At 73.0% G+C, this 56419-nt stretch carries 50 protein-coding genes and 2 pseudogenes (2 of these 52 only partly in view); 29 read left to right on the top strand and 23 right to left on the bottom strand.

The window, feature by feature from the left end; translation table 11 throughout:
* Positions 1-457: the 5' end (the start) of a cation:proton antiporter gene (locus ACODT5_RS10475; protein WP_422518898.1), read on the bottom strand. 824 nt of this gene lie to the left of the window's left edge; only the first 457 of its 1281 coding nucleotides appear in the window; the start codon lies at positions 455-457; its stop codon lies off the left edge, out of view.
* A gap of 5 nt (positions 458-462) precedes the next feature.
* Complete coding sequence (locus tag ACODT5_RS10470; RefSeq protein WP_422518897.1) at positions 463-933, bottom strand: cation:proton antiporter regulatory subunit; 471 nt, start codon at positions 931-933, stop codon at positions 463-465.
* 296 nt (positions 934-1229) lie between these two features.
* Here ACODT5_RS10470 and ACODT5_RS10465 point away from each other — a divergent pair, with 296 nt between their 5' ends.
* The 3 genes from ACODT5_RS10465 to ACODT5_RS10455 all read left to right on the top strand — a co-directional run bounded on the left by ACODT5_RS10465 (position 1230) and on the right by ACODT5_RS10455 (position 3340).
* Positions 1230-2189, top strand: coding sequence for a sensor histidine kinase (locus tag ACODT5_RS10465; protein ID WP_422518896.1), 960 nt, complete (start codon positions 1230-1232; stop codon positions 2187-2189).
* Positions 2186-2854 (top strand): response regulator transcription factor, encoded by a 669-nt coding sequence (locus ACODT5_RS10460; RefSeq protein WP_422518895.1) that lies wholly within the window; start codon positions 2186-2188, stop codon positions 2852-2854. Before ACODT5_RS10465 ends, ACODT5_RS10460 begins: the two co-directional genes overlap by 4 nt.
* Positions 2855-3010: 156 nt before the next feature.
* Positions 3011-3340 carry a hypothetical protein gene (locus ACODT5_RS10455; protein WP_422518894.1) on the top strand — a complete coding sequence of 110 codons (330 nt, stop codon included), beginning with the start codon at positions 3011-3013 and terminating at the stop codon, positions 3338-3340.
* Positions 3341-3586: 246 nt separating this feature from the next.
* Here the strand turns inward: ACODT5_RS10455 and ACODT5_RS10450 are convergent, their stop codons facing one another.
* The 3 genes from ACODT5_RS10450 to ACODT5_RS10440 all read right to left on the bottom strand — a co-directional run bounded on the left by ACODT5_RS10450 (position 3587) and on the right by ACODT5_RS10440 (position 5453).
* Entirely contained in the window at positions 3587-4357 is a 771-nt protein-coding gene (locus ACODT5_RS10450; protein ID WP_422518893.1) for a 4'-phosphopantetheinyl transferase family protein, read from the bottom strand.
* A 64-nt stretch (positions 4358-4421) separates the two neighbouring features.
* Entirely contained in the window at positions 4422-4925 is a 504-nt protein-coding gene (locus ACODT5_RS10445) for an iron chaperone (protein WP_422518892.1), read from the bottom strand.
* A 72-nt stretch (positions 4926-4997) separates the two neighbouring features.
* Positions 4998-5453, bottom strand: coding sequence for a carboxymuconolactone decarboxylase family protein (locus ACODT5_RS10440; RefSeq protein ID WP_385367506.1), 456 nt, complete (start codon positions 5451-5453; stop codon positions 4998-5000).
* Positions 5454-5670: 217 nt separating this feature from the next.
* On the opposite strand from ACODT5_RS10440, the gene ACODT5_RS10435 reads away from it, so the two are divergent.
* From ACODT5_RS10435 to ACODT5_RS10420, 4 genes are all read left to right on the top strand, one after another.
* A complete protein-coding gene (locus ACODT5_RS10435) occupies positions 5671-8133 on the top strand; it encodes a tetratricopeptide repeat protein (RefSeq protein ID WP_422518891.1) in 2463 nt (820 codons plus the stop codon).
* A gap of 326 nt (positions 8134-8459) precedes the next feature.
* The gene (locus ACODT5_RS10430) at positions 8460-8756 is read left to right on the top strand and encodes a hypothetical protein (protein ID WP_422518890.1); all 297 of its coding nucleotides are present in this window, start codon (positions 8460-8462) and stop codon (positions 8754-8756) included.
* Between the two features lie 177 nt (positions 8757-8933).
* Positions 8934-9758, top strand: coding sequence for an inositol monophosphatase family protein (locus ACODT5_RS10425; protein WP_422518889.1), 825 nt, complete (start codon positions 8934-8936; stop codon positions 9756-9758).
* Between the two features lie 194 nt (positions 9759-9952).
* Positions 9953-11374: a phytoene desaturase family protein gene (locus tag ACODT5_RS10420; RefSeq protein ID WP_422518888.1), complete on the top strand. Its 1422-nt coding sequence runs from the start codon at positions 9953-9955 to the stop codon at positions 11372-11374.
* 60 nt (positions 11375-11434) lie between these two features.
* Here the strand turns inward: ACODT5_RS10420 and ACODT5_RS10415 are convergent, their stop codons facing one another.
* Together ACODT5_RS10415 and ACODT5_RS10410 are read right to left on the bottom strand one after the other, a co-directional pair.
* Positions 11435-12598: an FUSC family protein gene (locus ACODT5_RS10415; protein ID WP_422518887.1), complete on the bottom strand. Its 1164-nt coding sequence runs from the start codon at positions 12596-12598 to the stop codon at positions 11435-11437.
* A 36-nt stretch (positions 12599-12634) separates the two neighbouring features.
* Entirely contained in the window at positions 12635-13774 is a 1140-nt protein-coding gene (locus ACODT5_RS10410; protein ID WP_422518886.1) for an inorganic phosphate transporter, read from the bottom strand.
* A 331-nt stretch (positions 13775-14105) separates the two neighbouring features.
* On the opposite strand from ACODT5_RS10410, the gene ACODT5_RS10405 reads away from it, so the two are divergent.
* From ACODT5_RS10405 to ACODT5_RS10395, 3 genes are all read left to right on the top strand, one after another.
* Positions 14106-15548 (top strand): MFS transporter, encoded by a 1443-nt coding sequence (locus ACODT5_RS10405; protein WP_422518885.1) that lies wholly within the window; start codon positions 14106-14108, stop codon positions 15546-15548.
* Between the two features lie 10 nt (positions 15549-15558).
* A complete protein-coding gene (locus ACODT5_RS10400; protein ID WP_422518884.1) occupies positions 15559-16050 on the top strand; it encodes a MarR family winged helix-turn-helix transcriptional regulator in 492 nt (163 codons plus the stop codon).
* Positions 16051-16112: 62 nt separating this feature from the next.
* Positions 16113-16622, top strand: coding sequence for an O-acetyl-ADP-ribose deacetylase (locus ACODT5_RS10395; RefSeq protein ID WP_422518883.1), 510 nt, complete (start codon positions 16113-16115; stop codon positions 16620-16622).
* A gap of 120 nt (positions 16623-16742) precedes the next feature.
* Here ACODT5_RS10395 and ACODT5_RS10390 read toward each other — a convergent pair whose 3' ends face one another.
* Positions 16743-18920: an MMPL family transporter gene (locus ACODT5_RS10390; protein WP_422518882.1), complete on the bottom strand. Its 2178-nt coding sequence runs from the start codon at positions 18918-18920 to the stop codon at positions 16743-16745.
* A 7-nt stretch (positions 18921-18927) separates the two neighbouring features.
* Complete coding sequence (locus tag ACODT5_RS10385) at positions 18928-20532, bottom strand: acyl-CoA dehydrogenase family protein (protein WP_422518881.1); 1605 nt, start codon at positions 20530-20532, stop codon at positions 18928-18930.
* Positions 20533-21032: 500 nt separating this feature from the next.
* Here ACODT5_RS10385 and ACODT5_RS10380 point away from each other — a divergent pair.
* The 7 genes and pseudogenes from ACODT5_RS10380 to ACODT5_RS10350 form a co-directional block, all read left to right on the top strand.
* A pseudogene (locus ACODT5_RS10380) lies at positions 21033-21254 on the top strand (macro domain-containing protein); the annotation flags it as partial.
* 394 nt (positions 21255-21648) lie between these two features.
* Positions 21649-22755: a molybdopterin-dependent oxidoreductase gene (locus tag ACODT5_RS10375; RefSeq protein ID WP_422518880.1), complete on the top strand. Its 1107-nt coding sequence runs from the start codon at positions 21649-21651 to the stop codon at positions 22753-22755.
* 69 nt (positions 22756-22824) lie between these two features.
* The gene (locus tag ACODT5_RS10370) at positions 22825-24177 is read left to right on the top strand and encodes an MBL fold metallo-hydrolase (protein WP_422518879.1); all 1353 of its coding nucleotides are present in this window, start codon (positions 22825-22827) and stop codon (positions 24175-24177) included.
* A gap of 30 nt (positions 24178-24207) precedes the next feature.
* Entirely contained in the window at positions 24208-25059 is an 852-nt protein-coding gene (locus tag ACODT5_RS10365; RefSeq protein WP_422518878.1) for a sulfurtransferase, read from the top strand.
* Positions 25060-25072: 13 nt separating this feature from the next.
* A pseudogene (locus ACODT5_RS10360) lies at positions 25073-25345 on the top strand (macro domain-containing protein); the annotation flags it as partial.
* Positions 25346-25412: 67 nt separating this feature from the next.
* On the top strand, positions 25413-25970 hold the full coding sequence (locus ACODT5_RS10355; RefSeq protein ID WP_422518877.1) for a TetR/AcrR family transcriptional regulator: 558 nt from the start codon (positions 25413-25415) through the stop codon (positions 25968-25970).
* 93 nt (positions 25971-26063) lie between these two features.
* On the top strand, positions 26064-27749 hold the full coding sequence (locus tag ACODT5_RS10350; RefSeq protein WP_422518876.1) for an alpha/beta fold hydrolase: 1686 nt from the start codon (positions 26064-26066) through the stop codon (positions 27747-27749).
* 92 nt (positions 27750-27841) lie between these two features.
* On the opposite strand, the gene ACODT5_RS10345 is transcribed toward ACODT5_RS10350, so the two are convergent.
* A complete protein-coding gene (locus tag ACODT5_RS10345) occupies positions 27842-28330 on the bottom strand; it encodes an Lrp/AsnC family transcriptional regulator (RefSeq protein ID WP_385367490.1) in 489 nt (162 codons plus the stop codon).
* A 135-nt stretch (positions 28331-28465) separates the two neighbouring features.
* Here ACODT5_RS10345 and ACODT5_RS10340 point away from each other — a divergent pair, with 135 nt between their 5' ends.
* Together ACODT5_RS10340 and ACODT5_RS10335 are read left to right on the top strand one after the other, a co-directional pair.
* Complete coding sequence (locus tag ACODT5_RS10340) at positions 28466-29443, top strand: DMT family transporter (protein ID WP_422518875.1); 978 nt, start codon at positions 28466-28468, stop codon at positions 29441-29443.
* A complete protein-coding gene (locus ACODT5_RS10335; protein ID WP_422518874.1) occupies positions 29436-30656 on the top strand; it encodes an amino acid aminotransferase in 1221 nt (406 codons plus the stop codon). The genes ACODT5_RS10340 and ACODT5_RS10335 overlap by 8 nt, the downstream gene beginning before the upstream one ends.
* Positions 30657-30864: 208 nt before the next feature.
* Here the strand turns inward: ACODT5_RS10335 and ACODT5_RS10330 are convergent, their stop codons facing one another.
* The 3 genes from ACODT5_RS10330 to ACODT5_RS10320 form a co-directional block, all read right to left on the bottom strand.
* The gene (locus ACODT5_RS10330) at positions 30865-31812 is read right to left on the bottom strand and encodes an MASE1 domain-containing protein (protein WP_422519619.1); all 948 of its coding nucleotides are present in this window, start codon (positions 31810-31812) and stop codon (positions 30865-30867) included.
* Between the two features lie 127 nt (positions 31813-31939).
* Entirely contained in the window at positions 31940-32764 is an 825-nt protein-coding gene (locus ACODT5_RS10325; protein ID WP_422518873.1) for a PP2C family protein-serine/threonine phosphatase, read from the bottom strand.
* A gap of 125 nt (positions 32765-32889) precedes the next feature.
* On the bottom strand, positions 32890-33660 hold the full coding sequence (locus ACODT5_RS10320; protein ID WP_422518872.1) for a maleate cis-trans isomerase family protein: 771 nt from the start codon (positions 33658-33660) through the stop codon (positions 32890-32892).
* 173 nt (positions 33661-33833) lie between these two features.
* Between ACODT5_RS10320 and recQ the strand changes: the two genes are divergently transcribed.
* The 5 genes from recQ to ACODT5_RS10295 all read left to right on the top strand — a co-directional run bounded on the left by recQ (position 33834) and on the right by ACODT5_RS10295 (position 40165).
* On the top strand, positions 33834-35945 hold the full coding sequence (recQ, locus tag ACODT5_RS10315; RefSeq protein ID WP_422518871.1) for a DNA helicase RecQ: 2112 nt from the start codon (positions 33834-33836) through the stop codon (positions 35943-35945).
* Between the two features lie 113 nt (positions 35946-36058).
* The gene (locus ACODT5_RS10310) at positions 36059-37042 is read left to right on the top strand and encodes a patatin-like phospholipase family protein (RefSeq protein WP_422518870.1); all 984 of its coding nucleotides are present in this window, start codon (positions 36059-36061) and stop codon (positions 37040-37042) included.
* Positions 37039-37422, top strand: a complete 384-nt coding sequence (locus ACODT5_RS10305; RefSeq protein WP_422518869.1) for a hypothetical protein — start codon at positions 37039-37041, stop codon at positions 37420-37422. The genes ACODT5_RS10310 and ACODT5_RS10305 overlap by 4 nt, the downstream gene beginning before the upstream one ends.
* A gap of 31 nt (positions 37423-37453) precedes the next feature.
* On the top strand, positions 37454-39505 hold the full coding sequence (locus ACODT5_RS10300) for a SpoIIE family protein phosphatase (protein WP_422518868.1): 2052 nt from the start codon (positions 37454-37456) through the stop codon (positions 39503-39505).
* A 57-nt stretch (positions 39506-39562) separates the two neighbouring features.
* Positions 39563-40165 (top strand): GNAT family N-acetyltransferase, encoded by a 603-nt coding sequence (locus ACODT5_RS10295; RefSeq protein ID WP_422518867.1) that lies wholly within the window; start codon positions 39563-39565, stop codon positions 40163-40165.
* 22 nt (positions 40166-40187) lie between these two features.
* On the opposite strand, the gene ACODT5_RS10290 is transcribed toward ACODT5_RS10295, so the two are convergent.
* Together ACODT5_RS10290 and ACODT5_RS10285 are read right to left on the bottom strand one after the other, a co-directional pair.
* A complete protein-coding gene (locus tag ACODT5_RS10290; RefSeq protein ID WP_422518866.1) occupies positions 40188-43022 on the bottom strand; it encodes a SpoIIE family protein phosphatase in 2835 nt (944 codons plus the stop codon).
* The gene (locus ACODT5_RS10285) at positions 43019-44014 is read right to left on the bottom strand and encodes a GlxA family transcriptional regulator (protein ID WP_422518865.1); all 996 of its coding nucleotides are present in this window, start codon (positions 44012-44014) and stop codon (positions 43019-43021) included. The genes ACODT5_RS10290 and ACODT5_RS10285 overlap by 4 nt, the downstream gene beginning before the upstream one ends.
* Positions 44015-44871: 857 nt before the next feature.
* Here ACODT5_RS10285 and ACODT5_RS10280 point away from each other — a divergent pair.
* Positions 44872-45555 (top strand): cysteine hydrolase family protein, encoded by a 684-nt coding sequence (locus ACODT5_RS10280; RefSeq protein WP_422518864.1) that lies wholly within the window; start codon positions 44872-44874, stop codon positions 45553-45555.
* A gap of 91 nt (positions 45556-45646) precedes the next feature.
* Here the strand turns inward: ACODT5_RS10280 and ACODT5_RS10275 are convergent, their stop codons facing one another.
* On the bottom strand, positions 45647-46795 hold the full coding sequence (locus ACODT5_RS10275) for a glycerate kinase (RefSeq protein WP_422518863.1): 1149 nt from the start codon (positions 46793-46795) through the stop codon (positions 45647-45649).
* 144 nt (positions 46796-46939) lie between these two features.
* On the opposite strand from ACODT5_RS10275, the gene ACODT5_RS10270 reads away from it, so the two are divergent.
* The 4 genes from ACODT5_RS10270 to ACODT5_RS10255 all read left to right on the top strand — a co-directional run bounded on the left by ACODT5_RS10270 (position 46940) and on the right by ACODT5_RS10255 (position 50418).
* Positions 46940-48691 carry a BCCT family transporter gene (locus tag ACODT5_RS10270; protein WP_422518862.1) on the top strand — a complete coding sequence of 584 codons (1752 nt, stop codon included), beginning with the start codon at positions 46940-46942 and terminating at the stop codon, positions 48689-48691.
* A 37-nt stretch (positions 48692-48728) separates the two neighbouring features.
* Positions 48729-49229 carry an NUDIX domain-containing protein gene (locus ACODT5_RS10265; protein WP_422518861.1) on the top strand — a complete coding sequence of 167 codons (501 nt, stop codon included), beginning with the start codon at positions 48729-48731 and terminating at the stop codon, positions 49227-49229.
* Positions 49230-49342: 113 nt separating this feature from the next.
* Positions 49343-49771, top strand: coding sequence for a hypothetical protein (locus ACODT5_RS10260; RefSeq protein WP_422518860.1), 429 nt, complete (start codon positions 49343-49345; stop codon positions 49769-49771).
* Between the two features lie 2 nt (positions 49772-49773).
* On the top strand, positions 49774-50418 hold the full coding sequence (locus ACODT5_RS10255) for a CatB-related O-acetyltransferase (protein ID WP_422518859.1): 645 nt from the start codon (positions 49774-49776) through the stop codon (positions 50416-50418).
* Between the two features lie 37 nt (positions 50419-50455).
* On the opposite strand, the gene ACODT5_RS10250 is transcribed toward ACODT5_RS10255, so the two are convergent.
* From ACODT5_RS10250 to ACODT5_RS10220, 7 genes are all read right to left on the bottom strand, one after another.
* A complete protein-coding gene (locus tag ACODT5_RS10250) occupies positions 50456-50998 on the bottom strand; it encodes a DapH/DapD/GlmU-related protein (RefSeq protein ID WP_422518858.1) in 543 nt (180 codons plus the stop codon).
* Positions 50999-51037: 39 nt separating this feature from the next.
* Positions 51038-51559 (bottom strand): methylated-DNA--[protein]-cysteine S-methyltransferase, encoded by a 522-nt coding sequence (locus tag ACODT5_RS10245; RefSeq protein ID WP_422518857.1) that lies wholly within the window; start codon positions 51557-51559, stop codon positions 51038-51040.
* 35 nt (positions 51560-51594) lie between these two features.
* Positions 51595-53082, bottom strand: coding sequence for an AlkA N-terminal domain-containing protein (locus ACODT5_RS10240; RefSeq protein WP_422518856.1), 1488 nt, complete (start codon positions 53080-53082; stop codon positions 51595-51597).
* A gap of 418 nt (positions 53083-53500) precedes the next feature.
* Positions 53501-54283, bottom strand: coding sequence for a CDP-diacylglycerol--serine O-phosphatidyltransferase (gene pssA / locus ACODT5_RS10235; RefSeq protein WP_266912559.1), 783 nt, complete (start codon positions 54281-54283; stop codon positions 53501-53503).
* 82 nt (positions 54284-54365) lie between these two features.
* Positions 54366-55022, bottom strand: a complete 657-nt coding sequence (locus tag ACODT5_RS10230; protein WP_385367471.1) for a phosphatidylserine decarboxylase — start codon at positions 55020-55022, stop codon at positions 54366-54368.
* 185 nt (positions 55023-55207) lie between these two features.
* Positions 55208-56413 carry an acyl-CoA dehydrogenase family protein gene (locus ACODT5_RS10225; protein WP_422518855.1) on the bottom strand — a complete coding sequence of 402 codons (1206 nt, stop codon included), beginning with the start codon at positions 56411-56413 and terminating at the stop codon, positions 55208-55210.
* 4 nt (positions 56414-56417) lie between these two features.
* Positions 56418-56419, bottom strand: partial view of a MaoC family dehydratase gene (locus tag ACODT5_RS10220; RefSeq protein WP_053681718.1) — a 2-nt sliver only. Its footprint extends 511 nt past the window's final position; just 2 of its 513 coding nucleotides fall inside the window; the start codon falls outside the window, past its right edge; its stop codon straddles the right edge of the window (only 2 of its three bases are visible, at positions 56418-56419).

Below are 56419 nucleotides of genomic sequence, written 5' to 3'. Positions count from 1 at the left end.
TGGACAGGATGACCGGAGTCTCGCGGTTGCCGACCCGGCCGAGGTCCCCCATGACCTTGGCGATGACCCCGGAGGAGGAGATCCACGTGACGCCCGCCAGGACCACGGCCGCCACCGGGCCCCAGCCCATGAGCAGGGCCGCGACCGCGCCGGGCACGGCGTTCAGGGCGAAGTCGACCAGCCCGGCCGGGTACTGGGTCTTGAGGTTGGAGACCAGATCCGACGCGGTGTACTCCAGGCCGAGCATGAGCAGGAGGAGGATCACGCCGATCTCGGCGCCGATCGCGACGAACTCCTCGCTCGCCCCCATGGGCAGTAGCCCGCCCGTGCCGAAGGCCAGGCCGGCCAGGAGGTAGAGGGGGATGGGGGAGAACTTCAGGCGTCCGGCGACCCGGCCGAGCAGGCCCAGCCCGAGGATGATCGCGCCGAACTCGATGAGGAACACGGCGGAGTGCACGGGTGTCACTCCCGACCGAGTATCGCGGCGGCCGCGTCGACGCCCTCGCGGGTGCCGATCACGATGAGGGTGTCCCCGCCCGCCAGCCGGAAGTCCGGCGCGGGCGAGGGGCGGGCCTCCGCGCGGCGCAGTACGGCCACGATCGAGACGCCCGTCTCGGTCCGCATCCGCGTCTCGCCCAGCACCCGCCCGTTCCAGTGCGAGTGCGCGGACAGCTCGATCCGCTCGGCCACCAGACCGAGGTCGGTGGTGTGCAGGACGTTCGGACTGTGGTGGGCGGGCATCAGCGCGTCGATCAGCGAGGCCGTCTCCGGGCCCGTCAGGTGCAGGGACTGCGCGCAGGCGTCGGGGTCGTCGGCGCGGTAGACGTTCACGGTCCGCGTGCCGTCGCGGTGCGCGACCACCGACAGGTGGCGGCGCTCGCGGGTGGTGAGGTCGTACTGGACCCCGATGCCGGGCAGTGGTGTGGTGCTCATCCGTGGAGCAGGCACAGCTGTCCCCCCTCGTGTTCGCTTTCGTACGTGATGCGTGGTGCCGTTACGGCGGACCCTTGTTCTCGGGCAGGAGAGGGCCGCTCGGCGGCCCCATCGTGCCATTTTCCGGGCGGCCGGAATCTGGGTGCCGGCACGGATGGACAGGGGCCCGACAAGACGAAAGGCTGTCCGGGTCACCAGTCCCGCCGCAGGTCACAGACGGTGCGGCGGAGTGCTGACGGGGATGGTGGAAGTGAGCGCGCCGATCGGGCGGTGGGGCAACGAGAGGAGAGGCTGACATGTCGCTGTACTGGCGGATCTTCCTGCTGAACGCCGCCGTCCTCGTCGCGGCCGTGTCGCTGCTGCTCGGCCCGGTCACCGTCTCCACCCCGGTCCTGTTCGGCGAAGCCGTCGTCCTGCTCGGGGGGCTGGCCGCCATGCTGATCGCGAACGCCGTTCTGCTCCGCGTCGGCCTGGCACCCCTGGACCGGCTGACCCGGGCCATGAGCGCGGTCGACCTGCTTCGCCCCGGCGGCCGGACCCGCGTGGAGGGCCCCGGCGAGGTCGCGGAGCTGACCACCTCGTTCAACGCGATGCTCGGCCGGCTGGAGGCCGAGCGCGCGACCAGCAGTGCCCGGGCCCTCTCGGCGCAGGAAGCCGAACGGCGCCGCATCGCCCAGGAGCTCCACGACGAGGTCGGCCAGACCCTCACGGCCGTCCTGCTCCAGCTCAAGCACGCTGCCGACCGGACCCCGTCCCCCCTGCGCGAGGAGCTCCGCCAGGTGCAGGAGACCACCCGCACCAGCCTGGACGAGATCCGGCGCATCGCCCGGCGCCTGCGCCCGGGCGTGCTGGAGGACCTCGGCCTGCAGAGCGCGCTGCGGGCGCTCACGACGGAGTTCACCACCACGTCGCTCTCCGTACGGCACTTCATCGCGCCGGGACTGCCCGAACTGGACGAGGCCACCGAACTCGTCCTCTACCGGGTCGCCCAGGAAGCCCTGACCAACGCGGCCCGCCACGCGGGCGCGAGCGACGTCGAGGTACACCTCTCCAACCGGCCCGCCGGAGCGGTACGACTCCTCGTGCGGGACAACGGTGCGGGCATCCGCCTGGCCGCCGAGAGGGCCGGCCTTCAGGGCATGCGCGAACGCGCCCTGCTGATCGGCGCCGATCTCGCCGTCGGAGGCGGCCCGCACGGCGGAACCGACGTACGCCTGGACGTCCCCACGGGCAGGACCGGTGAGAGCCGCCGATGACCACACCGCGACCGGCCGCTCCGACCCGGGTCCTGCTCGCGGACGACCACGCGCTCGTCCGGCGGGGCGTACGGCTCATCCTCGACGCCGAGCCGGACCTGACGGTGGTCGCCGAGGCCGGCGACGGAGCCGAAGCCGTCGCCCTGGCCCGTACACAGGACATCGACCTCGCCGTCCTGGACGTCTCGATGCCCCGCATGACCGGTCTCCAGGCCGCCCGGGAACTCTCCCGGCTGCGGCCGGAGCTGCGCATCCTCATCCTGACGATGTACGACAACGAGCAGTACTTCTTCGAGGCCCTCAAGGCCGGAGCCGCCGGCTACGTCCCCAAGTCCGTCGCCGACCGCGACCTCGTCGAAGCCTGCCGCGCGGCGATCCGGGACGAGCCCTTCATCTACCCGGGCGCCGAGACCACCCTGATCCGCAACTACCTCGACCGCGCCCGCGGGCGCGATCCGCTGCCGGCCCGGGCGATCACCGAGCGCGAGGAGGAGATCCTCAAGCTCGTGGCGGAAGGCCACTCGTCCAAGGAGATCGGGGACCTGCTGGTGATCAGCGCGAAGACGGTGGAGCGCCACCGGGCGAACCTGCTCCAGAAGCTGGGGATGCGCAACCGCCTGGAGCTGACCCGCTACGCGATCCGGGTGGGCCTGATCGAGCCGTAGGAACGGTGAGGCCGCCGGGGACGATCGCGGGCAGGGGCATGGTGGCGCGAGGCGGGGGCAGATGCCCTCCACGGCAGAGATCGCCGGGCCCCGCGTGTCGCCCGTCGGTTCGCACGACGCGTGGGACCCGCTGGAGAAAGCAGAGGCACAACCGCCATGACCGAGGACGCCGCGAACGAGCCCCACACCCCCTCCGACGCGGAGCGCGAGGCCCGCGCCCGGGTACGGGAGCAGGCAACCGGCCTGACCCACCACGACACCGCGTCGGCACTCGAAGCCGCGGAAGCGGCCGCCGAGGAGGCCTCGGGCGATCTGGAGAACGCCGACGCCGCCACCCGCGGCGCCGTCGCGGAATGGCGGCGCATCACGGAGCTGCTCTTCGACCACGGCGGCCCCTACTCGCCCGGTACGGACGCGTTCGTCCAAGGCCAACTGGCCGCGCGCGAGGCCCATGCCGACGCCGAGGGGGACTCGGGAAGGCCATGAGAGGGGGCGGGAAGCGCGTCCCCGTCAGAACAGCGAGTTGTTGCCGTGCAGCAGGAAATCTGCATCCGCGAGGACGGTCGTCCACGGGGACGTCGGAGCCGGTGAGGCTTACGGAAGCCGCGATCACGCCCTTCGGCAGGGCGTTGAGCAGCAGTTCGAAGTCCTCGGGCACGGCCTGCCCGTATCCGTCGTCCTCCGGTCGCCCGGGGGCGGCCAGGCCGAGCAGCCGGACGACATCGAGATGGTTCACGGGTTCCTCGTGCCTCTTACGGGCACGTGAGCAGGCGCGTGCGCGGTCACGGCCACGGCGGCGGTGAAGCCCGGGGGGACGTCCACGTCCGTCAGGGCCCATCCCGGCAAACCGTCCGCCGGGGCCTCGCCGGTGCCCACGTAGTCGAGGGCGAGGCCCCGGGCGAGCCCGACTCCCAGGCCCTTGAGGTAGGACTCCTTGCGCACCCAGACGCGGCCGAAGGCCGCGGGGCGTTCCTCCGGGTCCAGGGCTTTCAGCTCCGCGGCCTCCCGCGGGTGCAGCTGCCCGGCCAGTTCGCGTACGGCCGATGCCAGGAGCGGCGCCTCCACATCGGCTCCCACCGGCACCGGGCCCAGCGCGAGCAGCGCGAGCCGGTCGCTGTGCGACAGGGAGAAGTGGACGGGCCCGTCCTCGGACACCGGCCGTCCGTGGGGGCCGCCGCACGAGGGGCAGGGTGCGCGGGTGATCCGTACCCGGCCCGGGGCGAGGCCCAGCCAGGCCCCGAGCAGCACCCGCAGCGCCACGTGGGAGGCGACGTAGCGGCGCCGGTCCACCTCGCGGACGAAGGCGGCCGCCCGCCGGTGCTCGGCCGGGTCCAGGACCTCCGGGGCCAGCCGGGCCGCCGCACTGCCCTGCTCGTCGGTGTCGACCAGCCACACGGCCGTCGAGGCGGCCGGGGGCGACGGCGCGGCGGGCGACGGCGCAGAGGGCGGGGGCGTGGCGGCCGGGGGCTGCGAGCCGATCGTGAGGACACGGGGCTTGATCACGATCGACGTTCTCCTCCGTCCGGCGCCGGCTGTCGGCAGGACTGGGTAGCGGCAGGACTGGGTATCAGTGTGCCGCGCTTTTCACGAGCGTGGCGATCTTCTCCTCGTCCGCGGCCGTCAGCCGCGTCAGGGCGTAGGAGGTCGGCCACATGGAGCCCTCGTCGAGGTGCGCCTGGTCGCTGAAGCCGAGCGTCGCGTAGCGCGCCTTGAACTTCTCCGCGCTCTGGAAGAAGCAGACCACCTTGCCGTCCCGGGCGTACGAGGGCATCCCGTACCAGAGCTTCGGCGCGAGGTCGGGCGCGCTCGCCTTGACGATCGCGTGGATCCGCTCCGCCATGACCCGGTCGGAGTCCTGCATTTCGGCGATCTTCTCGATGACGTCGGCCTCCTCCGCCGCCGCCTTGTCGGCGCGCGATCCGCGGCGGGCCGCCGCCTTCAGCTCCTTGGCGTGATCCTTCATCGCCGCCCGCTCCTCCTCCGAGAAGCTCGTGGACGGGCCGGCGGACGGGGCCTTGGCCGGGGCCGTGGCGGGGGTCGTGGTCTTGGCGGACTTCTGGGTGTTCGTCATGGCGGGGTTCCTCACGGCAGTTGGGGTGGTGGACGGGATTTTCATCCTGGGAAGGGAGGCGGTCCGCGCCCCCTATCCCCACGCGCCGGCGATCTGGCGGGTCGTGGCGTTGAGCCGGTTGAACATGTTGGTGACACCGATCATCAGGACGATCGCGGCCAGCTGCTTCTCGTCGAAGTAGGTGGCGGCCGTGTCCCAGACCTCGTCGCTCACCGCGTCGGGACGGTCGGCCAGCCGGGTCGCGGCCTCGGCGAGCAGCAGGGCCGCCCGCTCCTCCTCGGTGAAGTACGGGGTCTCGCGCCAGGCGGCGACCGTGGCCAGCCGCTCATCGCTCACCCCGGCCTTGCGGGCCGACTTGGCGCCGCCGTCCACACAGGCGCTGCACCCGTTGATCTGGCTCACCCGCAGGTGCACCAGCTCCAGGATCTGCCCGTCCACTCCACCGGAGTGCACTGCCTTGAAGATGTCCTGGATGGGCTGCATCGCACCGGACAGGACGACGGCGGGGTTCTGCATACGGGACTGCATCTCGGTGTGCTCCTCTGCTGGGACTCGCTCTTGCGGTCTCCGGGTCTTCCCGGTTTCCGGCTCCCCCCTCGGGGTGTGACTCCATAACAGCCGCCGCGGCCCGCCGCGGCGATGGCGGTGGGACACCCTGGGACAGGCGGAACATCCTTGACCAGCGCAGATGCGGCCCCGGATAATTCAGGCGCGGCGGGACAGGGATACGGGGGGAACCGTGGACATGGAACGGCGGACGGCCGAGGCCGACCCGCAGGACGAGCTGGCCGCACGGCTGCGGCTGCTCCAGGAGCTGTCCGGGCTCGGGGTACGGGCCCTCGCGAGGGATGCGGGACTGAGCTCCTCCTCGCTCTCGCGCTACCTCGGCGGCCAGACCGTGCCGCCCTGGCCCGCGGTGCTCGCCCTCTGCCGACTGGTCAAACGCGATCCGCGCCCGCTGCGCCCCCTCTGGGAACTCTGCTCCGCCAACCCGCTGCCGGCGCCCCCGAAGGCCAGCCGCCAGGTCCAGCCGAGACCCCGCAACGATCTGCCGCGCGACGTACCGGACTTCACCGGACGCGAGGCCCAACTCGCCTCCGTGCTCGCCGCGGTGGACAGCCACCGGGGTGTCGCCGTCGACGGCATGGCGGGCGTCGGGAAGACCTGCCTGGCGGTGCACGCCGCGCACCGGCTCGCCGACGACTACCCGGACGCCCAGCTCTACGTGGACCTGCACGGATTCACCGAGGGCCGGGACCCCCTCGATCCCGGCTCCGCGCTGCGGATGCTGCTCGGAGCGCTCGACGTGCCGTCCGAGAGGGTCCCGCAGGAGGGCCTGGAGCAGCTGTCGGCCTGCTGGCGGGCCGAACTGGCGGGCCGGCGGGCCGTCGTGGTCGTCGACAACGCGGTCGACGCGGACCAGGTCCGCCCGCTGCTGCCCGGCGCCGGCGACTCCGTCGTCCTGATCACGAGCCGCAACCGGCTGCTGGGCCTGGACGAGGTGCCCCCGGTGTCGCTGGACGTGCTCAGCCCGCGCGAGAGCGCGGAGCTGCTGGCGCGGGCCAGCGGAGACCCCGGCGGCCCCGAAGGCCGCCTCGCCCGCGAACCGGACTCCACCGCCGAGGTGTTGCGACTGTGCGGCCACCTGCCGCTGGCCCTGCGGCTGGCCGCGGCCCGGCTGCGGCACCGGCCGGGCTGGACGGTGGGCATCCTCGTGGAGCGGCTGGCGGAGGGGGCGAGCGAGTTCGACACCGCCTTCGCCATGTCCGTACGGCAACTGGACCGGGGCCAGGCCCGGTTGTTCCGGATGCTGGGCATGCTGCCCGGCGGCTCCTTCGACGCCTACGCGGCCGCCGCCCTGGCGGACGTACCGCTGCACCGTGCCCGGGAGGCGCTGGAGGACCTGGTCGACGCACACCTGGTCCAACAGCCGACGGCGGGCCGCTACCGGCTGCACGACCTGGTGCACCAGCACGCGCGCGGCGCCTGCGCGCAGCAGGACTCCGAGGCCGACCGGGAGCGCGCGCTGGGCCGCTTCCTCGACTACTTCGTGCACGCCGCGGCCGCGGCCGACGCCGCGATGCCGGTGCTCTCGCCGGGACGGCCGCCCACCGCGGGCCGGGCACCGGCCGCGCTGCCGCGGTTCGCCGACAAGAACGCGGCCTGCTCCTGGCTCACTTCCGAGTACGAGACGATGATCGCCGCCTTCGAGACGGCGGTCGCCGTCGGGGCCGACGCGCACGTGTGCGAGCTGCCGCGGTTCCTGCGCGCGTACTTCGTACGGCGCTGCGGCACGACCCACCTCAACCACCTCTTCGAGCGCTCGCTGGCCGCCGCCGAACGCCTGGGGGATCCGCTGCGGCTGGCCGAGGCCTACAGCGACCTGGGCTTCGCTCGCTACAACGCGGGCCGGATGGCCGAGGCCGCGGCCGCGTACGAGGCGGCCGGCCTCCGGGTCGCGCAGACGGGGGACACCCGCTCGGAAGCCGAACTAACCCTGCGCCGCGGCTATTTGAGCTGGGACCAGGGGGGCCGGGGAAGCGCCGAGGAGCCGCTGGAACTCTTCCGGCTGGCCGGGAAGCTGTACGGGGAAGCGGGCCTCCCGGCGGGCGCGGCCCACGCGGCCGCCTCGGAGGCCTGGGCGCTGCTCCAGCTGGGAGACCGCGAGGAGGCGGCGCGGCGGGCCCGGGAGGTGCTGGACGTCTCCCACCCGGACCCCGCGTGGCCGCCCACGCTGACGGCCCGGATCACCCTCGGCATGGCCATCGCGGCGGAGTCGCCCGAGGAGGCGTCGGAGCACCTGCACCGGGCGCTGGCGCTGGCCCGCGAGGACGGGCACGTGAACAACGAGGCGTGGTCCCTCAACTGCCTGGGCGTGGGGCTGCGCCGGATGGGCCGGTACGAGGAGGCCCTGGCCAGCCACCGGGAGGCGTTCGCGCTGCTGGACGAGCTGTTCGAGGAACACTGGAAGGTCCGGTTCCTGGGCGGCTACGCCGAGACCTGCCGGCTCGCGGGACTGCCCGAGGAGGCCCTGCGCCTGCACCGGCAGACGCTGGAGCTGGCCCCGGGGCTCGGCTACCGGCACGAGGAGGCGCTGGCCCACGAGGGGATCGCGGTCCTGCTCGAGGACAAGGACCCGGCCGCGGCCGCCGAGCACCGCACTGCGGGACGCTCGCTCCTGGAGGAGCTCGGCGCGGGGGCGCGCTGAGCGCGACGCCCGCGGGGCGAAGGGGACTAGGCCGTCTCTTTCGGATCTTGCCGGGCCCGCGCCGCCCGGCACCGCACCTCGCCGCGCTGCCGGGGCACCCGAGTACGTCCAGTACGCGGGAGCCCCGGCAGCACGGCGAGGCACGGCACCGGACGACGCGGACCTGACCGACAAGATCCGAAAGAGACGACCTAGGGCCGGTCCGGGCCCGTCTCCGGGACCGGCCGGGCGGATCCTCCCGATGCTGTTGCAGGACTCCGGCGGGGCCTGACAGCCTGTTCCCGAGCCGGCCCGACCAGGGGCCGGCCGGAACCGGGGGGACCAGCATGAACACCAGAGCCGCCGCGATAGCCGCCACCGTCACCGCCACCGCCGCCTTCGCCCTGGCCGTGCTCGGCGCGGCCCCGGCCTTCGCCGACAACCACATCAGCGTCGCGCCGCAGGGCCAGGACGGCGCCTTCGAGCACGCGGCGCCGCAGTTCGGCACGTTCGGCGACCAGGGCCCGAAGTTCCTGACGGAGGGCGACTTCGAGCACCTGAGCCCGCAGCACATGACGGACGGGGCGTACGAGCACGTCGTCCCGAGGACCCTCCTCGTCGTGGGCGACCTCGCCACCAACTAGGTCGGAGCGGGCCACGGGGCCTCCCGCCCCGTGGCTCCCCGTGGCTCGCCGTAACTCCCCGTGTCCTCCCGGGCCGCCGCCCGCCCGTCGGCGCGTTCACCCGCGGTCCACCCCGGGTCCGGCCGCCCGTCGGGCCGGGCGGTGGGGATTGTCAGCCGGGCGTGCTTTGCTGGAGGCATGATCGATGAATTCCTCGCCCGGAACCTGTCCGATGTCGACGAAGCCGTTCGCAAAGCGGCGGCGATCGAGATCATGCCGAGATTCCGCCAGCTCGCCGACCACGAGGTGGACCAGAAGAGCGGCCCGCACGACCTGGTGACGGACGCCGACCGCAAGGCCGAGGAGTACCTCACGGCCGCCCTGACCCGGCTGCTGCCGGGCTCGGCGGTGGTGGGCGAGGAAGCGGTGCACGCCGACCCCGGGGTGTACGGGGCGCTGCGCGCCGAGGCCCCGGTGTGGATCGTGGACCCCGTGGACGGGACCCGGCAGTTCGTGCACGGGGACGCGGCGTTCTGCACCCTGGTCGCGCTCGCGCACCGCGGGGAGCTCCTCGCCTCCTGGACCTTCGCGCCGGCGCTGGAGGAGATGGCCACCGCCGTGCGCGGACAGGGCGCGTACGTCAACGGCGAGCGGATCCTCAGCGGTTCGCCGGAGCCCGGCGCCGAGCTGCGGGTCGCGACCGCTCACCCGCTGTACACCACCGAGGAGGAGCGCCGGATCCTGGCGCGCCTGGACGTCCCCGGGGTGGTCTCCCGCGCGTGCGGTTCGGCGGGCCTGGAGTACCTGAAGGTGGCCCGGGGAGAGATGGACTGCCTGGCCTTCAACTGGCCCTCGGCCTGGGACCACGCGGCCGGGCTGCTCCTGGTCGCCGAGGCGGGCGGCTCCCAGAGCACCGTCGACCGGGTCCCCTTCCGGGTGGACCGGGACAACGCCCTGCCGTTCGCCGTCGGCCGGGACGAGGCCACGACCGTACGGATCCGGGAGCTGCTGCGGGGCGAGTGAGCCCTAGGGTCTGTCGTCAAACTCCCGTCGTCGCCCGAAGGGCAGTCGGGAGTTTGACGACAGGCCCTAGGTGGGGCCCGGCCGAGCCGGCCGCTGAGCCCAGGGTGAACGGAGTCGGCGCGGATCGCGCAGTCCGCCTATGGACAGGCGCAATACCCTGGGGGCGGTGGCGCCGCCGGACGAAGGAGTCGCAAGTGCCGTCGATCCTCGATGCGGTCGTGGTGGGGGCCGGGCCCAACGGGCTCACGGCCGCCGTTGAACTGGCCCGGCGCGGCTTCTCGGTGGCCGTCTTCGAAGCCGCGGACACCATCGGCGGCGGGGCCCGGACCGAGGAGCTCACCCTCCCCGGCTTCCGGCACGACCCCTGCTCGGCAGTGCACCCGCTCGGCGCCGGTTCCCCGGTCTTCTCCACCATGCCCCTCAAGCGGTACGGGCTGGAGTGGCTGCACGCCCCGCTGCCCATGGCACACCCCTTCGACGACGGCACGGCGGCCGTGCTCTCCCGCTCCGTCGCGGAGACGGCCGCGTCCTTCGGCGCCCGCGACGCGGGCACGTACCGGCGGCTGGTCGAGCCGTTCCTCGGCAAGTGGGACACCCTCGCCCGGGACTTCATGTCGCTGCCGGACACCGCGCTGCCCCGTGACCCGCTCACCCTCGCCCGCTTCGGGCTGGCCGGGCTGCCGCCCTCCACCTGGCTGCTGAGCCGCTTCCGCGACGACCGTGCCCGCGCCCTGTTCGCCGGCCTCGTCGCGCACGTCATCGCCCCGCTCGGCGGGATCGGGACCAGTGCCGTCGGCCTGGTCTTCGCCCTCGCCGCGCACGCGAACGGCTGGCCGATGCCGCGCGGCGGCTCGCAGTCGATCTCCGACGCGCTCGCCGGGTACCTGCGCGACCTCGGCGGGACCGTCCACACCGGCTTCGAGGTCAAGCGGCTCGACGACCTGCCGCCGGCCCGGGCGTACGTCTTCGACACCTCCCCGACCGCGCTGGCCCGCATCGCCCGCCTGGGCCGCGTCTACGACGGCTACCGCTACGGCGCCTCCGTGTTCAAGCTGGACTACGCCCTGGACGGCCCCGTCCCCTGGACCGCCGAGGAGCCGCGCCGGGCCGGCACCGTACAGATCGGTCCGCGCACCCGCGACATCGACGCGGCCCTGCAGCTGGCCTCCGGCGGACGGGTCCCGCGCACCCCGTTCCTCATCGCCGCCCAGCCCAGCCTGGTCGACCCCGGCCGGGCGCCCGAGGGCAAGCACACCTTCTGGGTGTACGGGCACGTACCGGCGGGCTGGGACGGCGACCTCACCGAAGCCGTCGAGCGCCAACTGGAGCGCTTCGCCCCCGGGTTCCGCGACCTGGTGCTCGCCCGCGCCACGGCGGGCCCGCCGCAGCTCGCCGCCCGCAACCCCAACTACGTCGGCGGCGACATCGCCTGCGGGGCGGCCTCCGGGCTCCAGCTCCTGCTGCGCCCCAAGCTCACCCTGTCCCCGTACAACACGGCCCACCCGGCCGTGTTCCTGTGCTCCTCGGCCACCCCGCCCGGCCCCGGCGTGCACGGCATGTCGGGGCACAACGCGGCCAAGGCCGTCTGGCGCCACCTGCGCGCGAAGGGCGCCTGAGGGGCGCCTGAGGGGCACCTGAGGGCGCGCTCCGCACCCGCCCGGGGGGCTCGGGACGGCCTACCCGAAGGCGCCCTTGTGGGGCCCGATCGAGGGGTCGAGTTCGTGGAGCATCTTCCGGGCGTCCTCCAGGATCCCGGCGGTGCACAGGACCCGCCAGTCCGCGTAGCCGGGGGACTGCGCCAGCGCGGTCCGCAGGAAGCAGGTCTCGGCCTCGCCGAGCAGCTCTGCCAGGCGGGCCCGCACCTCGGGCGAGGGGGCGGCCTCCCGTACGTGTACGTCGGCCAGGTCGCCCAGCATCGCGGCGAGCGCGGCCAGCACCCCGTCCAGCCCGGCCGGTGCCTGCGCCCGCAGGGGTAGCAGGTGTTCGTCGTGCTGCGCCCAGTGCAGGGCCGGCGGGCGGCCTTCGCGGAAGGTCAGGTTGTACAGGCCGCGGGTGATCCCCCGGACCTGGTGGCCGACGTGGTCGAGGCACTGGGTGGCTTCGGCGAGCCGGTCCAGGCGGGGCCGCGCGAGCCGGCCGCGCGGCCGCCAGCGGACCGCGTCCTCCGCCTCGCGGACGGCCTGGCGCACCGTGTCGAGCTCCTTGGACAGGGAGCGGGCGCGCCGGACCCAGTCCCCGGTGCGCGCGGACCAGTCGTCCCCGGCCAGGTCCCGGGCGATCTCGGCGAGCAGCGCGGCCATCTGCCGGTTCAGGCGGGCCAGTTCCTCGCCGGCGCGACGGGTGAAACCGGGCGCGGGCAGTGCGAGGCCGACGCACGTGCCGACGAGCACGCCGACGACGTTGTCCTCCAGCCGGGCGGCCCCGTACCCGAAGGTGGTGGCGGCGCCCATCACGAGCACGGCGGTGAGCGCGATCTGGTGCATCTGCGAGCCGAGGTTCATCACGCGCCCCGCGTACATGCCGGCCAGGACCACGAGGACGACGCTCACCGTGTTCGTGCCGATCGACGCGGTGGCCGCCGCGCCGAGCAGGAAGCCGAACAGGATGCCGGCCGCCCGCTGCAGGCTCTTGCGCGCGGTGGCGAAGGGCGTGGTCTGCGTGGCGAGGATGGCGCCGACGGGGGCGAGCGAGGCCGACTCGGAGTGCAGGAGCACGGAGGCGATCCACCAGGCGAGTCCCGACGAGACCGCGGCGCGCAGGACCATGCTTCCGTCGCCGAAGCCGGCGGTCATCCGGGACCGCAGGCTCCCTGCTCCGACCGTGATGCCGGGTACCTTCATTTTCGGGACCTTACGTCACACATTGCGCGGTCGGGTTCAGGCGGCGGCCGTCTCCGGCGCGACGCTCCGCGCGGTGACGGCCGTACGGCGGGAGCGGGCCCAGAAGGCGAGGGTCGCGCACAACAGCAGGGCGGCCGTGGTGTCCTGGCCCCAGGCGCCCTGCTCCGTGAGCAGGACGGCCAGGGCGGCGACGATCCCCGCGGCGGGCAGCGTGAGCACCCAGGACACGAGCATGGCCCGTACGGTCCTGCGGCTCAGCACTCCGCCGGGGGTGGCGAGCCCGGCACCGGCGACACTGCCGGTGACGGCGTGCGTGGTGGACACCGCGAAGCCCAGGTGCGAGGTGGTCAGCAGCACGGCCGCCGCGCTCGTCTGGGCCACGCAGCCCTGCCGCGGGCCGAGCCGGGTCAGGCCCGTGCCGAGCGTGCGGATGATGCGCCAGCCGCCCGTGCAGGTGCCCAGGGCCATCGTGAGCCCCGCGGCCGCGATGACCCACAGCGGGGGAGCGGACCCGGCGGGCAGGGAGCCCGCCGTGACCAGCGTCAGCGTGATCACGCCCATGGTCTTCTGCCCGTCGCCGGTGCCGTGCGCCAGGGAGACGAGGGCGGCCGCGAGCACCTGCCCGGCGCGCGCGCCGCGGCCGCCGGCTCCGGCCCCGGGCCCCGCGGCGCCCTCACCGCGCCCCGGACCGCGCAGGCGCCCCGCCGCCCGTGTGGCCGCGTACGCCACGAGCCCGCCGATCAGCGGAGACAGTGCGGCCGGGACGAGGATCTTGCCGACCACGGCCGTCCCGTTGACCCCCTGGAGGCCCACCGAGGCGACGGTGGCGCCGATCAGCCCGCCCACGAGGGCGTGCGAGGAGCTGCTGGGAATTCCGAGCAGCCAGGTCGTCAGATTCCACAGGACCGCCCCCGCCAGCGCCGCGAGGATGACCGGCGGACGTATTCCGGCGTGCTCGTCGATGATGCCCCCGGAGATCGTCTTGGCGACCGCCACCGAAACGAACGCGCCGGCGAGATTGCACACCGCGGACATGGCCACGGCCACCTTGGGCCGCAATGCGCCGGTGGCGATGGCCGTGGCCACCGCGTTCGCCGTGTCGTGGAATCCGTTGGTGAAGTCGAAGAGCAGGGCCACAGCGATGGTGATCGCGATGAGCGTCGTGGAGGAGTCCATGAGTGCGTGTCTCTGCGAGTCTCTGCGAGTGGAGTGGGACGTCAGAACCATAGGCGCGCCGAACCGGACATATCGGCCTCCGCGGTGAACGGAAAGCGAATAAGGCGGCGTTAAGTATAGGGAGATAAAAATGCCGGGAAAATCCGTAAAGAAATCCTCGGCAGATTTCCCGCGAACCCGTGGTGAAAGCGGCGTTCCGGCCTTACGGCCTCCGCGGTCCGGGCCTTTCTTCCTTTCTTCGGAATCCGACGGATCGGTGTCCGATGTAATCTGAAGGTGTGTGGGGGATCCGGTGAGTCCGGTACGACCGGCACGAAGGGAGGAGCCCCTCATGGCCTTCTCGTCCATCCCCGCCCTGCCCGCCCTCCTCGTACGGGAACGGCCCCGGCCCGCCTGGGTGCGCTCGCGCGCCGGCGCCTGGCGACTGGCGGTGGCCACCGTGTGCTTCGGCGCCTTCATGGGCCAACTCGACGCCAGCATCGTGACGATGACCTACCCCGGGGTCCGGGCCGAGTTCGGGGTTCCCCTCGCGGGCGTCGAATGGGTCTCGCTGGCCTATCTGCTCACCCTCGTGGCCCTGTTGGTGCCCGTGGGCAGGCTCTCCGACGCCCACGGCCGCAAACTCTCCTACCTCTACGGCTTCGCGCTCTTCACCACGGCCTCGGCGGCCTGCGGCCTCACCCCGACCCTCATCGCCCTCGTCGGATTCCGGGTGGTCCAGGCGGTGGGCGCGGCCATGCTCCAGGCCAACAGCGTCGCCCTGGTGAAGATCAGCACGCCCGCCGCACGGCTGCGGACCGCCCTCGGCGTCCAGGCCGCCGCCCAGGCCGTCGGGCTGGCCCTCGGCCCCACCGTCGGCGCCGCCCTCGTGGCGGGGCTCGGCTGGCGCTGGACGTACTGGATCAACGTGCCCGTCGGGCTGATCGCCCTGGCCGCCGGGCACTACCTGCTCCCGCGCACCCGCGACCGGGCCCCCGCACGGCGCTTCGACCGGGCCGGAGTCCTGTGGCTCGCCACCGCCACCGCGGCCCTGCTGGTCGCGCTCAGCTCCCTGTCGGGGCTGCACGTGCCGCCCTGGACGGGACCGGCCGCCTGCGCGCTCGCCCTCGGGGCCACCGCCGCACTCGTCCGGCAGGAGCGGCGCGCCCCCGCACCCCTGCTCGACCCCGCGCTGCTGCGGACCCCCGCGGTCCGGGGCGGGCTCGCGGCGGCGCTGTGCGGATACCTCGTCCTGTTCGGCCCGCTGGTACTGGTACCCGTACTCCTCCTCGGATCCGGGCACGGCGTGCTCGTCGCCGGAACGGCCCTCACCGCGCTGCCCGCCGGCTTCGCGCTCGGCGCGGTGGGCGGTGACCGGGCCCTGCCCGCCGCCGTCACCGACCGCGCGCGCTGCCTGTACGGATCGGCGCTCACCGGCTGCGCCCTGGCCGCCCTGCTCTTCCTGGCACCCGCGCCCGCGCCGCTCGCCTGCACGCTCGGCGTACTGGGCCTCGGTCTGGGCCTGTTCGCCCCCGCCAACAACGCCCTGGTGATGCGGGCGATACCGAAGGACGCTCCCGGCACCGGCGGCGGCCTGATCAACATGGCCCGCGGGCTCGGCACCGCGATCGGCGTCGCCCTCGTCACCCTGGCCCTGCACACGGGCGCCGGGGGCGGCGGCGGACGCCTCGCGGTGCTGATCCTGTTGGCCGCGGCCGTCGTCATGGCCGCCATGGCCGCCACGGGCTCCGGGCGCGGCGGTGCGGGAGCCCCGGCCGCGGCGGAGCGCGAGTAGCGTGGTCGGCATGTCACCCATGCAGGATGCGGCCGGTGACCCGGACGCGCGGCCCGGCGAGGGCTCACCCGAAGCCCGGGCGCTGACCGCCGCCGTCACCCGGCTGCGCCGCGCGCTGCGCGCCTCGATCCGTACGGACTACCCCTGGGAACAGCTCCCCATGGCCCAAGTGGAACTCCTCCAGGTCTGCGTCGAACACTCCCCGGTCCGCGTCAGCGAACTCGCCGCCCGCACGCGCCTGGCCCAGTCCACGGTGAGCGGCCTCCTCGGCCAGCTCGCCACGAACGGGCTGGTCCGCCGCGAGGTGGACAGCGAGGACCGGCGCGCCGCCGCCGTCAGCGCCACCGACACCGGCCGGCTCCGGCTGGCCGCCTGGACCCGCGCCCACGAACGCCGCCTGGAGCACGCGCTGACGGCCCTGCCCGACGCCGACCGTACGGCGCTCCGCGCGGCCCTGCCGGCCCTGACCCGCCTCGCCGCCCGCCTGGAGGAGGCGGATTAATCGGCGGCGTGCCCGCACGGACCCCCGGTAGCGTGCGGGCATCCGCGAAGGAAGGAACCCCGATGCCGCGCATCACCCTCGTCCAGGGCGACATCACCGCCGAGGCGGCCGACGCCGTGGTCAACGCCGCGAACTCCTCGCTGCTCGGCGGCGGCGGGGTCGACGGAGCGATCCACCGGCGCGGCGGCCCGGAGATCCTGGCGGCCTGCGAGGACCTGCGCCGCTCCCACTACGGCAAGGGGCTCGCGACGGGCCGCGCGGTCGCCACCACCGCCGGCCGGCTCCCGGCCGGGCACGTGATCCACACAGTCGGCCCGGTCTGGTCGCGGGACGAGGACCGCACCGGGCTGCTCGCCTCCTGCTACCGCGAATCACTCCGGGTGGCGGACGAGCTGGGCGCCCGTACGGTGGCGTTCCCGGCCATCTCCACGGGCATCTACGGCTGGCCCATGGACGACGGCGCCCGCATCGCGGTGGAAACGGTGCGCGCCACCGCCACGTCGGTGGAAGAGGTGCGCTTCGTCCTCTTCGACGCTGCGGCGTACGCGGCCTTCGAAGCCGCCCTGGGCTGATGCGACCCGGTCTGGAGGATCTGCCCTGCCGGAGTCCCCCATGACGGAACCGGTGGGGCGGTCGTCACAGTTCATGTGGCGGCCGCCCCTTTTCGCGGACGGCGCGAATTCCTCGACGATTCAACTGGGTGTGACGTCGAGTCCCGCCGCGGCCTTGCGGTCCGAATCGGCGGGCTCCGGACGGCGCGCGGCCGGGAGGGCCGGGACGTCGTCCCTGGCGCCGGGGAACCACCAGTTGGCGCCACCCAGCAGCCGCATGGACGCCGGTACGAGGACCATGCGGACCAGCGTCACGTCGACGACCAGCGCGACGGTCATGCCGATGCCGATCAGCTTCAGGAAGCCGATCCCGCCGGTGGTGAAGGTGGCCACCACGACGATCAGCAGCAGGGCCGAGGAGGTGATGATCCCGCCCGTCCGCTGCATCCCGACGGCGATCGCGGAGGTGGCGTCCCCGCTCCGCCGCCACTCCTCGCGGATGCGCGAGAGCAGGAACACCTCGTAGTCGGTCGCGAGTCCGAACAGAAGGACCGTGATCAGGACCAGATTGCTCGCTTCGAGGGGGCGCGCGGTGAAACCGAGCAGGCCGGCCAGGTGCCCGTCCTGGTAGGCCCAGACCAGGACGCCGAACGAGGCGCCGATGGAGACAAGGTTCATCAGGATGGCCTTGAGCGGCAACAGTAGCGACCGGAACGCGGCCATCAGCAGCAGGAGGGTGGAACCGCAGACGAGCAGCGCGAGCAGCGGCAGGCCCTCGGTGATGGCCTCTGACTGGTCCTCGACCTGGGCGGCGAGACCGGTGACCTGGGCGCCGGGCAGTGTCCTGATGTCCCGCACGAGCTGCCGGGTGCCCTCCCCCTGTTCACCGGCCGAGGACAGCACGCGCAGCAGGGTCGCGTCGGGGCCCGCCGCCAGGGGTGCGACGGCGGCCACCGATGGCATCGCGCCGATCCGGGCGGCGAGGGACGCGGCTGCTTCCGGGGTCCCGTCGGCCATGACGAGCAGCCGGCCGTGGCCACCGCCGGGGAAGTCTGCCGCGAGGCGCTCGGCGACGACCCGGCTGCTGGTTCCGGAGGGCAGCACCCGTTCGTCGACGGTCTCGAAGGAGGCGTGCAGGAACGGCGCGGTCAGCACGGCGAGGACTGCGAGGGCACCGAGCCCGTAACCGGCCGGCCGGCGCATGACGGCGCGAGCGGCCCGGTCCCAGCTCCAGCGGCGGCCCGTACGGGGGCGGTCGGCCGATGGGCCGACGGGAAGCAGGTCGATCCGGTGTCCCAGTACGGCTAGCACGGCGGGCAGCACGACCAGGGTGCTGAGCATCGCGATCGCGATGGCGGCGCCGCCGCCGTAGGCGATGCCGTGCAGGAAGGGCAGCGGGATGGTGAGCAGGCCGGCCAGGGCGAGCAGGACGGTCGATCCGGAGAAGAGGACGGTGCGGCCCGCGGTCGTCATTGTCCGTGAGACGGCGGTGGGGACGTCGGCCCCCGCGCTCAGCTCCTCCCGGAACCGGCTGACCACGAAGAGGGAGTAGTCGACGGCGAGTCCGAGACCGACGATGGTGATCACATTGACGGCGAACACCGAGACGTCGGTGACCTGGGTGAGCAGCCGGGTGACGGTGAACGCGCCGAGGACCGAGAGCAGTCCCACGACGAGCGGCATGGCGGCGGCGACCACCCCCCGGAAGATGAACAGCATCAGGAGGGAGAGGATCGGCGTCGCGATGATCTCCGCCATGAGGATGCCTTCGGCGGTCAGCCGGTTGAAGTCGGCGAGGGTGGCCTCACGGCCGCCGACGAGTACGCCGACGCCCGCTCCGGGCGCCCGCGCTCCGTCCCGCACGGACTGGAACTGCTCGGCACGGCTCTTCTCGCCGGTCCCGGTGAGGGTGATCACGGCGTAGGCGGACCGTCCGTCCTCGGCCACGTGTTCCGACCGCTGCTCCGGCGCGCCGCCGTCGACGCCCGGCCCGATGTGCGAGGCCACCTGGGCGACCTCGGGGAGCGCGGACAGTTCCCGGATGCTGCGTGCGACGGCTACGGCGGCCGCGGGGTCGGTGACCTTCCCGTCCCCGGTCGCGGAGTACAGCACCACGACGTCGGCGTCCTGCCGCCCGAAAAGTTCCTCGATCTCCCGCGCGGCCGTGGCGCTCGGGCCGCTCGCCGGATAGAAGCCTCCGTCGGTCAGGGAGTCGGTGAGGCGGGTTCCCCAGAGCCCGCCGACGAGGACCACGCCCGCGGCGAGGGCGATGACCAGCAGGCGCGTGCGGACGACGAATCCGCCCAGTGAATTCAGCATGGGTGCCTCACGATCGGCGCAGCAGGACGTCGGACTCCCAGTCGAGTCCGGGAAGGCTCGGCGTTACGTCGCCGATGGAGCGCTGGTACGCGTGCAGGCCGTCGGTGAGGGAGTCCGCGCCGAGGATCCCGAACTGGCGTTGCCGGTCCGAGGCCCGCCGGATCCGGTCCGTCAGCTGGTGCCGCGCCCACTGGTCGGTGTACTGGTCCAGCTCGGTCCCGGTTCGCCGGGCCATCCGCGCGACCGCCGCCGACAGCAGTGCCCAGCAGGCGATCTCGCCGCCCAGCGAGGCCAGGATCTGGCCGTTGCGCTGTGCTTCCCGGCCGGACGACTGCCGCGGGATGCCCCCGAAGACCTCGCGGTGGGCGCGCTCGACCGTCTCCAGGGTGGTCTGGCCGTCGAAGCCGGTCACCAGGAGGTCGGCGAGGACGCCCGGGGCACGGCCGAGCCGTGAACCCAGGTGCATGGTCAGCAGCTCGGTCGAGCCCTCGAAGATCCGGAGCAGCCTGATGTCGCGGAAGAACTGGGACACCTGGTTGGTGTCGAGGTAGCCGCGGGCTCCCATGAGCTGGACACACCAGTCGGCCACCTGGAAGCTCAGTTCGGAGGACACCACCTTGCAGGTGGAGTACACCTCGCCGGGCACCTCACGGCCCGCATCCAGCTCGGCCGCGAGATGCCCGACCAGGATCTCCACGGCCCGGGTGGCCGCCTGGCAGTCGCTCAGGATCTGCTGGACACGCCCGTTCTCGATCAGCCTTCCGGTGGCGACGGAGCGGCGCAGGACGTAGCGTCCGGCGAGTTGGAGGCACCGCTTCATGACTCCGACGCTCCCGGCGGACAGCAGGCCGCGGCCGGCGTGGAAGGCGCACTCACCGACCTTCATCCCCGCGCCCTCCGGGCCGAGGAGGTCCGCCGGGCGCAGTCGCAGTCCGTTGATGTCGATGGTGTTCTGCGGCAGCCCCCGCATGCCCATCGTGGCGACCTCGTGGCGCGGGGTGAACCCTTCGCTGCGGCCCTCGACCAGGAAGGCGGTGATGCCCCGGCGGCGGCCGTTCTCGTCCACCAGCCGGGCCAGCAGTGTGATGTGGCCGGCCCAGGACCCGAGGCTGGTCCAGGCCTTCGTCCCGTCGACGACGTAGCCGTCGGCGGTCCTGCGGGCGGTGGTGGCGATGGCGCGTACGTGGGACCCCGCGCCGGGTTCGCTGGAGGCGATGGTGGCCAGCGAGCGGCCCGTGGCCAGCAGGGGCAACACGGCGGACTTGACCTGCGGGTCCGCGAACCGGTGGATGGGCGTCACACCGACCGCGTTGTGCACGCCCACCACCAGACCGAGATTCAAGTCGATAGCGGCGACCTGTTCGATGACGCGCCAGGCGTCGCGGTAGGAGAGCTGCTGGCCCCCGAATTCCTGCTCGACCTGAAGTCCGAAGAGCCCGGCATTGCCGTAATCGAGAATCGCGCCGGGGGTGACCGTTCTACGGTCGTCCATCACGGCCGAGTTGATCCGACGGGCCCCGTATTCCCGGAGGAATTCGATCATCCGGTCGGCCCGCGCGGAACTCTCGGTGGGCGCGGCTTCCTCAACCCGGTCAAGCTGCTCGATGGTCACGGTCCGGATTTCTACCGGCCCGCGCTGCCTCCGGACAACTCCCACACTCCAAAGGGTTGTTCGTGAATTGTCCAGAAATCACCCCCTGGCGGAAATGGGCGACTGGAGGCGATGACCTACCTGCGGCGTACCGCGGCACGTACCAGCGCCCAGAGCACGGGGCGTTGATCAGGGAGCCGGCCAGGAGTGCACCGTAGAAACCGAACCCCGCCCACGGCCTCGGGCTGTCCTCCGATGTACGGATCCATCGCCCGAGGGGAGGCGGCGGCAGCTCCGAGGGCAGAGGCGCATCGGCGCGGCGGGCGGCTCCCGCGGGGGTGTGTGAGGGCTGCATGGACCGGGTGGGCTGGTGGGGTGTGTTGCCACCCCAGGCGGCCCCAGTGCGGATCGGATCGTTCGGCTTCGTCGAGGCGACGGCGTCGAAGTCGAAGTAGACGTCTGCCGGTTCGGTTCCTTGCCGGGTGCTGTCCAATCGACCAGGCGCGCGGTGACGCACGGCGGTCAGTTCCTGTTACCGGGAGTCGCTGCGGGTCGCCGACGAACTGGGCGCCCGTAGCGTCGCCTTCCCGGCGATCTCCACCGGCGTCTACGGATGGCCGATCGACAACGGGGCGCAGATCGCGGTGCGGACCGTACGGTCGGCCCGGACCGAGGCGGAGGAGGTCCGCTTCGTCCTCTTCGGCGAGCGGGCGTACGCGGCTTTCGCCGCATGTGTGCGTTGACCGCGGCACGGTCCGGGGGATCGTCGTCATCGACGCGCCCGCCGGGACCGGGGCAGTGGCGGGGGTCTCCGTCGGGGCAAGACAGTCCCCGGCAGCCTCGTCGATTCCATGAGCCATCCGCCGTCGCCGATGCCTCCCCTGGTCGACAAGATCTGCCGGGGGCCTGGCCAGAGCCTGGACAAGGGTCACGCGGGCCTCTGGACGTCTCCAGAAGGCGGTGCGGCTCTTTCCGGTATTCCGGTGTATTGATGAGTTTCCTCCCTATTTGTACCAAGTCAAGGGTTTGCTCCACTTCCTTGCGGGCCGGATCCAGTCATGCAGGGCAGGGTCCCGGACGTAAGCTGAAGGAGACCCGCGTCGTGCTCCGGTACGAGCCCGGCGGAAGGTGGATGCCATGACCGCATGGCCGATTTCACGCGGGCCCGGTGCCACGGCCTGGGCACCCGAGACGGTCACGGCCGCCCCGTACAACGCCCAGACGCCGGCGGCCGCGCTGGCCGAGCCGGTCACGCCCGTGGGTGCCTTCTTCGTGCGCGATCACTTCGGCATCCCGCGGACGGCACTTCGCCGGTGGCGGCTGAGGCTCGGCGGCGCCGCGGCCGAGCCCCTCGACCTCGGCTACGACGAGCTGCTCGCGATGGAGCACCGGGAACTGGACGTCGTACTGGAATGCGCGGGCAACGGCCGCAGCCTGATGACACCCCGCCCGCCGGGCCTGCCGTGGAGCCAGCAGGCTGTCGGCTGTGCACATTTCGCGGGCGTGCCGTTCCGCTCCCTTGCCACCCGGGCCCGGATCGAGCCGGCGGCCATGGAAATCGTCTTCACCGGAGCCGACTCCGGCACGGTGCACGGCCGCCGGACGGCCTTCGAGCGCAGCCTCCCGCTCGCAGTGGCGCTCCACCCGGACACCCTCCTCGCCACCCACATGAACGGCGAGCCGCTCGCACCCGAGCACGGGGCGCCGGTCCGCCTGGTGGTCCCCGGCCGGTACGCGGTCGCCGACGTGAAGTGGCTCGTCGAGGCGCGGGCCGTCACGGAGCCGTTCACCGGGGTGTTCCAGGCTGAGGAGTACGTCTACGTCGCGTCGCGCGGTACCCCCGAAGGGCCCGTGACGACGGTGCGGGTCAAATCGCTCATCACCGCACCCGAGCCGGATACGGCCGTCCGCCGCGGTCACGGGACCGTCGTACGGGGCCGGGCCTGGTCGGGCGACGGGGCGCCCGTGCGACGGGTCGAGGTGCGGGCCGAGTGCGAGGACGACGACGCTGACGAGGGCAAAGGCGGAGACCGGGACTGGCGCGACGCCGTGCTGGAGCCGTCGACCGGGCCGTACGCCTGGACCGGCTGGTCCTTCCGGTGGACGCCGCAGCGGCCCGGCCTGTACCGGCTGCTGGCCCGCGCAACCGACGAGCACGGTGACACCCAGCCGCCACGGGCGCCGTGGAACGCCCGTGGGTACGGTTGCAACCCCGTGGCATCCGTCGAGGTGGTCGTCGTATGAGGGTCTCAGGAGACGGCGCGCGCCGCAGGGAACACGGCAGGGGAACGACGATGCCGCAGGGTGATGGAAATGAACGAGATCGAAGTCATGACCACCGCTTCGCTCGGTGACACCAGCTATCTCCTCGTGAGCGGCGACGAGGCCGCGCTGGTCGACCCGCAGCGGGACAGCTGGGGCCTGGTGGAGTCCTGTACTTCCAGGGGGGTGCGGATCCGGTACGTCCTGGAGACGCATGTGCACAACGACTACGTCTCCGGTGCTCTGGAGGTTCGCGCGGCGACCGGCGCCACGGTGGCCGGCCCGGCCCGCGCACCGTACGCATTCGACCATCTCGCGCTGGCCGAGGACGACGAGATCGTCTTCGGGGATGTGACCGTGAGGGCGATGGAGACACCTGGGCACACCGCCGAACACACCTCGTACCTCGTTTTCGACGACACAGGGCAGGCGCCGACGGCCGTCTTCACCGGAGGTAGCCTCCTCGTCGGCAACGCCGGCCGTACCGATCTGTCCGGCGACGACCACACGGAGGAACTCGCCCGCGCGCAGTTCCGGACGCTGCGGCGACTGGCACTGCTGCCGGACGCCACCCAGGTGCTGCCGACGCACGGAGCGGGGAGTTCCTGTGCGGCCGGCCCGGTATCGGCGGACCGGACCACCACCGTGGGTGCCGAGCGGCGCACCAACCCCACGCTGACCACCCAGGACGAGGAGGAGTTCGTCAGTGGGCGGCTGTCAGGCCTGCCTCCGTACCCCGCCTACTACCACCACATGGCGCCGATCAACCGGTCCGGGCCCGGGGTACTCGGCGGCCCGCCCACACTCCGGCCGCTCGTACCGGCCATGGTGGAGGGGCTGGCCGGGGGCGGTGCACAGATCGTCGACGGACGCGACCGCGGAACGTTCGCCGCGGCCCATCTGCCCGGCTCGATCTGCGACGAGCTGGACGACCGCTTCGCGAGCCTGGTCGGCGAGGTCGTGCCGTTCGGTACGCGTCTGGTGCTGGTGCTGCCGGAGCCGGCCGAGGACGCGGCCCACGAGGCGATGCTCCAGCTGCTGCGGATCGGATACGAGAACGTCGCGGGGTATCTGGCGGGTGGCACGGATGCCTGGGCCGCCGCCGGCCGGCCGCTTCGTACCTTCCGTACCGCGGACGCGTCCGAGCTGGCCGGGCATGTCGCCGAGCGCCGGGTGCTCGACGTGCGGCCGGAGCGCCCGGAGGGCGGAATCCCGGGCACGCTCGCCATGCCTCTGGCCGAGCTGCCCCGGCGGCTGGGCGAGTTGCCCCGCGACCGGGAGATCTGGACGGTGTGCGGGAGCGGCCGGCGGGCGACCATCGCGGCGAGTCTCCTCGACCGGGCAGGTATCCCCGTAGCGGCGGTGATCAGGGGCGGCGTGCGGGACCTGATGACACACGTATGACAGTGGAAGAGCTGATGAGAGGAGGGAATCATGGGCACCAACGGCTACGCACATCCGGAGACACTGGTGGACACCGAGTGGCTGGCCGCCCACCTCGACGACGGAACGGTGCGCGTCATCGACGTGGACGAGGACACCACGGCGTACGAACTGGGCCACATCCCGGGCTCCGTGGGCTGGAACTGGACCAAGGATCTGCACACCGCCGTGGGGCGGGACTACCTGGACCGTGAGGCACTCGGGAAGCTGCTCGCCGAGGCGGGCGTCGCATACGACACGACGGTGATCCTGTACGGAGGCAACAACAACTGGTTTGCCGCGTATGCCTACTGGATCCTGCGGCTGCGGGGCTTCGGCAAGGTGAAGCTGCTCGACGGCGGCCGGAAGAAGTGGGAGCTGGAAAGCCGGGAGATGACTCAAGAGGTCAGGAAGTACGAGAGCACCGACTTCACGGTGACGGGTCAGGAGAACCCGCAGTTCCGCGCGCTGCGCGGCGAAGTGCTGGAGAGCGTGGGGTCCGCCGTCCGCATGGTCGACGTCCGGTCCCCGGAAGAGTACCGGGGTGAGAAGCTGGCGCCGCCCCACCTGCCGCAGGAGCAGGCCCAGGTGCCCGGCCACATCCCCGGCGCGGCCAATGTCCCCTGGGCGCAGGCGGCCAACGACGATGGGACGTTCAAGTCGGCCGGCGAACTGAAGGCGCTCTACACAGGGAAGGGCATCACCGCCGACCGCGAGGTCATCGCCTACTGCCGCATCGGTGAGCGCTCCTCGCACACCTGGTTCGCGCTCCACGAACTGCTCGGCTACCCCGACGTCAAAAACTACGACGGCTCCTGGACCGAGTACGGGTCGCTGGTGCGTGTTCCTGTCGAGATGGGGTGACGCGGAAATCCTTCAGACCGTGGGCCCGGTCTGGTCGCGGGACGAGGACCGCTCGGAACTGCTGGCCTCCTGCTACCGGGAGTCGCTGCGGGGCGCCGATGAGCTGGGAGCCCGTAGCGTCGCCTTCCCGGCGATCTCCACCGGCATCTACGGCTGGCCCATGGACGACGGGGCGCGGATCGCGGTGGAGACCGTTCGGTCCGCGCGGACCGAGGTGGACGAGGTGCGGTTCGTGCTGTTCGACGAGCGTGCCTATGAAGCCTTCGCGGCAGCGGTGGATGCCTGACCGCCCTCGCCCCGGTCGGGCCGAGGGAGCGGTTGAAAGAATATGTAGACCGGTCTAGTGTGGCGCCATGGGACAGAAGGGCGCCGAGACGCGGGACCGACTGCTGGACGCGACGCAGGAACTGGTCGAGACCGGGGGCTATTTCAGTGCCGGGCTGAATCAAGTGATCGCGGCCAGCGGCGCGCCCCGGGGCTCGCTCTACTTCCACTTCCCCGGCGGCAAGGACCAGTTGGTCGGCGAGTCCGTCCGGCGGGCCGGGGGGATGATCGGCGACGCCCTGGGGGGCCTGGCCGACTCCAGCCCGTCGGCGGCGGAGTTCGTCGGCGGGGTGCTGCGGCACCTGGGCGACCGGCTGGAGGAGTCCGGCTGGCGCAAGGGGTGTCCGGTGGCCACCGTGGCGCTGGAGATGGCCGCCACCAGCGACCCGCTGCACGAGGCGTGCTCGGAGGTCTACGCCTCGTGGCAGGAGGCCCTGCGCGCACGGCTGGCGGGCCGTCCGGACGCCGACGACCTCGCGGTCACCGTCCTGGCCCTGGTGGAGGGAGCGCTCCTGCTGGCCCGGGCGCACCGCAGCAGGGCGCCGCTGGACAGCGTCTCCCGCCAGATCGGCGTCCTGCTGAGCTGATCCGGCTGATGGCCGATACGGCCCGCCCGCCCTCACCGGCGGGCTTCTCTTTCGCCCTAAAAATATGTAGACCGATCTATTTTAGGAGCTTTCATGGACGCGATCGTCTTCGGCGCGACCGGCTTCATCGGCCGCTCGCTCGTCGCCGAGCTGCTCACCCGGGGACAGCGGGTGGCGGCAGCCGTACGCAACGACACCCTCACCCCCTGGCTGGCCTCCCGGGGCGTCGACACCGGCGGGCTGGAGATCGTCGCCGCCGACATCACGGAGCCGCTCTCAGGGCTGCCCGAGGTGCGCGACGTCTACAACGCGGCCGGTCGCTTCGCCTTCGGCCTCGGCGTGCGGGAGGCGCGGGCGGTCAACGTCACCGGGGCGCTCAACGTGGTCGAGTGGGCGGCCGAACTGCCCGCGCTGCGGCGGCTGGTGCACATCAGCGGGTACCGGGTGAGCGGGGCCGGGGGACACCCCGACTACGCCGGGCTGGGAGCGTACGAGGCCTCGAAGTCCGAGGGCGATCTCGCGGTGCGCGCCCGAGCCCGGGAACTGGAGGTCCCGCTGACCATCGCGAACCCCAGCACGGTCATCGGGCCCGGCCAGTACATCGGTCTGGCCGCCCTCGTCGAGGACCTGTGGAACGGCCGGCTTCCCGCGCTGCCCGGCGGCCGCGACACCTTCCTGCCGGTCACCACGATCGACTACTTCGTACGGTTCCTCGCGGAGGTCCCCACATCGCCCGCGGGCGAGCACTACTGGGTGCTCGACGACAGCACTCCGCTCCTGCCCGAGCTGATCGCCGCGGTCGCCGGCCACACGGGCGTACGGGCGCCCCGCCGGACCGTGCCCGCCGCACTGCTGCGGCGCCTGCCGCGCAAGGTGACCGGCGCCGATCCCGAGACGCTGGCGTTCCTGTCGTCCGACCGCTACCCGACGGCCTCGGCCCGCGCCTTCGCCGAGAGCGCCGGTCTGGAGATGCCCCCGGTCGCCGACGTCCTGCGCACGTGGGCCGACGACCTGGTGGCCGCCCGCTTCGGTGCCGCATCGCCCTGGCTGAGCCCGTACGGTTTCCACGCGGTGGCGGGCAGCCGCACCTGGGTGAGCGGTGAGCGCCACAGCCCCGACCACGTCCTGCTGCACGGACTCCCGATGAACGCCGACCTCTGGGCACCCCTGGCCGGCCATCTCCCCGGCCCGGTCCTGGCCCCCGACCTGCCGGGCCTGGGCCGCTCGGCCGCCACGACGCGGCCGGTGGACGAGTGGCTGGCCGACCTGCTGAGCCCGGTGCGGACCCGCCCCGTGCTGGTCGCGCACTCCCTGGCCTGCGGCCCCGCGCTGCGCTTCGCCGCCGATCATCCGGACCGCGTAGGCGGCCTCGTACTGATCTCCCCGGCGTTCCTGCAGGCCCCCGGCCCCCGGCTCACCCGCTCGGGCCTGGCCGCGCCGATGATGCGCCGCATGTCCGCCGCCCGGCTGGCCCGGGCGCTCGGCGTCCCCGAGGGGCCCGCGGTGGAGAGCGCCGCGGCGGACCTGCGCCGCCGGGGCGTGGCGCGCCGGGTGACCGGGGCCCTGCGTACGGACCTTGCCGAGCGCGGCCGGTCGCGGGCGCTGCTGGACCGGGTGGGCGTCCCGGTCCGGATCGTCGTGGGCTCGGCCGACCCGCTGGTCGAGGCCGTCGGCCACCCGGTGGCCGTGATCGAAGGGGCCGGGCACTACCCCCAGCTGACCCACCCCTCCGCGGTCGCCCGGCACCTCGCCGCCGCCTCCGCTCCGATCGGCGGATGAGCTGCGGTCATCCGGCGGGCGCCCGGCGGATGGCCGGCGGACGCCCGGCCGGGTCGGCCGGCCCCCGCCGGCAGGTGACCGCCGTGACCGGCTCAGGAGGGCCGTGTGCGCCTCGATGCGCCCGGGGCGGGCCGCGGGTACGTCCTGGACTGCTTGACGCTGCCGTACGCGAAGCTCGACTCGATCGAGGCGATCCCGGGAATGGCGTGGATCCGGTGGCGCACCAGGGCTTCGTAGGCTTCGAGGTCCTCGATCACGACGCGGAGCAGGTAGTCGCTGCTTCCCGCCATCAGGTAGCAGTCCTGGATGTGCTCGATGACCGCGACGTGCTCCTCGAACAGCCTCACCGCTTCCGCCGTGTGGCGTTCGAGGCGGATCCGTACGAACACGGTCACCGGAAGTCCGAAGGCGACCTGGTCGACCATGGCGGTGTAGCCGCGGATGAGGCCCGCCTCCTCCAGGCGCCGGACCCGGCGCAGACAGGGCGACGGGGAGAGCCGGACGCGGTCGGCCAGATCCTGGTTGGACAGGCGCCCGTCGGCCTGCAATTCCCTGATGATCTGCAGATCGACTGCGTCCATGGCCACTCCTTGGCAGATTCTGCCCCAAACGTATGTCTGAGAGGCAGAACTGGCAATCGACTGCCCCGCCCGAAGCCCTAGCGTTGCCAGGGAGCGGGCCGGACCGGTCCGCTCTCAGAGGCTGGAGCAATTTCCTTGGTCGCGACGAACACCACCCCGGCGACCGCGCCTCCCGACGCGGCGGGCCCGAAGGCCGGACACCCCGGCCGGTTCGGGCTCTCCCCGCAAGCCGAGGGAATGCTGGCCCTCCTGCTGACCGTGGCGATCTGGGCGGCCTTCGCGCTCAGCGCCCGCGCCCTGAGCGCCTCCTCCCTCCTGCCCGCCGACGCGGCCCTGCTGCGGTTCGGCGTCCCCCTCCTCGTCCTGCTCCCCGCCCTGTGGCGGCGCCGCCGCCGCATCGCCGCGGTGCGGCCGGTCGTCGCACTCAAGATCATCTGCGGTGCGGGGGTGCCCTTCTTCCTGGCGGCGATGCACGGCGGCGCGCTCACGTCCGCGGCCTTCGTCGGCTCGATCGTCCCCGGGATGGTCCCGCTGTTCGTCTCCGGGATCATGGTCCGCCGCGGACACGGGGTCCCCCGGGGAACGCAGGCGGCCGGGCTCGCGCTGATCGCGTCCGGTGTGGTCGCCCTCGTCTGGCGCTACGTCGTTCCGGTGGACACGGACGTCCTCGCGGGGACCGGCACGCTCCTGGTGGCCAGCGGTCTGTGGGCCCTCTACACGGTGGGACTGCGCGAGGTGGACCTCGACCCCGTCGGATCGATCGGACTGCTGTGCCTGCCCTCCTTCGCGGTGATCGCGGTCCTGGTTCTGACCGGGGTGCTCCCGACGGGCATCGCGCACGCGGCCGGCAGCGACATCGTGCTGTTCCTGGTGGTGCAGGGGCTCGGGGTCGGACTGTGCGCGGGCCTTCTGTACGCCTTCGCCATCCGCCGGCTCGGCGCCGAGCGCAGCTCCGTCGTCGGCAGCCTCAGCCCCGTCGCCGTCGTCCTGCTCGCCATCCCGCTGCTCGGTGAATCGCCGACCCCCGCCGTGCTGGTCGGCGTACCCCTCATCACCGCCGGCGTCGTCCTCGCCAACCGCCGCCCCCGACCCGAGGTTCCCGCAGATGCTTGAGCTCCTCCCGCCGCCGTCCACCGACCCGCTGTGGGACCTGACCTACGAGTTCGGCGCCGACGACCGGCCCGAACGCATGAACCTCGTCCTCGGCGTCTACCGGGACCAGACGGGAACCACGCCCGTGATGGCCGCCGTACGCGAGGCCGAGATGCGCCTGGCGCACCGCTCGGAGTCCAAGGAGTACCGCGGTCTCTCCGGCAACGCCGCCTTCAACCGCTCCCTGCTGGACCTGGTCCTGGGCCCCGGCCCGGGCGGACCGTCCGACCGGGCCGCGGCCGTACAGACCGTCGCCGGCTCCGGCGCACTGCGGCTCCTGGCCGACCTGATCTGGCGGACCCGCCCCGGCACCACGGTGTGGGTCAGCGATCCGGCCTACGTCAACCACCGGCCCATCCTGGAGGCCGCCGGGCTGAAGGTCCGCCCGTACGGCTGGCGCGACGCCGAGGGCGGCTTCGACACGGCCGGCGTGCTGCGGGAACTGCGCGGGGCCCGGCGGGACGACGTCGTCCTGCTCCAGGGGTGCTGTCACAACCCCACCGGCGTGGACCCCCTGCCGGCCGACTGGGAGGCGCTGGCCGAGTCGGCCGCCCACGGCGGCTGGGTGCCCTTCGTCGACCTCGCCTATCACGGGCTCGGCGACGGCCTGGAAGCCGACCTGCTGGCCACGCGGATGCTGGCGGCGCGCGTGCCGGAAATGCTGATCGCCGTCAGCTGCTCGAAGAACTTCGGCCTCTACAGCGACCGCGTCGGCTGCGCCATCGTCCTCGGTGCCTCGGGCCGGGACGTGCGGCACGCCGAGACGGCCCTGCAGAACGCGGCCCGGACGCTGTACTCGATGCCGCCCGAGCACGGCGCGGCCGTCGTGACCACGATCCTGGAGGACGAGGGCCTACGGGCCGCCTGGCGGGCGGAACTCGACGTCATGCGGGGCCGGATCATGGCCAACCGGGCCGATCTGACCGCCCACCTGACCACGCTGGGCCGCGGGGAGCAGGCCCGTTCGCTGGCACGGCAGAAGGGGATGTTCTCCATGCTGCCGCTCACGCCGCACCAGATGCTCCGGCTGCGCCGGCAGTACGCCGTCTACGGCACCACCTCGGGGCGGATCAACATCGCGGGAATCCCGGCGCACCGGATTCCGGACCTCGCCCGGGGCATCGCGGCGGTCCTCGACCCGGCGGACGCACCCCGGGCGGTCCTGCCGGCTTAGGCCGTCTCTTTCGGATCTTGCCGGGTCCGCGCCGCCCGGCACCGCACCTCGCCGCGCTGCCGGGGCACCCGAGTACGTCCAGTACGCGGGAGCCCCGGCAGCACGGCGAGGCACGGCACCGGGCGCCGCGGACCTGACCGACAAGATCCGAAAGAGACGGCCTAGGCCGAAAGGGACGTCCGGACCGTCCGGGGCCGGGCGCCGCCGGTCAGTCCTTCGGCGGGGCCAGGCGGGCCACCACGTCGGCCAGGTCCTCGCAGACCTCCTCGATCTTCATGCGGACGTTGTCCTGCTCGGTGACGAGGGCGGCCAGCAGCAGCGCGGTCAGGGCGGCCGCTCCGTTGAGCGCCTGGAGGTTGACCATGACCTCGAGCAGGGTGTGGCCTGCGAAGGGTCCGGCGCGGTCGGTCGCCGCCGTGATCGCCAGGACGGACACGAGCAGGGCGCACGGTGCGCTGCCGGGGAGCCGGAAGCGCACCGCGGCCCAGATGAGCAGCGGGAAGACGAGGAAGAGCAGGGACAGGGAGCTGCGGGTGGCCGCGAGGGTGACGCCGCCGACCGAGACCGCCAGAGCCGCCGCCTCGGCCACCCGGTACGGATCCCGGGGCAGCCGCGCCCGGCGCAGGACCAGCAGCAGCGGGGTCACCAGGAGGACGCCCATCGTGTCGCCGGCCCACCAGGCCGACCACACCGGCCAGAAGCTCCGCAGCGGCAGGTCGCCGGTCGACACCAGCGTCCAGGTCCCGGTGGTGGCGCTGAGCAGCATCGGCACCAGGCCGCCCAGGAAGACCAGCGCCAGCCCGTCCCGCAGCCGGTCCAGCTCGGGGCGGAAGCCCACCCGGCGCAGCAGCGCGTAGGCGCACAGCGGACCCAGGGTGTTGCCCACGATGATGCCGAGGTCGTCCGGACCGAACGAGCTGAGCCGCTCGATGGCGAGGTAGGTCCCGAGCGCGAGGCCCGGCCAGATCCGGGGCCCGAACCACAGCAGACCGGCGAGGGCGATGCCCGTGGGCAGCCACAGGGGTGTGACCACCGCCCCCTCGACGCTCACGTGCAGCAGCAGGCCGAGCCGACCGGTCGCGTAGTAGGCGACGGCGACCCCGAGGATCCGAAGGAGGGTCTCGGCCGGACGTCGCCATTCCACGGTGCGCACCACTGCATCAGACAACGGCCCGGGTGTCCCGGCAGGGCGTGACACGCGCGGACGGGTGGCCGGTCGCCGGGGAGGGCCGGCGTGGCCGGGAGGGCCGGCGTCGCCGGGAAGGTCAGCGTGGCCTGGAGGGTCAGGGTGGCCGGGCCGCGTCGTGGCCGAGGACGAGCACCGCGGCGTCGTCGGCGTGTCCGGTGAGATCGGCCACCTTCATCACCTCGACGGCCAGCTCGTCGGGACCGGCCCCCGCCGCCGCCCGGACGATCCCGGCCACCCGCTCCAGCCCCGCCTCGATCGGGAACGACGGCCCTTCGACCACCCCGTCGGTGACCAGGACGAGGGAGCCCGCCTCCGTCAGCCTCCGGCGGGTCACCGGGTAGCGGGCCCCGGTGACCGTGCCCAGCGGCGGACCGCCGGCGTCCTCGGCGATGCCGTACCGGCCGTCGACGGTGGCCCAGACGGTGGGGACGTGGCCGGCCCGGGCCGTCTGGATCTCCCACGTGCGCGGATCGAAGCGGAGCAGACTGCAGGTCGCGAACAGCTCGCTGTCCATCGAGAGCAGTACCTCGTTGGCCTGGCTCAGCACCTCGCCGGGATCGAGGACCACGGCGGCCACGGCGCGCAGACACACCCGGACCTGCCCCATGAAGGCGGTGGCCGCCACATCGTGCCCCTGCACGTCGCCGATGGAGAAGGCGAGGGCCCCGCCCGCCACCCGGAAGCCGTCGTACCAGTCACCGCCGATGTCCAGGCCGAGCCGGGCGGGCGCGTACCGGGCCGCCGTCCTCAGCCCCGGCAGGACGGGCAGGGAGGCGGGCAGCAGCTCGCGCTGCAGGGCTTCGGCCAGCTCCACCCGGGCCTGCTGCAGCTCTGCGCCCTCCCGCGCCTGGGCGGTCAGCCGGCCCAGCATGCTCAGCAGATCCGCGCTGGCGGGCCGGGGAGGCCGGCGCGGGGTCACGGACCACTCCGGGATACGTCCATGTGCCTCTGCTTCCGCTGCGCGAAAGACCCGAGGTCATCATATTTCGGCTCGGCGCACGGCGCGCAGGCGGCCGGGAGGCGGACGGAAGGCGGCGCAGGCCCTCAAGCCGCCGAGAAGAGCCGCCCGTAGGCCGTGATGGGGGTGGTCGGGGTGGCCGCCGCGCGGAGGGCCGCCCACAGGAGGGTCTGGTTCGCGGTCAGGACCGGGCGGCCCAGCGTGGCCTCCAGGGCCGCGATCGCCCCGACGGCGCGGAAGCCGTTGCCGCCGATGACGACCGCGTCCGCCGTGTCGGGGACGTGCTCCGCCACCCAGTCGTGCAGGGCCCGCGGCCCGATGAGGGTCTGCCCGCTGGGGAGGCCGCAGGGGGCGGCGTACGGGACCTCGAAGCCGGCGTCCTCGTAGTAGCCCCGGCCCAGGTCGCTCAGCGTCTCGTCGAACCACGGCGGGTCCACCAGGGCGAGCCGGCCGGCCCCCAGCGCCCGCAGCGCTTCGACGGTGGCGGCGCACGTGGCGACCACGGGCAGCCCGTGGGTGCGCTCGCGCAGCCGGTCCAGCATGTACCGCTCCCCGCGCGGGCCGATCACGTACGCGGAGCTGGTGAAGGCGTAGGCGATCACCGACACCGGGGCGGCGGCCAGCAGCTCGGCGGCCTCGTCCACGTGCGGGGACTCGGCGAAGGCCCGTACGGGGGCGAGCGGAATGGTGGGGTCCATCGCGCCGCCGCGCCCCATCGCGCGGAACGGCACCCGGGCGGCGTGCAGCCCCACGTCGGCCGGAGCCATGGCGCGCAGCTCGGACTCGGGGCCGACATCGGCGTGCGGGGTGAGGACGCCGAGGCGGACGCGCACGTCCCACCCGTCGGGCTGCCACATCGCGTGTTCCTCTCGGAGGCCGGGAGATACGGGAGATCCCCCACTGTGTCACCGGTCGGGCTGCCGGGGCGCACGGCCGCGCCGCCCGTGCGGGGCGGTGGGTCCTTCCGGGATATCCACAGGGTCGAGGGGATCCGGGCGGATGTGTCCGAGGAGGTCGCTAGGCTTCTGGGATGACCCCTTCGGAAGCAGCCGTCGAAATCCCCGACGCCCAGCAGGTGCTCCACCGCGTCTTCGGGTACGACTCGTTCCGCGGCGAGCAGCAGCAGATCATCGAGCACGTGGCCGGCGGCGGCGACGCGCTGGTGCTGATGCCCACCGGCGGCGGCAAATCGCTCTGCTACCAGATTCCGGCGCTGGTCAGAGCAGGTACCGGAGTGGTGATCTCCCCGCTGATCGCGCTCATGCAGGACCAGGTGGACGCCCTGAACGCGCTCGGGGTGCGGGCCGGGTTCCTCAATTCGACACAGCTGTCCGACGACCGGCGCGCGGTCGAGCAGGCCTTCGTCGCCGGCGAGCTCGACCTGCTCTACCTGGCGCCCGAGCGGCTGCGCACCGAAGGGACGCAGCGGCTCCTCGACCGGGGCACGGTCTCGCTCTTCGCCATCGACGAGGCGCACTGCGTCGCCCAGTGGGGCCACGACTTCCGCCCCGACTACCTCGCGCTGTCCATGCTGCACGAGCGCTGGCCCAAGGTGCCGCGGATCGCGCTGACCGCGACGGCCACCGAGGCCACGCACGCCGAGATCGCGGCGCGCCTCGGCCTGGACGAGGCCCGGCACTTCGTGGCCGGCTTCGACCGGCCGAACATCCAGTACCGGATCGTGGCGAAGAACAACCCGGTCAAGCAGCTGCTGGAGCTGATCCGCACCGAGCACCCCGGGGACGCGGGCGTCGTCTACTGCCTCTCGCGGGCCTCGGTGGAGAAGACGGCGGCCGCCCTGGTCGAGCAGGGCATCGACGCCGTGCCGTACCACGCGGGCATGGACTCCCGGACGCGCGCGGCGAACCAGTCGAAGTTCCTGCGCGAGGACGGGGTCGTGGTGGTGGCCACGATCGCGTTCGGCATGGGCATCGACAAGCCGGACGTGCGCTTCGTGGCCCACCTGGACCTGCCCAAGTCGGTCGAGGGCTACTACCAGGAGACCGGCCGCGCCGGCCGCGACGGCGAGCCCGCCACGGCCTGGCTGGCGTACGGGCTCCAGGACGTGGTGCAGCAGCGCAAGATGATCGAGGGCTCCGAGGGCGACGAAGCGCACCGCCGCGCGCTGGCCGGACACCTCGAGGCGATGCTCGCGCTGTGCGAGACGGTCGGCTGCCGCCGGGTGCGGCTGCTGGCGTACTTCGGGCAGACCGGTGCGCCGGACTGCGGGAACTGCGACACCTGCCTGACCCCGGCCGAGTCCTGGGACGGGACGGTGGCGGCGCAGAAGCTGCTGTCCACGGTGTGGCGGCTGGCCAAGGAACGGCGCCAGAAGTTCGGCGCCGGCCAGATCATCGACATCCTGCAGGGCAAGAAGACGGCCAAGGTCATCCAGTTCGACCACGACGGGCTCTCGGTGTTCGGCATCGGGACGGACCTGGGCACGAACGAATGGCGCGGCGTCGTGCGGCAGTTGCTGGCGCTCGGCCTGCTGGCGGTGGAGGGCGACTACGGCACGCTCGTGCTGACCGAGGCCAGCGGCGAGGTGCTGGGCGGCAGCCGGAGCGTCCCGATGCGCAAGGAGACGGCGCCGGCGGCCGGTTCGTCCCGCAGGGAGTCCGGCGGATCGCGCTCCGGGAAGGGCGGCCGGGTACCGGTCGACCTGCCGGCGGCCGCCGTGCCGGTGTTCGAGTCCCTGCGCGCATGGCGCGCCGAGACCGCGCGGGAGCAGGGCGTGCCCGCGTACGTCGTCTTCCACGACGCGACGCTGCGGGAGATCGCCACGCAGCTGCCCGCCACGGTCGCGGAGCTGGGCACGATCAACGGAGTCGGCGAGGCGAAGCTCGCCAAGTACGCCGAGGGCATCCTGAAGACCCTGGGCGGAGCGCAGGCCGAGCCGGGTGCGGGGGCCGCGTCGGCGGAGACCGCAGCCGCCCCGGCGGCGGCCACCCCGGCGGCGGCCACCCCGGTGGCGGCCACGCGGGCCGCCGCCGCCGTGCCCGCCCCGGCCGCGGTCACGCGGGCCGCCCCGGCTGCCCCCGCCGCCGTGCCCGCCCAGGCGAATGCGGCCACGCGGGCGGAGGAATCGCTCTTCGGCCCGGAGGACGAGGACATCGACCCGCCGTGGGACGACTGGGAGTAGACCGCGGGGAGCCAACCGCGGGGAACAGACGGCTTGGAGCGGACGTCGGGGAGTCGACGACCGGGAGTAGCGGCCCGGCTGCGGGGCGCCCGGCCCGGGGCCAAGCTGGAGGTATGACCGGTACCCGGCCGGGGCCCCGCGGTACGGAGCTGCGGCTGGCCCTCGCCATGCGGGGCGGGGTCAGCCTCGCCGTCTGGATGGGCGGCGCGTGCTGCGAGGTGTCGAAGCTGCGGGAAGCCGCCCCGAGCGCGCCCGGCGCCCGGGCCCGCCGCCGGACTCCCGCCTGCGCGACGCCCGGCACGCAGGCGGAGCCCCGTAGCCGCCCTCCGGGCGATGACGGGGGCGCCACGACGGGCCCGGGGTGCCCGGACGTCTACCGGACCCTGCTCGACGCCGGCGGCTACCGCACCGTCGACATCGACGTCCTCTCGGGCACCAGCGCGGGCGGCCTCAACGGGGTCCTGCTCGCCTGCCACCTCGTGTACGGAATGCCCTTCGACCACGGGGTCCGCGACGTCTGGCTGCACCTCGGCGACCTCGAGGACCTGCTGCGCCGCCCGGCCCTCCTCGACGTCCCGAACGCGCTGATGCGCGGCGACGAGGTCTTCTACGGCGGACTCCGCGCGGCCCTGGAGGCGCTGGTCCCGCCGCCCGACTCCGCCTTCCGGCCCGCCTCCTCGCTGCGGCTGATCCTGACGGCGACCCGGCTGCGCCCCCGTACGGACTGGGTGCGGCCCACCCTCGGGGAGCCGCTGCTGGTCGGCCGCTCGAACGCGTACTTCCACGTCCGCCACCGCGGCGGCCTCACCGACTTCCCCGACGGCGAGGCCCGCGCGCAGGCCCTGGACCGGCTCGCCACGCCGCCCGCACCTCCTCCTCCTCCTTCCCGGTGGCCTTCGAGCCGGGCCGCTGCTTCGTCGGCGACGGCGCACCGCAGCGGGAGGAGGCGGAGCCCCGGGTGGACATGCGCGGGATCAGCAGCGAGAGCGGCCATCCCGACGGCGACCTGGGCGGCTGCGCCGAGTTCATCGACGGCGGCCTCCTCGACAACATCCCCGTCGCCTGGGCGGTCCGGGCCGTCGCCGGAATCCCGGTGACGGGAAGGGCCGACCGGTGGCTGCTGTTCCTCCAGCCCGTGCCGCCCTTCCCGCCCGAGCCCGAGAAGGGCGACCGCAAGCGGGCCACCCGCCTCGTCCGGATCGCCGCGAAATCCCTGGCCGTGAAGTCCGGCTCGGAGTCCCTGTACGAGGACGCCGTCGAGATGAGGGCCGCCGCGGCCGCCACGCAGCTGGCCCGCGCGGTCACCCGCGCGCTCCCCGCGGACCGCGCCGCGCTGCAGGGGGCGGCGCTCGCGCGCGCGGCCTCGTACCGCCGTCCTGGCGTGGGTCACCGCGATCCTGCCCTGGCTCCACCCGAAGCCGGAATCCGGCGCGACACAGCGCCGGTCAGCGAAGGCTCGGATAGTGTGAATCGGTAGGAATCAGGCCCCCTGGGGTGAGGTCGGCGCATTGGACACGTACCAGGAGACGAGCGAGGTACCGGACCAGCCGGTGGCTGCTGTCGGGTACGCGGGCGTACTGAGCGAGCTGCTGCCGATCGCCCTGTGGCGGGAGGACGCCGACGGGCTCGTCGTCGAGTGGTCGCTGGCTGCCCAGGACCTGCTCGGCCACCGCCCCGAGGACATCCTCGGCCGGCTGGGCTCCGCCGTGCTCGTCCCCGACGCCAACCACGAGCTCGCCGACCAGCTGACCCGCAGGGTCCAGGCCGGGGAGACCGTCGTCGGCACCCTGCCCGTGCGCCACCGCGACGGACACCAGGTCGCGATGGAGATGTGGATCCTGCCCTCGCCCGATCCGCAGGGGCGCACCGGTTCCATGCTCATCGCCGTGGAGACCTCCGAGGTCCTGCGGATGCGCGATTCGCTCGCCGCGCTGCAGAGCCTGTTCACCCAGTCGCCGATCGGCCTCGGCACCCTCGGCCCGGACCTGCGCTTCCTGCGGGTCAACGACGCCCTGGCCCGGATGAACGGGGTGTCCGCCGCCGAGCACGTCGGCAAGCGGCTCACCGAGGTCGTGCCCGGGGTCAACGCCGCCGCGCTCGAACGGCTCATGCGCAAGGTGCTGGAATGCGGCTCCGCCGTCGTGGACGTCCGCCGCACCGGCCGCACCCCCGCCGACCCCGACCACGACCGGACCTGGTCCTGCTCCTACGCCCCGCTGCTGGACGGCTCCGGGCGGCGCCTCGGCCTGATCGCCTCCCTCATCGACATCACCGACGGACAGCGCGCCCAGGCGGAGGCCGAGCGGGCGCGGAGCCGCTTCGCCCTGCTCTCCGAGGCCGGCACCCGCATCGGCACCACGCTCGACCTCGGGCAGACGGCCCAGGAGATCGTGGAGGTGCTGGTACCGCAGCTCGCGGACTCGGCCGACGTACAGCTCCTGGAATCCGTACTGGACCCCGACGAGGCCGGTGCCTCGACGCGGGGCGTGCTGCGCCGCCTGGCCTCCCTCTTTCCGGACCCGGGAGCGCCCACCGCCAAACTGACCGCCGGGCAGACCTTCCAGATCCCGGCGGGCACCGCCTACGAGCAGGTCATCACCGAGGGCGTCGCGATGAACCTCTTCACCGCCGACATCCCGGCCCTGATCAAGGACCCGCGCGCCTCCGCGCTGCGCGCGTACCTGGCCACCCTCGGCTGCGCCCGCATGGTCCCGCTGGTGGCCCGCGGGAGGGTGCTCGGGGTGGTCGTGGTGACCCGGGTGCGCGGGCGCGAGGTCTTCGACCACGAGGACTGCGTGCTGATCGACGAGGTGGTGGCCCGGGCGGCCCTGAACATCGACAACGCCCGGATGTACACCACCCAGCGCGCGGCGGCCCTGACCCTGCAGCGCAGCCTCACCAACAACGCGCTGCCCGAGGTCGCCGGCCTGGAGCTGACCGGCCGCTACCTGCCGGCCAGCGACCACGACGTCGGCGGGGACTGGTTCGACGTGATCGAGCTGCCGGACGGCCGGACCGGCCTGGTGATCGGCGACGTGATGGGCCACGGCATCCACGCGGCCGCGGTGATGGGCCAACTGCGCACCGCCGTACGGACCCTGGCGCGGCATCAGGTGACCCCGGAGGAGATGCTCCGCTCGCTGGACGCGGTGGTGGCCGACCTCGGCGAGGACGAGATGGCCACGTGCGTCTACGCCGTCCACGACCCGGTGACGGGTGCGTGCGTCATCGCCCGGGCCGGTCATCCGCCGCCGGCCGTGGTCACGGCCGCCGGGGCCGTGACCTTCCTGGACGGCCCGCCGGGGACCCCGCTCGGCACGGGAGGACGGGAGTTCCGCACGGAGGAGGTCCGGCTCGGGCCGGGCAGCCTGCTCGTGCTCTACACGGACGGCCTCATCGAGTCCCGGGACCGGGACCTGGACGAGGGGATGGCGGGTCTGGCGGGCGCCCTGAGGGGCGGGGGAGAGCCGCTGGAGGCCCTCTGCGACACGATCCTGGCGCGCCTCCTCCCGGAGGCCCCGCAGGACGACGTGGCGGTACTGCTGGCCCGGACGCTGTGAACGCACTAGCGCAATAATGTTTTGTGTCTAGCGCAACGAGCGGCTAGCGTTTCCGTCATGTCTGCCACGTCTGCCAAGTCGCCGTCCCCCGTCACGCTCACCGGCCGCCACGTGCGCCTGGAGCCGCTCACCCGCAGCCACCTCCCCGACCTGTACGCGGCCGGCGGCGGGGACGAGGAGGTGTGGCGCTGGCAGGGCGGCCCCGCGCCGCGGACCGAGGAGGAGCTGGGCGCCACGCTCGACGCCGTGCTGGAGGCGGCGGAGCGCGGCGAGTACGTCCCCTTCGCCGTCATCCACCTCGAAAGCGGCAAGGCCATCGGCTGGACCACGTACCTCGACATCAGCGCGGCCGACGAACGCCTGGAGATCGGCTGGACCTGGTACGGGCGCGCTTACTGGCGCAGCGCCGTCAACACCGAGTCCAAGCTGCTCCTGCTCACTCACGCCTTCGAAGACCTCGGCATGGGCCGGGTCCAGCTCAAGACGGACCACCTCAACACCCGCTCCCAGGCCGCGATCGCCCGCCTCGGAGCGCAGCGCGAAGGCGTCCTGCGCCGTCACCGCCGGCGCCCGGACGGCACCTGGCGCGACAGCGTGTACTTCTCCCTGCTGGCCACCGAATGGCCGGAGGCGAAGGCCAGGCTGGCCGCCCGGCTCTGAGCCGGGGGCCGACCCCGTCCCGCTACCAGGCCAGGTCCTCCAGGGCGTCCAGGTCCACCACGGCCGGGGGCGCCGGCTCCGCCGCGCCCGTCAGGGGGAGTTCCGCCCAGATCACCTTGCCGCGGTCCGTGTAGCGGGTGCCCCAGCGCTCCGCGTACTGCGCGACGAGGAACAGGCCGCGCCCGCCCTCGTCGGTCGTGGCCGCGTAGCGCAGGTGCGGTGAGGTGCTGCTGCCGTCGGAGATCTCGCAGATCAGGGTGCGGTCGCGGAGCAGCCGGACCCGGATCGGCGGGGTCCCGTAGCGGATGGCGTTGGTGATCAGCTCGCTGAGGATGAGCTCGGCGGTGAAGGCGACGTCCCCCAGGCCCCACGCGGAGAGCTGCGCGGAACCGGCGCGGCGGACCCGGGACACGTCCGAGGGGTCCGGGAACACCTCCCACTCCGCGATCCGGTCGGCCGGGAGCCGCCGGGTGTCGGCGATGAGCAGGGCGATGTCATCGCTCGGCGCCGGGAACAGCAGCGAGGCCAGTACGTCGGAACAGGCCTGGTCGGGGCTGCGGTCCGGCCGGGACAGGGCCTCGGTCAGCAGGGCGAGGCCGGTGTCGAAGTCCCGGTCGCGGTCCTCCAGCAGCCCGTCGGTGAACAGCACGAGCCGGCTCGCCTCGGGCAGCTGCAGCTCCACGGCCTCGAAGGGCATCCCGCCGACGCCCAGCGGCAGTCCGATCGGCAGCTCGGGGTACTCCACCTCCCCGTCGGGTCCGACCAGCGCCGGGCCCGGGTGGCCGGCGCTGGCCATGGCGCAGTGGCCGGACACCGGGTCGTACACCGCGTAGAGGCAGGTGGCGCCGGTGACGCCGGAGGACTCGCCCTCCCCGGAGCCCTCTTCGGCCGCGGACTCGTCCTGGTCGATCCGGTCGATCAGCTCGTCGAGGTGGCCCAGCAGCTCGTCGGGCGGCATGTCGAGCGTGGAGAAGTTGTGCACGGCGGTCCGCAGCCGGCCCATGGTGGCGGCGGCGTGCACCCCGTGCCCCACCACGTCGCCGACGACGAGCGCGACCCGGGCCCCGGCGAGCGGGATCACGTCGAACCAGTCCCCGCCCACCCCCGCCTTCGCGGGCAGGTACCGGAAGGCGACGTCCACGGCGCTCAGATCGGGCAGCACCCGCGGCAGCAGACTGCGCTGGAGGGTCACCGCCACCGCGTGCTCGCGCGTGAAGCGGCGGGCGTTGTCGATGGAGACCGCGGCCCGCGCCGCCAGCTCCTCGGCGAAGGACAGGTCCTCCTCGTCGAAGGGCTCGGGGGTGTCGGCCCGCCAGAAGTTGGCCATGCCGAGGACCACCCCGCGGGCCTGGAGCGGTACGGAGATCAGCGAGTGCAGCCCGTAGTCCAGGGCCACCCGGGTGCCGTCGTGGTCCTGGGCCCGCCAGCCGAAGGCGCGGTTCAGATCGGCCGCGAGGACCGCCCGCCCGGCGTCCAGGGCCGCGGACATCGGCGCGGTCGGCACCACGAAGCGGATCGTGTCGCCCACCGGCTGGAGCGGGGAATCCACCCGGATCCCGCTGATGGCGGCCCGGCGCATCTCGGTGTGCGCCCCGCCGCCGGGCTCCTCGCCGCGCAGCACCGGCTCCAGCAGCTCGACGGTGACGAAGTCCGCGAACCGCGGGACGGCGACCTCGGAGAGCTCCTCGGCGGTGCGCACCACGTCCAGGGTGGTCCCGATGCGCACACCGGCGTCGTAGAGCAGCTGGAGGCGGTCACGGGCGACCGCGGCCCGGCCGGAGAGCGCGGCGAGCTCGGTGGAGTCGCGCAGGGTCGTGACGGTGCCCGTGGGGCGGCCGCCGTAGGGCTTGGTCGGGCGCACGTTGACGGCGAGGAGCCGGTCGCCCGACCGGTGGACCTCGTCGGTGGCGACCCGGCCGGAGGCCAGCAGCGCGGCCGTGGACGGGTCGAGCCCGAGATCGCCGACGTAGCGCTGCTCGGCGTCGGCCGGCAGGTCGAGCAGACGGCGGGCCTCGTCGTTGGCGAGGATGAGCCGGCCGTCGTTGTCGATGATCAGCACGCCCTCGCGGACGGCGTGCAGAACCGCTTCGTGGTGTTCGTTCATCCGGGTCATCTCGGCCTCGCCGAGGCCCCGGGTCTGGCGCCGCAGCCGGCGGCTCACGAGCGCCGCGCCACCGGTGCCGAGGAGCAGGGCGCCGGCCGCCGCGCCGAAGAGCAGGGGCAGCTGGCCCTCGACCACGTCGCCGACGTTGGCGACCTCGATGCCGGTGGCGACCAGGCCGACCACGGCGCCGGAGGAGTCCCGTACGGGCACCACGGCGCGGACCACGTCGCTCGGCTTCCCCTTGAACGTCTCGGTGAACGCCTGCCCGGCCACGGCGCGGGAGAGGTCGCCGGTGGCGCGTCGGCCGATCAGCTCGGGGCGGGAGTCGGTGTACCGGATCCCGTCGGTGGTCATGACGGCGACGAAGTCGACGCCGGAGCCCTGGCGGGCGCCCTCGGCCAGCGGCTGGAGCTCGGCGGTGGGGTCGGCGGACCTGAGCGCGGCGGGGAGTCCGGGGGCGTGGGCGAAGGCCTCGGCGGCGGCGAGCGAGCGGTTGCGGGCGTCGCGCTGGCTGTCGTACCGGGCCTGGAAGAACAGGGCCGCGGCGGCCGCCGTGATCAGCACCAGGACGAGGACGGCCTGGAGGGCGAAGACCTGGCCGGCGACGCTGCGCGCGCCGAGCGAGAGGCCCGTGGACAACCGGGAGGAGGGGCGGCCGGCCGCGCGCGCGGCCCGGCCGTGGCCCGGCTCGGACGAGGACCCGTCCTCGGGCGCCCCTTCAGAGCCCCTGGGTGGGCCAAAACGTCCGGTCATGAGCCATTTCTAACACTGTCCGTGGGGTTTGGGGGAGGCCCTGGTGCGGTAGCCGCGGCGCGGTAGGCACGGGGGCTCGTGCCGACGTACGCGGTGAAGTGCTGGCGGAAGGTGACCTCACTGGCGAATCCGGCGCGCCGGGCCACCTCGGTGACCGGATGGTCGGTCCGTTCCAGCAGTTTGCGGGCTTCGTCCAGACGGTGGCCGAGGAGCCATTTGTGCGGGGTGGTGCCGGTCGCGGCGGCGAAGTGCCGGGCGAAGGAGCGCGGCGACATCCCGGCCCACCGGGCCAGGGTGGCCACGTCCAGCGCCTCGTGCAGCCGCCCCAGCGCCCGCTCCCGTACGGCGGCCAGCGCCTCGGCGATCCGGTCGGCGGCCGGGGTCGGGCGGTCCAGGTACTGGGCGTGGTCACCGGTGCGGAAGGGGCCCGTCACCATCGCGCGGGCGATGGCCGCGGCAGCCTCGGCGCCGTGGGCCTCGCGGACCAGGTGGAGGCAGAGGTCGATGCCGGAGGCGACCCCGGCGGAGGTCCACACCCCGTCGTCCTCGACGTAGAGCGGGGCCTCCTCGACGCGCACGGAGGGGTGGCGGCCGGCCAGCGTCGGGGCCAGCGCCCAGTGGGTCACGGCCCGGCGGCCCGCGAGCAGTCCCGCCTCGGCGAGGATGAACGCGCCGGCGCACAGGGCGGCCACCGGGATGCCGCGGGCGTGGGCGTCGCGCAGGGCGGCGAGGACGGGCTCGGGCGTCGGATCGCTGGGCCGGGCCAGCGCGGGGACGACGACGAGGTCGGCGCCGTGGAGCCAGTCGAGCCCCCGGTCGGGGGTCAGGGTCAGCCCGCCGGGGAGCGGGATCGGCCCCGGGGTCAGGGAGCACCGGCGCATGTCGAAGGGCGGAACCCCGAGGCGGCTGAGGTCGGTGCCCCAGACCTCGGTGATGACGGCCAGGTCGAAGGCGCGGATGCCGGGCTGTACGACGATCGCGACGCGGTGCATGGCGTGAGTCTGCCACGCCCGCCCCGGTGAACAAGGGGGCTGGAAGGGCCCTGTGGGGCTCCGGCGCACCGTCCGGCGGCAGCGGGCCGCGACCCCCCGCACGAGGCCTGCGGGGTCCTGTGGGGGCACCTGGGGGCCACACGGTGCCGACGGGGCTGCCGCGGTTCGGGCGAAGGGGGTCCGGCGGAATTGTCCCTCCGGCGGCCCGGAGCACCCGGCGCCGGCGCACCTGGCGGCCCCCGCCGACGCACCTTGGCCGAACCCCGGGGGCCTCGGCGGGAGCACCCGCTGCCCCTCGGCGGCCTCTTCCCGGGCGCCCCGGGAAGGTTCCGACGGGGTACGGGGAAACCTCCCGGCGAGCGGCCCGGAGGGACGCAGCGGGGTGCCCTGGCGGACTTGGCGTTGTGCCCGATAGGCCTCGGCGGGTGCCCAACGGGCTCCGCCGACGTGCCCCGGCGGAAGCCCGGGGGCCTCCGCGGCATGCCCGGCGGGCCTCGGCCCGGGGGCCTGTGACGTCCCGACGGGGCGCCCGCGCAACGTGCCGACGGGCTGTCAGAACGGGCTCGGCGGTGTGCCCGGCGGGCCTCGGCCCGGGGGCCTGCGTACGTCCTGACGGGGCGCCCGGCAATGTGCCGACGGGGTGTCAGGAGGGCCTCGGCGACGTGTTCGACGGCCTTGGCGGGGTGGCCGGGCGGGCTGCGGCAGGCTTTCGGCGGGGGTGAACGGCGGCGTGCCCGGCGGGTCTTCGGCGGGGTGGGCGGCGGGGTTTCCCGTGGGCTGCCAGGTTGGCACGATCTCATCGGTTCGCGTCCCCGGCGCCCCTGTTCCGGGGCTCGTGCCGGGCTGAGGATGGAGCCATGACGAACAAGAAGATCGAAATCGCCGCGAACAGTGCCCTGCTGGTCATCGACGTCCAGAAGGGCTTCGACGACACCTCCTACTGGGGCCCGCGCAACAACCCGGCCGCCGAGGGCAACATCGCCACCCTGATGGACGCGTGGCAGGAATCGGGCCGCCCGGTGGTCCTCGTCCAGCACGTGTCGCCCGCCGGTTCCATCTTCGGGCCGGACCAGCCCGGCCACGCCTTCAAGGACTTCGTGGCCGAGCGCGAGGAGGGGGCCGCCCTGCACATCACCAAGACCGTCAACTCCGCTTTCTACGGCACCCCGGACCTCGCCGAGTGGCTCACCGCGCAGGGCGTCGGCCAGATCGTCGTCGCCGGGATCCAGACGAACATGTGCGTGGAGCTCACGGCGCGGATGGCGGGGAACCTGGGCTACGACGTCCTCGTACCGCTCGACGCCACGCACACCTTCGACCTGGTCGCCGCCGCCGCACCGGGCGCACCCCGGCTGACGGCCGACCAACTCGCCACCGCCACCGCCGTCAACCTGCAGGGCGGCCAGTTCGCCCGGATCGTCACCACCGGTCAGCTCGTCGAGGCGATCGCCTCCGGGGCGGCCTCCGAAGCGGCCGGCTCCGATGCGGCCGGCTCCGAAGCGGCAGCCTCCGATGCGGTCGGCGCCCATGCGGCCGCGTAGGTCGCGCCCCGCACGGCGGCCCGCCCGCGAAACGCCGGCGGCCCGGACCCCCGTCAGGGGATCCGGGCCGCCGGACGGGCCGGACTCCGGGTCAGAGGACCTCGGCCGCGATGTTCTGCGCCACCTGCTCCAGCAGCGGCCCCGCGTTCGCGATGCACACCGCCGGGTCGGGCTCGATCCCGGTGAGCGGGTACGCCTTGCGGATCCCGGCCGCCTGGAGGGCCTCCTCGGTGAGCAGCAGACGGCCGCAGACCGCCACGACCTCCTTGCCCGCCGCACGGGCCGCCGCCGCGACACCGGCTGGCGCCTTGCCGTGGAGGGTCTGCTCGTCCAGCGAACCCTCACCGGTGATGACCAGCGTCGCCCGCTCCAGCGCCGGCGCGAAGCCGAGCACCTCGAGCATCAGCTCGATGCCGGGACGGAACGAGGCGCCGAGCAGCAGCGCCCCGTAGCCGATGCCGCCCGCTCCGCCCGCGCCGGGCGAAACCGCCGCCTCGGCGGCCAGGGAGCCGATCGACTTCTCCAGGACCACCGCGAAGTGCGCCAGCGCCGCGTCCAGCGTCGCGACGTCCTCGGGCGACGCCCCCTTCTGCGGGCCGTAGACCGCCGGAGCGCCCTTCGGACCCGTCAGAGGGTTGTCCACGTCGCTCGCCAGGACGAAGTCGACCTCCTTGATGCGGGGGTCCACGCCGGACAGGTCCGCCGAGGCCAGCGCCGCCAGCGCGCCGCCGCCCGGACCGACGGGTTCACCGTTCGCATCCAGGAACACCGCGCCCAGCGCGGCCAGCATGCCCGCGCCGCCGTCGGTGGTGGCGCTGCCGCCCACACCGAAGACGATCGAGCGCGCTCCCGCGTCGAGTGCGGCCTTCAGCAGTTCGCCGGAGCCGTAGGTGGTCGCCGTCAGCGGGGCGAAGACACCCGCCGGCAGCAGCTGGAGGCCGGAGGCCTCCGCCATCTCGACCACCGCGGTGCCCTCGCGCAGCGCGAAAGCGGCCGTGACCTGGTCTCCGAGCGGTCCGGTGACCCGTACCTCCCGGCGTTCGAAACCGGCCGCCACGGCGGCCGCGACCGTACCGTCGCCGCCGTCCGCGACGGGGAGGGTCTCGATCTCCACGCCCGGTACGGCCCTGCGAAGGCCGGCCGTCACCCGCTCAGCGACCTGAACGGCCGTGAGCGAGCCCTTGAATTTGTCCGCGGCGATGAGCACGCGCGCGGTCTCAGTTACTGCTCCGTCCGTCACCTTGCTAATCCCTTGCTATCGAACAGTGCAGTCGCGCCGTCCATGAGCCTATCCGGAGGATCCTCCTATGCCCATGGGTGGCCTGGGCCACACCCGGCGCGGCATACCCCTAAATAGGGATATACGCCTGCATAGTGTGGCCGCATGAGCACGGATTCACTGGAACAGCCACGTCCGGATTCCCCAGGTGGCGGGTCCGAAGGGCCGGTCGGAGGCACTGACGGCACCCCCGACCACACCGTCGTCACCATCGGAGTGATCTCCGTCCTGGCCGTGGTCGCCTGGGCCGCGCTGGGCAAGAGTTCCTTCGACTCGGCCTCGGGCACCGCGCTGGCCTGGGTGCTGAGCAACTTCGCGTGGCTCTTCGTGATCGCCGCCGATGTGTTCCTCGTCATGTGCGTCGTGCTCGCGATCAGCCGCTTCGGCCGGATCCGCCTCGGCAAGGACGACTCGGAGCCGGAGTTCACGAACCTCGCGTGGATCGCGATGATGTTCAGCGCGGGCATGGGCATCGGGCTGATGTTCTACGGGGTGGGCGAGCCGCTCACCCACTACCTGAACCCGCCCCCGGCCTCGGGAGCCGCCCCCGGCACCGGCGACGCGGCCCGTGCCTCGCTCGACTACTCCTTCTTCCACTGGACCCTCACCCCCTGGGCGATCTACGGCATCGCCGGCCTGGCCCTCGCCTACGCGACCTTCCGCAAGGGCCGCGGCAACCGCCTCAGCTCCGCCTTCGTCCCCCTCATGGGCGAGGAGCGGGCCAACGGCTGGCCCGGCAAGGCCATCGACCTGCTCGCCGTCTTCGCGACCGTCTTCGGCACCGCCACCAGCCTCGGCCTCGGCGCCCTCCAGGTCGCCAAGGGGCTCAACATCACGACGGGGATCGAGGACTCGACCACCGTCGAGCTGATCATCATCGGATCCCTGTCCGCCGCCTTCGTGCTCTCCGCCTTCTCCGGTCTGCACAAGGGCGTCAAATGGCTCAGCACGATCAACATCGTGCTCGCCGCGGCCCTGATGACCTTCGTCTTCGTCCTCGGCCCGACCGTCTACATCCTCGACGTGATCCCGGCGAGCGTCGGCAGCTACCTGCACGAACTGCTCCCGATGGCCACCCGCACCGGCGCCTTCACCGACAGCGAATGGCTCGGCGCGTGGACGATCTTCTACTGGGCGTGGTGGCTCTCCTGGGCGCCCTTCGTCGGCACCTTCATCGCCCGCATCTCGCGCGGCCGCACCATCCGCGAGTTCCTCATCGGCGTGCTCCTGGTCCCCAGCGGAGCCACCGTCGTCTGGTTCTGCGTCATGGGCGGCACCGCGATCCGCCTCGACTCCACCGGCGTCGCCGACATGGCAGCCAAGGCCAAGGAGGGCACGGAGGCCTCGCTCTTCGCGATGCTCGACGCGCTTCCGCTCGGCACGGTCACCTCGTGGATCGCGATGCTCCTGGTGATGACGTACTTCGTCACCAGCGCCGACTCCGCCTCCCTCGTCATGGGCTCCCTCACCAGCCGCGGCTCCCTGCACCCGCCGACCTGGCTCGTGGTCACCTGGGGCGTGCTGATGGCCTCCGTGGCCGCCGTGCTCCTCGTCGCGGGCGGCCTGAAGTCCCTCCAGACGGCCACGATCCTGGTCGCGCTGCCGTTCGTGGTCGTGATGCTGCTCCTGTGCTGGGCGCTGGTGAAGGAGCTGCGGGAGGACCCGGGCGCGGGACCCGTCCGCCACCACGCCCTGCACGGACTGCGGGACGCGGTCAAGGCCATGGTCGGCGACGCCATCACCGAGCAGGGTCCGGCCCGCCACCCCCGCCTGCGCCGCGTCGCGGAGTCGAGGAACCGCGACCGCGAGGACGGACCCGGCGGCGCGGCCGGCGGAGGGTCCACCCCGGAAGCATGATCACCGAGGGCCCGGGGCGGCTGGGTAGGGTGGCGCAGTGACCACCACGGATGACTACGCCACCTACATCGCAAGCCTGCCCCGGGTGCTGGCCGGCGCCGCTGCGCTCTTCCGGGACGAGCAGGGCCGGGTGCTGCTCGTCGAGCCCAACTACCGGGAGGGCTGGGCCCTGCCGGGCGGGACCATCGAGTCGGACACGGGGGAGTCCCCGCGGACGGCCGCCCGCCGGGAGAGCGCCGAGGAGATCGGCATCGACGTACCGCTCGGCCGGCTGCTCGCCGTCGACTGGTCGACGGGCCCGGACCGGCCCCCGCTCGTCGCCTACCTCTACGACGGCGGCGTGCTCGACGCCGCGCAGCTCGCCTCCATCAAGCTCCAGGAAGAGGAGCTGCTCTCGTGGCGGCTGGTGGAGCCCGCGGAGCTGACGGACCATCTGCTCGGATCCCTGGGCCTGCGCACCGAGGAGGCGTACCGCGTCCTGCGGTCCGGCGAGGGCGCCGCCGAGCTGGAGAACGGCCGCCGGCCACAGGCCTCCTAGGGCCTGTCGTCAAACTCCCGTCTGCCTCCGGCGACGACGGGAGTTTGACGACAGGCCCTAGCCCCTTCCGCTCGTTATTCCGTGCCTACACCGAGCAGGACAGAATTCAGCAGATGATCACGATGTACGCCTGGCCCAGCACCGCCGACGGGCCCGACGCGCTGCCCATGGTCCACTTCACCACCGACCAGCAGGAGAGCGGCGAGGTCACTCCCGACGGGGTGCCGGTCTGGATGTTCGACACCGCGATCCGTGACGGCGGCTGGGCCCAGTTCACCGACTTCGAGGCCTGGTCCGTCCCGGCCGAGGGCTGGCAGGCCTTCTACCGCCGCGAGGACGACGTCCTCGCCGTCACCGGCCCCGGTGCCTGTGAAGGCTGGTACCAGGGCGGCCTCGGAGCCGACGCCGACTGGGTGGGGGCGGCCGCCGCCCAGCAGAGCGTGGTCCTGCTCGCCGCCCCCGTCCAGCACCCGTCCCTGTACGGCTACGCGGTCGAGGCCGGCGCCGCCTTCGCGCTGCTGGTCCCGCTGGTGGTCATCTAGCCGTGAACGCCCTCCCCGCGGACCCGACCGTGCTCCACCCGATTCCCGGGCAGCCGCGCGTGGTCCTGCTGAAGCCGCTGGTCACCTCGCCGCTGATCGAGGTGGGGGAGTACTCCTACTACGACGACCCGGACGACCCCACCGCCTTCGAGACCCGCAACGTGCTCTACCACTACGGGCCGGAGAAGCTGGTCATCGGGAAGTTCTGCGCGCTGGGCACCGGGGTGCGGTTCGTCATGAACGGCGCCAACCACCGCATGGACGGCCCCTCGACGTTCCCGTTCCCCATCATGGGCGGCTCCTGGTCCGAGCACTCCGACCTGCTCGCGGGCCTGCCCGGCCGGGGCGACACCGTCGTCGGCAACGACGTCTGGTTCGGCTACGGGGCCATGGTCATGCCCGGGGTGCGCATCGGGCACGGAGCGATCGTCGCGGCCGGCGCCGTCGTCGTGGACGACGTCCCCGACTACGGGATCGTCGGCGGCAACCCGGCCACCCTCATCCGCACCCGCCACACCGACGGGGAGATCGCCCGCCTGCTCGCCCTCGCCTGGTGGGACTGGCCGGCGGAACACCTCACCCGCCACATCCGTGCCGTCATGTCGGGCACCGTCGCGGACCTCGAAGCGGTCGCACCGCGGGCCTGAGCCGGACCGCGGCCCGGGCGCGGCCCCGGAGAGGCCGTCACCACTGGCGGTGCACGGTGCCCTTGCCGCCGGTCACCAGACTCGCCGGCGGAACGTCGTCGGCCACGACGGCGCCGGCGGCGATCACGGCGTCACGGCCGATGCTGACGCCGGGCAGAATCGTGGCACCGGCACCGATCCACACGTTCTCCGCCACGTCGATGGGCGCGCCCGTGAGGTACAGCCGCCGCTCCTCGGGGTCGACCGGGTGGCCGCTGGTGATGAACGTGACCTTCGGGCCGACCATCACGCGCTCGCCGAGCCGGATGCCGGCGTAGTCCAGGAACGTGCAGTTCTGGTTGATGAACACACGCTCGGCGAGTTCGAGGTGCAGGCCGTGGTCCGTGTAGAAGGGCGGATAGATCGTGACCCTCGGCGGCAGTGGCTTGCCGAGGATCTGCTCGAACAGCTCCGCCTTGCCCGCTTCGTCCTCGAAGGGCAGGACGTTCAGGCGGGAGGTGAGCCCGGTGACGCGCAGGACCCGCTCGGCCATCTCCTGGAACTCGGTGCTCTGGATGCGCATGAGGCGGTCACTGGGCATGCCGTGAGCCCTTCAGGTGTACCGGTTGGAAACGATCGTCTAGAGCTGGTCGGCCCCGGACTCGAAGGCCAGCAGCCGGACCTTGCGGTCGATGCCGCCGCCGTAGCCGGTCATGGAGCCGGACGACCCGATGACGCGGTGGCACGGCACGATGATGCCGACCGGGTTCTTCCCGTTGGCCAGCCCCACCGCCCGCGAGGCGTTGGGCTTGCCGAGCTTGACGGCCAGCTCCCCGTAGGACCAGGTCTGCCCGTAGGGGATCCGTACGAGCTGCTCCCACACGCTGCGCTGGAACTCGGTGCCCTCCAGCCGGACCGGCAGGTCGAAGGTGGTGAGTTCCCCGGCGAAGTACGCGGTCAGCTGCCGCACCACCTCCGGGAAGGGGTCCTCGCCGGCTGCGACGCGCTCCCCGAAGGTCTCCTCGGCCGGGCGGTGGCGCTGCTCGGTCATGTAGAGGCCGCACAGGACCCCGTCGGCGGCGACGAGGGTGAGCGGCCCGTAGGGGCTGTCCACGACGGTGTGCTGCTTGGTGCTGTTCGCGGTGCTCGTGCTGATGCTCATGGTGGTCGGTGCTCCTCGGACGTCGGGCGGGGAAGTCAGGCGGGCAGGATGTTGATCGCGTGGTCCTCGGTGGCCCACAGGTACTGCACGGCGTACGCGCGCCAGGGCCGCCACCGCGCAGCGCGGGCCGTCAGCGCCGCGGGCGTGGAGGGCAGCCCGAGCCCCTGCGCGGCCCGCCGGATCCCCAGGTCGGAGGGGATGAAGGCGTCCGGGTCGCCCAGGGCCCGCATCGCGATGATCTCGGTGGTCCACGGCCCGAAGCCGGGCAGCGCCCCCAGCTGTGCGCGGGCCGCCTCCCAGTCGCTGTCGATGCCGAGCGGGAGCGAACCGTCGGCCAGGGCCGAGACGAGCGTGGTGAAGGTGGTCCGCCGGCTGCGCGGCATGGCGAGGGACTCCGGGTCCAGTCCGGCCAGGGCCTGCGGGTTCGGGAACAGGTGCGTCAGCCCGCCACTGGGGTCGGCCACCGGCTCGCCGAGGGCGCGTACCAGGCGGGCCGCGTGCGTACGGGCCGCCGCCGTGGACACCTGCTGCCCGAGGACCGCCCGTACGGCGAACTCCTCCGCGTCGACGGTACGGGGCACCCGGCGGCCGGGAGCCTTGGCCACGAGCGGGGCCAGCAGTGGGTCGGCGCTCAGCTGCTCGTCGACGGCCTCGGGGTCCGCGTCGAGGTCCAGGAGCCGCCGGCAGCGGCTGATGGCGATGGTCAGGTCACGCAGGTCGGTGAGGGCGAGCCGGCAGCCGATGTGGTCGGGCTGCGGGGTGAGGGCGACGACACCGGTGCCGTACGGGAGCCGCAGCGTGCGGCGGTAGGCGCCGTCCCGCCACTCCTCGACCCCGGGGACGGCGGTCGCGGCGAGGTGGCCGAAGAGGTTGTCGGGGTTGAGCGGGGCGCGGAAGGGGAGCCGCAGGCTGATGGTGCCGGGCACCTGGGCGGACGCGGCGCCCCGGACGGCCTCCCGGCCGGCCGCCTTGGCCCGGAGCTCGCTCGGGGCCAAGGCGAAGACCTCGCGGACGGTGTCGTTGAAGGTCCGGATCGAGGAGAACCCGGCGGCGAAGGCGATGTCGCCCATCGGCAGTCCCGAGGTCTCGATCAGCAGCCGGGCGGTCTGCGCGCGCTGGGCCCGGGCCAGGGCGAGGGGCCCGGCGCCGAGCTCGGCGCCCAGCTGGCGCTCCACCTGGCGGGCGGAGTATCCGAGCCGGGAGGCCAGCCCCGGGACGCCCTCCCGGTCGACGACCCCGTCCTGGATGAGGCGCATGGCGCGGGCGACGGCGTCCGCGCGGGCGTTCCACTCGGGGGAGCCGGGGGAGGTGTCGGGCCGGCACCGCTTGCAGGCCCGGAACCCGCCCTGCTGGCAGGCGGCGGCGCTGGGCAGGAAGGTCATGTTCTCGACCTTGGGCGGTACGGCGGGGCAGCTGGGGCGGCAGTAGATGCCGGTGGTCCTCACGGCGGTGAAGAACCAGCCGTCGAAGCGGGCGTCCTTCGACTGGACCGCCCGCACGCAACGCTCGGTGTCGGTGTACATGGCTCCATCCTCCCGGCCGGCCGGGTCCCGGGCTGGCGGTTTTCCGACACCAAGCCTATGCGCGACCCGCGCCTTCTCCCGGGCTCCCGGCCCCGGACCACCGCTGCCCGGCGGGACCGCGGCTGCGACTGCGCCGCTGCGCGGGCGAAGTCCCCTACCCGCCCTTCGCCCGTTCCCCGGGCTCTGCCCGGACCCGGTCCTCAAACGCCGGACGGGCTGGATACATCCAGCCTCGCCGGCGTTTGAGGCGCGGGGTCTGGGGCGGAGCCCCAGGGAACGGGCGAAGGGCGGGTAGGGGAACTCCGCCCCGCAGGGGCCTCCGGGCCCCGCACCGGGGTGCAGGCGGCCCCGCGCATGCGGGAGGGCCCCCGGCTGCCTCGTGGCGGCCGGGGGCCCTCTCGTACGCGTACAGCCGTGGCTACGGGGCCTGGGTGGCCCGGGCCTCGCGGCGGTTGTGGCGGAACGTGTTCGCGCGACGGGTCGTCGCGAACAGCGGGATGGTCGCCGCCAGAGCGATCTGCAGCGCGCAGCCGGTCTGGAGCAGCAGCCCGCCGCCCGGCGCGTCGAACGCCCACGCGGCCAGCAGGCCCATCGCCGCGACGATCCAGCTGAGCATCGCCACCGCGAGGACACCCCGCGGCTTGGGGTACTCGACCCGGCTCACCATCAGCCAGGCCACGCCGACGATCGCCAGCAGGGTCGGGATGAACGGCAGCTCCAGCAGCACGATCGAGACGACCGTCAGCGCACCGAAGGGGCTCGGCATGCCCTGGAACATGCCGTCCTTCATCGCCACGCAGCTGAATCTCGCGAGGCGCAGGACGACGGCCAGCAGGACGACGATCGCCGCCAGCGCCGACATCTTCTGCACCGCGTCGTCGGCGACCATGCCGTAGACGAGGACGAAGTAGGCCGGAGCCAGGCCGAAGCTGATCAGGTCGGACAGGTTGTCCAGCTCCGCGCCCATCGGCGAGCTGCGCAGCTTGCGGGCCACGATGCCGTCGAAGAGGTCGAAGACCGCGGCGAGCAGCATCAGTATCACGGCCGTGGCCGCGCTGCTGCGGGCCATGCCCGACTCGCCGCTGCCGGTGAGGTGCGGGATGAGGATCCCGGTGGTGGTGAAGTACACCGCCATGAATCCGCACGTCGCGTTGCCGAGGGTCAGGGTGTCCGCTATCGACAGCCGCAGCGAGAGCGGCATGTCGTCCTCGGTGGACTCCTCCTCGGCGGCCTCCGGCACCCAGCCGGAGGCGGGCGTCGACAGGTTCGCCGGAGTTTCAGGTTCAGTCACGGTCAATTCGGGTCACCCCCGCGGTGGTGGCCTGTCCGACCTCGACCGCGACCTCGACGCCCTCGGGGAGGTAGATGTCGACGCGGGAGCCGAAGCGGATCAGACCGATGCGTTCGCCCTGCTCCACCTTGGTGCCGGCCGGCAGGTACGGGACGATGCGACGGGCGACGGCGCCGGCGATCTGCACCATCTCGATGTCGCCGAGCTCGGTGTCGAAGTGCCAGACGACGCGCTCGTTGTTCTCGCTCTCCTTGTTGAACGCCGGAACGAATCCACCGGGGACGTGCTCCACGGACGTCACCGTGCCCGCGAGGGGTGCCCGGTTGACGTGGACGTTCAGGGGGCTCATGAAGATCGCGACGCGGGTCCGCCCGTCCTTCCACGGCATGATGCTCTGCACCACACCGTCGGCGGGGGAGATGACCCGACCCTGCGTGATCTCACGCTCGGGGTCGCGGAAGAACCACAGCATGCCCGCCGCGAGCGCGGTGGTGGGCACGGCCACGGCCGCCCAGCGTCCGGACTTGCGGGCCCGGACGAGGCTGATGGCGGCGGTGGCGACGGTCGGCAGAAGCCACGGCGATGCTCCGCGCGCGAGGCGTCCACCGAGGAGGCCGACGCGAGGTGCAGAGGTTTGGCTGTGGGGCATGGATGACCTTCGTAGCGGGTGATGCCGCGCCGCAAACGGGGGGACGGGACGGCGGCTTTACTGGAATGCTATCGGTTGCACGCAACAACTGGGCAAGCCAGAAGCCGAGTCGATGACCGTGAGCCAGTGACTGCTAGTGACCCTTTCGCGGAAAACCACTGGATGATTTACCGCAAAAGGGACTTTCACCCCTGGAGCCGGTACTCCTCGAGCAGGCGTCGCCCGATGATCATTTTCTGGATCTCGGCGGTACCTTCACCGATGAGCAGCATGGGTGCCTCTCGGTAGAGGCGCTCGATCTCGTACTCCTTCGAGAAGCCGTAGCCACCGTGGATACGGAACGCGTCCTCCACCACCTCCTTGCAGTACTCGGAGGCGAGGTACTTCGCCATCCCTGCTTCGAGGTCGTTTCGTTCCCCGGAGTCCTTTTTGCGTGCTGCATTGACCATCATCGCATGGGCGGCTTCGACCTTGGTAGCCATCTCGGCCAGCTTGAACTGGATCGCCTGGTGCTCGGCGATGGCCTTGCCGAAAGTGTGACGTTGTTGGGCATACGAGACACCCAGCTCGAACGCACGCTGTGCGACGCCGCAACCACGGGCCGCCACGTTGACGCGGCCGACCTCGACCCCGTCCATCATTTGGTAAAACCCTCGGCCGGTCGCCCCGCCCAGGACCCGATTGGCCGGAATGCGCAGTCCGTCCATGATGAGCTCGGTGGTGTCGACCCCCTTGTAGCCCATCTTGTCGATCTTGCCGGGGATGGTCAGGCCGGGCCGGACCTCACCGAAGCCGGCCTCCTTCTCGATCAAGAAGGTCGTCATCGACTTGTGGGGGGCGGTGCCCTCCGGGTGTCCTTCGTCACTGCGCACCAGAACGGCCACCAGCGTGGACGTGCCGCCGTTCGTCAGCCACATCTTCTGGCCGTTCAGGACGTACTCGTCACCGTCCTTCACCGCCTTGGAGGTGATGGCCGACACATCGGAGCCGAGCCCCGGCTCGGACATCGAGAACGCCCCGCGCACCTCGCCCAGCGCCATCCGCGGAAGGAAGTACTCCTTCTGCTCCTGGGTGCCGTGCTGCTTGAGCATGTACGCCACGATGAAGTGCGTGTTGATGATGCCCGAGACGGACATCCAGCCGCGCGCGATCTCCTCGACGCACAGCGCGTAGGTGAGGAGCGACTCACCCAGGCCGCCGTACTCCTCCGGAATCATCAGACCGAAGAGGCCGAGCTCCTTGAGGCCGTCGACGATCTGCTGCGGGTACTCGTCGCGGTGCTCGAGCTCCGTCGCGACCGGGATGATCTCCTTGTCGACGAACTCCCGGACGGTCTTGAGGATGTCCCTCTGGTCGTCCGTCAGGCCGGCGGTCTGGGCAAGTCGGCTCATGGTTCT

Source organism: Streptomyces tatrensis, from assembly GCF_049310065.1.
In the GTDB taxonomy this organism is placed as follows: Bacteria; Actinomycetota; Actinomycetes; order Streptomycetales; family Streptomycetaceae; genus Streptomyces.
The sequence above is the reverse complement of the archived record's forward strand: the minus strand, read 5'-3'. Positions and strand labels throughout refer to the sequence as shown.

Coding starts and splice junctions, on each gene's coding strand:
- ACODT5_RS10470 (WP_422518897.1), bottom strand. CDS start 933: ATGAGCACCACACCACTGCCCGGCATCGGGGTCCAGTACGACCTCACC.
- ACODT5_RS10465 (WP_422518896.1), top strand. CDS start 1,230: ATGTCGCTGTACTGGCGGATCTTCCTGCTGAACGCCGCCGTCCTCGTC.
- ACODT5_RS10460 (WP_422518895.1), top strand. CDS start 2,186: ATGACCACACCGCGACCGGCCGCTCCGACCCGGGTCCTGCTCGCGGAC.
- ACODT5_RS10455 (WP_422518894.1), top strand. CDS start 3,011: ATGACCGAGGACGCCGCGAACGAGCCCCACACCCCCTCCGACGCGGAG.
- ACODT5_RS10445 (WP_422518892.1), bottom strand. CDS start 4,925: ATGACGAACACCCAGAAGTCCGCCAAGACCACGACCCCCGCCACGGCC.
- ACODT5_RS10440 (WP_385367506.1), bottom strand. CDS start 5,453: ATGCAGTCCCGTATGCAGAACCCCGCCGTCGTCCTGTCCGGTGCGATG.
- ACODT5_RS10435 (WP_422518891.1), top strand. CDS start 5,671: ATGGAACGGCGGACGGCCGAGGCCGACCCGCAGGACGAGCTGGCCGCA.
- ACODT5_RS10430 (WP_422518890.1), top strand. CDS start 8,460: ATGAACACCAGAGCCGCCGCGATAGCCGCCACCGTCACCGCCACCGCC.
- ACODT5_RS10425 (WP_422518889.1), top strand. CDS start 8,934: ATGATCGATGAATTCCTCGCCCGGAACCTGTCCGATGTCGACGAAGCC.
- ACODT5_RS10415 (WP_422518887.1), bottom strand. CDS start 12,598: ATGAAGGTACCCGGCATCACGGTCGGAGCAGGGAGCCTGCGGTCCCGG.
- ACODT5_RS10410 (WP_422518886.1), bottom strand. CDS start 13,774: ATGGACTCCTCCACGACGCTCATCGCGATCACCATCGCTGTGGCCCTG.
- ACODT5_RS10405 (WP_422518885.1), top strand. CDS start 14,106: ATGGCCTTCTCGTCCATCCCCGCCCTGCCCGCCCTCCTCGTACGGGAA.
- ACODT5_RS10400 (WP_422518884.1), top strand. CDS start 15,559: ATGTCACCCATGCAGGATGCGGCCGGTGACCCGGACGCGCGGCCCGGC.
- ACODT5_RS10395 (WP_422518883.1), top strand. CDS start 16,113: ATGCCGCGCATCACCCTCGTCCAGGGCGACATCACCGCCGAGGCGGCC.
- ACODT5_RS10390 (WP_422518882.1), bottom strand. CDS start 18,920: ATGCTGAATTCACTGGGCGGATTCGTCGTCCGCACGCGCCTGCTGGTC.
- ACODT5_RS10375 (WP_422518880.1), top strand. CDS start 21,649: ATGACCGCATGGCCGATTTCACGCGGGCCCGGTGCCACGGCCTGGGCA.
- ACODT5_RS10370 (WP_422518879.1), top strand. CDS start 22,825: ATGAACGAGATCGAAGTCATGACCACCGCTTCGCTCGGTGACACCAGC.
- ACODT5_RS10365 (WP_422518878.1), top strand. CDS start 24,208: ATGGGCACCAACGGCTACGCACATCCGGAGACACTGGTGGACACCGAG.
- ACODT5_RS10355 (WP_422518877.1), top strand. CDS start 25,413: ATGGGACAGAAGGGCGCCGAGACGCGGGACCGACTGCTGGACGCGACG.
- ACODT5_RS10350 (WP_422518876.1), top strand. CDS start 26,064: ATGGACGCGATCGTCTTCGGCGCGACCGGCTTCATCGGCCGCTCGCTC.
- ACODT5_RS10345 (WP_385367490.1), bottom strand. CDS start 28,330: ATGGACGCAGTCGATCTGCAGATCATCAGGGAATTGCAGGCCGACGGG.
- ACODT5_RS10335 (WP_422518874.1), top strand. CDS start 29,436: ATGCTTGAGCTCCTCCCGCCGCCGTCCACCGACCCGCTGTGGGACCTG.
- ACODT5_RS10320 (WP_422518872.1), bottom strand. CDS start 33,660: ATGTGGCAGCCCGACGGGTGGGACGTGCGCGTCCGCCTCGGCGTCCTC.
- recQ (WP_422518871.1), top strand. CDS start 33,834: ATGACCCCTTCGGAAGCAGCCGTCGAAATCCCCGACGCCCAGCAGGTG.
- ACODT5_RS10310 (WP_422518870.1), top strand. CDS start 36,059: ATGACCGGTACCCGGCCGGGGCCCCGCGGTACGGAGCTGCGGCTGGCC.
- ACODT5_RS10295 (WP_422518867.1), top strand. CDS start 39,563: ATGTCTGCCACGTCTGCCAAGTCGCCGTCCCCCGTCACGCTCACCGGC.
- ACODT5_RS10290 (WP_422518866.1), bottom strand. CDS start 43,022: ATGACCGGACGTTTTGGCCCACCCAGGGGCTCTGAAGGGGCGCCCGAG.
- ACODT5_RS10285 (WP_422518865.1), bottom strand. CDS start 44,014: ATGCACCGCGTCGCGATCGTCGTACAGCCCGGCATCCGCGCCTTCGAC.
- ACODT5_RS10280 (WP_422518864.1), top strand. CDS start 44,872: ATGACGAACAAGAAGATCGAAATCGCCGCGAACAGTGCCCTGCTGGTC.
- ACODT5_RS10270 (WP_422518862.1), top strand. CDS start 46,940: ATGAGCACGGATTCACTGGAACAGCCACGTCCGGATTCCCCAGGTGGC.
- ACODT5_RS10260 (WP_422518860.1), top strand. CDS start 49,343: ATGATCACGATGTACGCCTGGCCCAGCACCGCCGACGGGCCCGACGCG.
- ACODT5_RS10250 (WP_422518858.1), bottom strand. CDS start 50,998: ATGCCCAGTGACCGCCTCATGCGCATCCAGAGCACCGAGTTCCAGGAG.
- ACODT5_RS10245 (WP_422518857.1), bottom strand. CDS start 51,559: ATGAGCATCAGCACGAGCACCGCGAACAGCACCAAGCAGCACACCGTC.
- ACODT5_RS10240 (WP_422518856.1), bottom strand. CDS start 53,082: ATGTACACCGACACCGAGCGTTGCGTGCGGGCGGTCCAGTCGAAGGAC.
- pssA (WP_266912559.1), bottom strand. CDS start 54,283: ATGCCGCTCTCGCTGCGGCTGTCGATAGCGGACACCCTGACCCTCGGC.
- ACODT5_RS10230 (WP_385367471.1), bottom strand. CDS start 55,022: ATGCCCCACAGCCAAACCTCTGCACCTCGCGTCGGCCTCCTCGGTGGA.
- ACODT5_RS10225 (WP_422518855.1), bottom strand. CDS start 56,413: ATGAGCCGACTTGCCCAGACCGCCGGCCTGACGGACGACCAGAGGGAC.